Here is a 55,694-nt window from a genome sequence, read left to right as displayed (position 1 = left end):
GAGCGGTATCCGTTGGCGCCGTTCGCGGGGGTGTTGGGGCGGGCGCGGGAGTTGGGGTTGCGGATGGTGCACCACGCGGGTGAGCAGTGTGGGGCGTGGAGTGTGGCGGAGGCGGTGCGGGTGGGGTGTGCGGATCGGGTGGGGCACGGGTTGAGCGTGTTGGAGGACGTGGAGTTGGTGGCGGAGGTGCGGGATCGGGGGGTGGGGTTGGAGGTGTGTCCGGCGTCGAACGTGGAGTTGGGGTTGGTGGGGTCGGTGGGGGTGCATCCGCTCCCCCGGTTGTTGGAGGCGGGGTTGGTGGTGTCGTTGAACACCGATGTGCCTGCGATGACGGGGGTGTCGTTGTCGGGTGAGTTCGCGTTGGTGCGGTCGGAGTTGGGGTTTTCGGATGGGGAGTTGGCGGGGTTGGCTCGGGCGGGGGTGGAGTCGTCGTTCGCGCCTGCGGTGGTGAAGGAGCGGTTGGTGGGTGGGATCGGGGCGTGGTTGGCGGGGTGATGTCCGGTGTGTGGGGTGGTGGTTCTGCGGGGTTGGTGTGGTTCTGCGGTGTCGGCGGGAGGGGGTTCGCGCAGTGCTGTGGGCGGGGGCGGGCGTTGCCGGTGTGGTGGCTACTCCCCTGTGCTGCCGTCGGCGAGTTCGCGGAGGATGTCGAGGTGGCCGACGTGGCGGGCGGTTTCCTGGATGACGTGGTTGAGGGTCCAGCGGGTGGTGCGGGTGGGGTCGCCGAGGGCTTGGTCGTCGGGGTGGAGGGGGGCCATGGCGGTTTCGGCGAGGGCCCATTCGGCGCGGTAGGCGTTCAGGACGGTGGTGGGGGTGTCGGTGGGGGTGATGCGCCAGTCGGAGTCGGGGTCTTCGGTCCAGAGGGAGGGCAGGTCGGCGCCGCCCGCGACGCGGGTGAGCCAGTGGCGTTCGACGGCGGTGAGGTGCTTGATGACGCCGAGGATGCTCATCAGCGGTGAGGTGGCGAGGGGGGTTTCGATGGCTTCGGCGAGGGTGGTGCCGGTGGCCTTGCCCAGGGCTGTGTGGCGCTGGAAGCGCAGGAGCTCCCAGAGCAGGGTCAGCTCGTCGTGGGCGTCCGTGGTGGGCCAGGCTCGCTCCGGAGTCGACATGATCACGATGGTAGGGGCTGTGGCGGGGGCTAGCTTGGTGGTGACGTGGTGTCCACAGGTGAGGGGTGTGTTGTGCAGGAGCGGTGGTCGGCGGTTGACGGTTACCTGGTGTCGGCGTTGTTGCCGGAGGACGAGGTGTTGTCGGGGGCGTTGGCGCGGGCGCGGGCGGCGGGGTTGCCTGCGATCGATGTGGCGCCGAACCAGGGGCGGTTGTTGAACCTGTTGGCCAGGACGCGGGGGGCGCGGCGGATCTTGGAGGTGGGGACGTTGGGTGGGTACAGCGCGATCTGGTTGGGGCGGGCGTTGCCGCCGGGTGGTCGGTTGGTGTCGTTGGAGTTGGATGAGGCGCACGCGGTGGTGGCGCGGGAGAACTTGGCGGCGGCGGGGTTGGCCGGGGTGGTGGAGGTGGTGGTGGGTCCTGCTTTGGAGTCGTTGCCGGGGTTGGTGGGTGGGGAGCCGTTCGACTTCGTGTTCATCGATGCGGACAAGCCGTCGAATCCGGAGTACTTCCGGTGGGCGTTGCGGTTGACGGCGCCGGGCAGTGTGATCGTGGTGGACAACGTGGTGCGTGGTGGTGCGGTGGCGGATGGGGGGTCGGTGGACCCGGGGGTGGTGGGGACGCGGGAGTTGAACCGGTTGATCGCGGCGGAGTCGAGGGTGGAGGCGACGGCGGTGCAGACGGTGGGGTCGAAGGGGTATGACGGGTTCGCCTATGTCCTGGTGACCGGCTGAGTGGTTTTCGCGGGTGGGCGGGCCCTCGGTGGTGGTGTTGTCGGGGGCCCGCGTGCTCGGGTTCGAGGGTGGTTGCGGACAGGTGTTGTCCGGGGTGGGTGTCAGACTGGGGTCATGGTGGAGACCTCGGCGCGGTTGTTGCGGTTGCTGTCGCTGTTGCAGGTGCGGCGGGATTGGTCGGGGGCGGATTTGGCGGAGCGGTTGGGGGTGACGGATCGGACGGTGCGCCGGGATGTGGAGAAGTTGCGGTCGTTGGGGTATCCGGTGCACGCGGTGACGGGGACGGCTGGGGGGTACCGGTTGGGGGCGGGGGCGGCGTTGCCGCCGTTGCTGCTCGACGACGAGGAGGCGGTGGCGGTGGCCATCGGGTTGCGCACGGCGTCGACGGGGGCGGTGGTGGGGATCGAGGAGACGTGTGTGCGGGCGTTGGCGAAGTTGGAGCAGGTGTTGCCGTCGCGGTTGCGGGAGCGGGTGCGGGCGTTGGGGGCGAGCACGGTGCCGTTGGTGGGGGTGGGGCCGACGGTGGATGCGGGGGTGTTGACGGCGATCGCGACGGCGTGCCGGGCGCAGGAGCGGTTGCGGTTCGACTACCGCGATCACGGTGGGGAGTCGTCGGTGCGGGAGGTGGAGCCGTTGCGGTTGGTGCACACGGGGCGGCGGTGGTACTTGATCGGGTTCGACGTGGTGCGGGTGGATTGGCGGACGTTCCGGGTGGATCGGATGGTGCCGCGGGTGCCGACGGGGCCGCGGTTCACCCCGCGTGAGCCTCCGGCGGAGGATTTGGCGGCGTATGCGGCGCGGGGGTTGACGGTGGGGGCGTACGGGCGGCGGGCGGTGGTGTTGTTGCGGATGCCGGTGGCGGAGGCGGCGGAGCGGATTTCGGCGACGGCGGGGCAGTTGGAGGCGGTGGACGAGGGGTCGTGCCGGTTGACGGCGGGGGCGCCGTCGTGGGAGGGGTTGGCGATGTGGGTGTCGATGTTGGGGTGTGAGTTCGAGGTGGTGGAGCCGCCGGAGTTGGCGGTGGCTGCGGCGGCGATGGCGGGTCGGTTGGCGCGGGCGGCGGGGCCGGGGGCGGGGTGATCATCTGCTTGGGCGTGGGGGCGCGGTGTCATCGGGGGGCATCGGTGGTGTGGAAAGGTTGCGCTCGGTCGCCGTAATGTGATCGGAGGGTGATCGGTGGCCACTCGATCGGCGGTACCGGCCGTGAGAGGGTTGTGCCGCCATGGTGATCACTCCCCCGTCCGCGTGCTCTGCGGTGTCGCGCGCCTTGGATGAGCCGTTGGCCGGGACGGCGGCGATCGCGACGACGTGGTTGTGCTTGGAGCAGCCGGGCCCGTGGGGGCGTGAGGCTTTGGTGGGCAGTCACCTCGATGGTGGGGTGGGGGCGCGGTTGGTGGCGCGGTCGGCGGGGACGGGGGTGCGGGTGGTGTTGGTGCGCCGCCCGGGGGCGCACCCCGACCGGCACCGCGTGGTGCCGCGTCGGGTGTTGCTGGCGCACACCGTGCCGGGGGCGGGGTGGTTGCGGGCGGGGTCGTTGTTGGACCCGCGGGACCTGCTGAACCTGGATTTGGCCGCGTTGGGTGCGGGGGCGCACGGTGGGTTCGGGGAGCCGGTGGTGGGGCCGGTGCTGCTGGTGTGCACCAACGGGCGCCGCGACGTGTGTTGCGCGGTCCGGGGCAGGCCGGTGGCCGGGGAGTTGGCCGCGGAGTTCGGGGACGCGGTGTGGGAGGCCACCCACCTCGGGGGGCACCGGTTCGCCCCCACGGGGTTGTTGTTGCCCACCGGGTACGCCTACGGCGGTCTCGACGTCGGGCGTGGGCGGGAGTTGCTGGTCGGGGGTGAGGTGGTGCTGCGGGGGTGTCGGGGTCGGTCGACGTGGGTGGCGGCGGGGCAGGTGGCGGAGTTGGCGGTGCGGGTGCTGACGCACACCGTGGACCCGGAGGTGTTGCACGTGCGGTCGTGCGAGCGCGATGAGGACGGTGACCGGCGGGTGGTGGTGTGGCACGTCGACGGGCGCGGGTGGCGGGTCACGGTGACCGAGCGGGACCTGGGTGTCCGGCCGGTGAGCTGCGGTGCCGACCCCGCGCCTGCGACGGCGCTGGTGGTGTCCCGCATCGACTGAGCCGCGCCCGGGCCGTGCGGGAGGTGGTGTTCGCCGGTGGTGGGGTTCCTGGCATCGGGTGCCACTCCCCCGCCCCCGGCCTGTCCCCCGCGCCAGGGGCGGGTGGGCAGCGCCATCCCCGGGTGTCGGTCGGGCACCTGGCAGCATGGTCGCCATGGCGGTCAGCGGAGCAGTCGTGTCGGTCAGCCGGGCCCGGGTGCTCGCCCACCGCGTCGCCCGCCACGGCCTGCACCGCGACGGTGTCGACGCCGTGGTCGACCTGGGTGTGCAGGACGGCGGGTCCGGTGGGCCCGCGGTGGCGTTGGCCGCGCGGGGTTTGGCCGTGCCCGATCCGGTGGCGGTGTGGACGCTGCGCGGGGCCCCGCACGTGCTGCGCCGCGAGGACGTCGCGGCGACCGCCGAGGCGCTGTGGCCGCGGTCGGACGCCGATGCCCTGGCCCGTCTCGGTGGGTTCGGGTCCGCGCTGCGCAAGGCGGGGGTCGGCGGGTTGGAGGCCATCGACCGCGCGTCGCGGGTGATGCGGGAGGTGGTGGCGGAGGAGAAGCCGCGTGGGCAGGTCAGCGCGGAGATGACCGCGGCGTTGCCCGCGCAGTACTCCTACGCGTGCGCCACCTGTGCCGCCACCCACGTGTGGGGCAGCCTGTTCCAGTTGGTGGGGGTGTTCGCCGGGGTGGAGGTCCTGGGGGCGGCCCGCCCCACCCGGTTGCGGCCACTGCCCCACCGCCACGACGTGCCCACCGCGGCCTCGGGCACCCTCCTGGACGCCTACCTGCGGGTGCACGGGCCCAGCACCCTCGCCGCCGCGGCGGCGTTCCTGGGCACCACCCAGGCCGCTGCCCGCCCCGCCTGGCCGGCGCACCTGGTGCCGGTGGACGTGGAGGGCACCCGGATGTGGTTGCCGGAGGCCGACGTGGAGGCGTTGCGGGGCGCCCCGGACGCGGATGTGGTGCGGTTGCTGCCGCCGCTGGACCCGCTGGTGCAGGCCCGGGACCGGGAGACTCTGGTGCCCGACCCGGCGGAGCGGGCGCGGGTGTGGAAGGTGATCGGCAACCCCGGGACCGTGCTCGCCGGTGGGGCGATCGTGGGGACGTGGCGGGCCAAGGCGTCGGGGAGGAAGCTGGCGATCACCGTGGCCGGGTTCGCGCCGCTGCCGGGGTCGGTGCGGCGGGCGGTGGCGGTCGAGGCTGAGGTGGTGGCGGGTGCGCGTGGTGTCGCCGAGGTCCGCGTCGAGCACACCTGACCTGGGCACGGCGAAGGCCCCCGGTATCCCCCGGGGGCCTTCGTGGTCGGTCAGTCCTGCGGTGCGGCGGGCGGGTTGCCCGCCGAGTGCTCGGTCAGCGCTGCCGGTTGCGGGCGCGAGCCCAGCGCGGGCATGCCCGGGGTCGCCAGCGGGCTGTCGACCTCCTTGCGGGCCACCGCCTCGGCCTCGCGGACCGCTTCGGCGATGCGCGGGTCGGTGGAGGTGTCGAACCAGCCCGCGACCTCCTCCTCGTCCTCGGTGGCCGAGGGCCCGGTGGGGGTGTCGGTGGGCGGCTCGTAGCGGAACACGCCGTCCTCGCCCTTGGCGCCGAGCTGGCGGGCGAAGCCCTCCAGGGCCTTGGAGAAGTCGGTGGGGATCATCCACACCTTGTTCGCGTCCCCCTGGGCCATCGTGGGCAGGGTCTGCAGGTACTGGTAGGCCAGCACCTCCGGGGTGGGGCGGGAGGCCTTGATCGCGGCGACGACCTTCTCGATGGCCTTGGACTGGCCCTGGGCCTGCAGGTAGCGGGCGGCGCGCTCACCCTGGGCCTTGAGGATGCGTGACTGGCGGTCGGCTTCGGCGGCCATGATGGTGGCCTGCTTGGCGCCCTCGGCGGCGAGGATCTGCGACTGCTTCTGCCCTTCGGCGGTCTTGATCGCCGCTTCCCGCTGGCCCTCGGCGGTGAGGATGATCGCGCGCTTCTCCCGGTCGGCGCGCATCTGCTTCTCCATGGAGTCCTGGATCGACGGTGGCGGGTCGATCGCCTTGAGTTCCACCCTGGCCACCCGGATGCCCCAGCGGCCGGTCTCGGAGTCGAGGACGCCGCGCAGTTCCTGGTTGATCTGGTCGCGGGAGGTCAGGGTCTCCTCCAGGCTCATCCCGCCGACGACGTTGCGCAGGGTGGTGGTGGTCAACTGCTCCACGGCGATGATGTAGTTGGAGATCTCGTAGACCGCCGCCCGGGAGTCGGTGACCTGGAAGTAGACCACCGTGTCGATGGAGACGGTGAGGTTGTCCTGGGTGATCACCGGTTGCGGCGGGAAGGAGACGACCTGCTCGCGCAGGTCGATGCGGGCGCGGACCCGGTCGAAGAAGGGCACGAGGAAGTTCAGGCCCGGCTCGCCGACGTTGCGGAAGCGGCCCAGGCGCTCGATCACCGCCGACTGGGCCTGCGGGATCACCAGCACCGACTTGATCATGATTGTGAGCACGAACACCACCACGACGATGGCGACGATGAGAGTCGGCGACACCACAACCTCCTACCTGCTTGTTTTCCACACCGGCGGGCTCACAGCCCGTCGGCCCACACCACCGCGGTGGCGCCTGAGATCTGCATGACGGTCACCGACGTGCCGGGTTCGAGGACCTGGGTCTCGTCGAGGGTGCGCGCGGACCACTCCTGCCCGTCGAGGCGCACCCGCCCGCCCGCGCCGTCGACGGTGGTGAGCACGGTGGCCCGTTGCCCGACGAGGGCGGCGACGTTGTCCTTGACGTGTTCGCCGGGGTGCAGCCTGCGCTTGAGCGCCGGGCGGGCCGCGGTGATCAACCCGATGGACACCGCGGCGAACACCCCGGCGCTGAGCAGGGTCACCCCGAACAGGGCCTCCGCCCCGGCCCCGGCCAGTGCGGCGGCCCCCAGCATGAGCAGCACCAGGTCCCCGGAGACGACCTCGGCGACGATGAGCACGATCCCCGCGATGAGCCACAGCAGTGCCGCCATGACCCCATCATCCCCCAGTCGGGGCGGGAGCGTTGCCGCAACGGTGGTTCAGCGCTCGGATCACGCAGTCGGTTCGGTCACGAAGTCGATCAGCCGCTCCACCGCGCCCACCAGTGGCGGCTCCAGGTCCCGGAACCCGGTCACCGCCACGCGGACCCGCCGCCACCCCTCCATCGGGTCACCCCAGCCCAGGGCGGTGCACACCCCTTCTTTCCACGGCTGCCCGCGCGGCACGTCCGGCCAGGCCGCGATGCCCACCGCCGCGGGTTTCACCGCCTGCCAGATGTCGACGTAGGGGTGCCCGGTGACCATCACCTGCTCGTCGCGCAGCGCCTCGACGACGCGCGACTCCTTGCTGCCCGCCACCAGGTGGTCCACCAGCACCCCCAGCCTGCGGCCCGGGCCGGTGCCGAAGTCGGCGACCCGCTCGGCGAGGTGGTCGATGCCGTCGAGGGGCTGCACCACCACGCCTTCCACCCGCAGGTCGTGGCCCCACACCCGTTCGACCAGTTCCGCGTCGTGCACGCCCTCGACCCAGATGCGGCTCTCCCGGGCGGTGCGGGCGCGCAGCCCGTGGACCCGCACCGACCCCGACGCCGAGCGCGCCGGTGCGGCCGCGACCGCGGGGGTGGGGGGTTTGACGAGGGTGACCGGGCGGCCGTCGACGAGGAACCCGGCCGGGGTCAGCGGGAACACCCGGTGGCGGCCGTGGCGGTCCTCCAGCACGACGGCGTCCCGCTCGAAGCGCACCACCGCACCGCAGAACCCCGAGGCGGGGTCCTCGGCGACGGTGCCGACCTCGGCGAGGACCTCGGGGATCTGCCTGGGTGGCCGCCCGGTGGTGATGTCGCGGCCGTAGTTCTGCGAGCGCACCCCGCCACGCTAGCCGGCGCCGTCCCCACCCGCCGACCCGCCACGCCGGGGGTTTCCCCGGCGGGCAGGTGGGTAGCCGCAGGGCCATGAGCACCCCGTTGAGCGCGCTGGCCCTCGTCTGCACCCTGACCCCGTCGCCGCAGGACTCCAGCAGCGACCTGATCGCCCGCCAGGTCCTCGATGCCCTCGACGGGCACGGGGTCACCGGTGAGGTGGTGCGGGTGGTCGACCACGACGTCAAACCCGGGGTGCTCGTCGACATGGGTGAAGGCGACGCGTGGCCGTCGATCCGGGAGAAGGTGCTCGCCGCGGACGTGCTGGTGCTGGCCACCCCCATCTGGTTGGGCCACCCCAGCAGCGTCGCGCAGCGGGTGCTGGAGCGCCTCGACGGGGAGCTGTCGGAGTCCGACGACGAGGGCAGGCTGCTGACCTACGGCAAGGTGGCGGTGGTGTGCGTGGTCGGCAACGAGGACGGGGCGCACAAGGTGACCGCCGACCTGTTCCAGGCCCTCAACGACGTGGGGTTCACCATCCCCGCCGGGGGCGGCACCTACTGGAACGGTGAGGCCCTGCAGGGCACCGACTACAAGGACCTGGAGCAGACCCCGGAGGCGGTGGCCTCCACCACCGCCACCCTCGCCGCGAACACCGCGCACCTGGCGCGGCTGCTCAAGGCCGCGCAGTACCCGCCGTCGTAGTCCCGGGTGCCCCGGCTGCCCCGGCTGCCGGTCGCAGCACCCGGGCGCCGACCGCGCCCACCACGCACAGCGCCACCGGCAGGGCGAACGCGGTGTTCAGCGCCACCCAGTGGGTGAGCCCGCCGATCACCGCGGGCCCGGCCAGCAGGCCCAGGTAGCCCAGGCCCACCACCCGGGCCAGCAGCGCCCCCGACGAGCGGGGGTCGAGGTTGCCCGCCGCGGTGAACAGCTGCGGCACGCACCCCGACAGGCCCACCCCGAACACCGCCCACCCGGCGATCGCCGGGACCACCCACGGCGACAGCGCCGCCCCCGCCAGCCCGACCGCGGCCAGGGCGGCCCCGTAGCGCACCACCCGCACCGCCCCGAACCGGGCGGCGACGGCGTCGGCGGTGAACCGGCCGACCGTCATCGCCACCGAGAACGCCCCGTAGGCCAGGGCCGCGATCCCCGGCGGGGTGTCGACCACGTCGCGCAGGTGCACCGCCGCCCAGTCGTAGGCCACCCCCTCGGAGAGCATCAGCGCGAACGCCAACCCGCCCAGCAGCCACACCAGCCGCCTCGGGGCCCGGGTGGTGGTGCCGCCGGTGTCCGCGGCGGCTTCGGCGGCGGGGCGGCCGGGCAGCAGGAACCGGGCCGAGACCGCCGCGGTCAGCAACCCGGCGGCGCCCACGCACCCCAGGGTCAGCTCGGTGGGCACCCGGCCCAGCACCAGTGCCCCCAGGCCCGCCGCGGCCGCGCCGCCGATGGAGAACACCGCGTGGAACGCCGACATCACCGGCCGCCCGTAGGCGCGTTCGACCTCCACGGCGTGGGCGTTCATCGCCACGTCCAGCGCCCCGTTGCCCAGGCCGAAGGCCACCAGGGCTGCCCCCAGCGCCCACGGGCCGCCCGCCAGGCCGGGGCCCAGGACCGCCACGCACAGCAGCGCCGCCGCCGCGGGCACCACCACCCGGTGCCCGAACCGGTCGGCCAGCGGCCCGGTGACCTGCATCCCGGCGAACGCGGCGCCGCCGAAGACCAGCAGCAGCGCGCCCAGGGTGCTGTGGCTGATGCCGGTGTCGTGCTCGACGACCGGGATGTGCACCACCCACGCGCCGAGCACGAACCCGTTGAGGCCGAAGAACCCCCAGGTCGCCGCGCGCGCGGCGCGCGGGAGGGTGGGTGGGTCAGCAGACATGGATCGTCACTCCCATTCCGGCCAGTTCCGCCCGGTCCGCGGCCGGGGCGGTGTCGTCGGTGATGAGCACGTCGACCCGGTCGGCCGGGCAGATGCGGGCCATGGCGGTGTGGCCCCACTTGCCGCCGTCGACCGCGGCCAGGACCCGGCCCGCGGCGGCCATCGCCTCCTGCTTGACCTGGGCGTCGTCGAGGTCGACGGCGGTCAGGCCGGTGGCGGTGTCGAACCCGCAGGGGCTGATCACCGCCACGTCGAAGCGCACCGCGCGCAGCGAGGCCACCGCCAGCGGCCCGGTCAGCGCCCACTCCCCGCGCCGGGGTTGCCCGCCGCACATCAGCACCCGCGCTTGCGGGTCGTCGAGGAGTTCGCGGGCGGCGTGCAGCGACAGCGGCATCACCGTCACCGGGCGCCCGCGCAGCGCCTTGGCCACCTGCACCGCGGTGGTGCCCGAGTCGAGGACCACGACCTCGGCGTCGCGCACCATCGCCGCCACCGCCGCGGCGATGCGCCGCTTGGCGTCGGCGCCTGCGGTGGCCCGGGTGGCGAAGGGCTGCTCCACCGACCCGGGGGTGGCCGCGACCGCGCCGCCGTGCACCCGGCGCAGCACCCCGGTCGCGGCGAGCGCGTCGAGGTCGCGGCGCACCGTCATCTCCGAGGCGCCGGTCTCCGCGGCCACCGCGGCCACCTCGACCCGTTGTCCCTGTCGCAGCCGGGCCACGATCACCCGCCTGCGTTCGTCTCCGCGCACCACCCCATCCTCGCACACCGGCCGTGTGCGAACTACCAGGTTCGGTGTGCGGTATGGCACGGGTGTCTGTGGTGGTGACACCGCAGCGTCGGGTGTCGCGCACCCGCCGGTCATCGCCGAGGAATTTCACGCACCATTGTCACAACCGGTGCGGCCACATTCCGGATAAGGCCACCATTCGGCGGTATGACCGGCCCCGGAGTTCGGCAGAATGCGGCCGACTCCGCCCGTGACCACGGCTTTCGTGTGTCGTGTCACAAAGTCGATCACATTGATGGAAACCGGTGAGACGGCTGTGATAAACCCGGTCCAGCGCCGAGTCGGACAATGGGGCGGACACGGCAATCACCCGTACGCGGGGAAGGACGGGGTCGATGGGCGGATCGGCGGAGGGGTCGGGGGAACGCACGCGGAGCCAGGCGCGGGTCGTCGAGGAGGTGGTCGACACCGACCGCTACCCGCTCGACGACCCCGGCGGGCCCACCCTGACCGGCGTCGTCGACCGCGCCCGCCGTGAACTGCGCGAACAGGGCTGCACCGTGCTGGCGGACTTCATCCGCCCCGCCCTGCAGGACGCCCTGCGCGCCGAGGGGGCGGCCGTCGCCCCGCAGGCGCACTACGAACCCGAGACGGTCAACGCCTACAACATCGCCCTCGACGCCGACCTGCCCGCCGAGCACCCCGGGCGGGTCACCATGGTCCGCGGCAACGCCTTCGTCGCCCGCGACCTGCTGCCCGCAGGTGCCATCATCGAACGCCTCTACACCAGCGCGCTGTTCCAGCGCTTCGTCGCCGACTGCTTCGAGCTGCCCGAGCTGCACGAACTGGCCGACCCGCTCTCGGGGCTGTGCCTCAACGTCATCCCCCCGGGCATGGCCCACCCCTGGCACTTCGACACCAACGAGTTCACCGTCAGCATGCTCACCCAGGAGCCCGACGGGGGCGGGCAGTTCCACTACTGCCCCGGCATCCGCACCGAGACAGACGAGAACCTGCCCGACGTCGCCGCCGTGCTCGCGGGCGGGTCCGACCTGGTGCGGCACCTGAGCCTGCGCCCCGGGGACCTGCAACTGTTCAAGGGCCGCTTCGCCCTGCACCGGGTCGACACCGTCACCGGCGCCACCGCCCGGCACTCGGCGATCTTCGCCTACAGCCAGCGGCCCGGCGTCATCGGCAGCGTCGAGCGCACCCGGCAGCTCTTCGGCCGGGTCCTGCCCGAGCACTTGGCCGCCGCGGGTCGCGCCGTGCGCGGCGACACCCTCCTCGACTGACCCGCGCCCCCGACCACACCCCGGCGACGGGCCACCGCCCGCCCGCACCCCGGCTAGGAGAGACGAGCACCCGTGGACCTCGACGCCACCGGCAAGACCTCGTTCGACCACATCTACACCGAGCCCGACCCGCGCGCCTACTTCGCCGCCCTGCGCGGCCTGGACTACCAGATCCCCGAGCTGGCCAAGCCCTACTTCGCCAAGCTCATCCAGGAGTACCGCCAGACCCAGGGCGTCGCGGTGCCCCAGGTCCTCGACATCGGCTGCTCCTACGGCATCAACGCCGCCCTGCTGCGCTGCGACGCCACCATGGACGAGCTCTACACCCACTACACCGACCCGGCCGTCACCGGACTCGACCGCGACGGGCTCCTCGCCGTGGACCGGGCCATGGTCCGCTCCCGCGACCAGCTCGAGGACGTGCGCTTCGTCGGGTTCGACGCCTCCGCGCCCGCCCTGGCCTACGCCCACGCCGCCGGGTACCTCGAGGACACCGTGCACGCCGACCTGGAGTCGGGCGACCCCACCCCCGAGCAGCGGGCCCGGCTGGCGGGCACCGACCTGGTCGTGTCCACCGGGTGCGTCGGCTACGTCACCGAGGCCACCCTCACCCGCGTCGCCGAGGCCCAGGACGGGCCGCTGCCGTGGATGGCGCACTTCGTGCTGCGGATGTTCCCCTACACCGGCGTCGCCGACGCCCTCGCCGACCTCGGCTACGACACCGTGCACGTCGAGGGCACCTTCAAGCAGCGGCGCTTCGCCTCCGCCGAGGAGCAGGCCCAGGTCCTCCACACCATCGCCACCGCCGGGGTGGACCCCACCGGCCTGGAGTCCGAGGGCTGGCTCTACGCCGAGCTGCACCTGTCGCGCCCGCGCGGCGCGGCCCCGCTGCCGGTCTGACCCGGCCACCGCGGGTTTTGTCACGCCGCGCCAGTTGCGCAGCGCTCATTGCGGGGTGGTGCCCGCGCAGTTGATGATGAACGCGTCGATTCCCGCGTGAAGAAGAAGGACGCCAGTGAACAGCAGCCAGCAGTGGTCCACCCGCACGTTCGGCAACGAGGACCGGCTGCCCCGGGTACCGCTGCCCACGCTGGAGGACACCTGCGCGCGGTTCCTGACGTGGTGCTCGCCGCTGCTCACCCCCGAGCAGTTGGCCACCACCGAGGCCGCCGTCACCGACTACCTGGCCGCCGACAGCCCGGCCCGGGTCCTGCACGCTGACCTGGAGCGGTTCAACGACGCCCCCGGCACCCGCTCCTGGCTCGACGTGTTCTGGCCCTCGCGGTACCTGGGGCGCCGCGACCGCATCGCGCTCAACGCGAACTTCTTCTTCCTGTTCCGCGACACCGACGAGGACCAGTTCCAGCGGGCCGCCGGGCTGATCACCGCTGCGGTGGACTTCAAGCTCCTGCTCGACAAGGAGGAGGTGCCGCCGGTCATCCAGCGCGGGCAGGCGCTGTCGATGGAGCAGAACAAGTTCCTGTTCTCCGAGACCCGCATCCCCGGCGCCGAGCAGGACACCGTCCGCGTCCCCTACACCGACGAGTGGCCCGGCCCGTCGGCCGCCCGGCACGTGGTGGTGTTCAACCGGGGCAGCATGTTCCGGATGGACGTCATCGGCCCCGACGGCGCCCCCTACTCCCTGTCCGACCTCGAGGGCGGGCTGCGGGCGGTGGTCAAGGCCGGTGCCGACGGCACCGCCCCCGACCGCACCGTCGGGTCCCTGACCACCCAGGCCCGCGCCGAGTGGGCGCGGACCCGGGGCCGCCTGATCGCCCTCGACCCGGCCAACGCCGCCGCGGTCGACACCATCGAGACCGCCCTGTTCTGCGTCAACCTGGAGTCCTTCGCCCCCGCCGACACCCAGGCCGCGTGCGACCAGCTCCTGCACGGCGACAGCGGCAACCGCTACTTCGACAAGGCCGTGTCGCTCATCGTCTTCGCCGACGGGCGGGCCGGGATCAACATCGAGCACTGCGGCCTCGACGGCACCACCATCCTCAGCTTCGTCGACGCCATGCTCGGCGAGACCGCCGAGGCCCACGCCGAGCGCGCCGGGGCCCGCCCGCAGGGCCTCCCCGCCGTCGACCCCATCGAGTTCGTCCTCGATGACGCCCTGCGCGCCGACATCGCCACCGCCCGGCGCGCGTTCGCCGAGTACGCCGCGGCCACCGCCACCCGCACCGTGTCGTTCACCGACTTCGGCACCGCCAGGGCCAAGGCGCTGAAGATGTCGCCCGACGCGTTCGCCCAGCTCGCCTACCAGCTCGCGCACAAGCGGTCCAAGGGCATCACCGGCGCCACCTACGAGTCCATCGCCACCCGCCAGTACCAGAACGGGCGCACCGAGGCGATGCGCGTGGTCACCCCGGAGGTCCTCGCCTTCGTCGAGGCCATGGGAGACCCGGCGGTGTCCGCGGCGGACAAGCGGGCCGCGTTCCGCACCGCCGCCGAGGCCCACGTCGCCCGCGCCAAGCAGTGCCAGAACGGCCAGGCCCCCGAGCAGCACCTGTGGGAGCTGCAACTGATCCAGAAGCGCCGCGGCGCCGAACTCGGCGCCACCGCCCCCCTGGCCCTCTACGACACCCCGGGCTGGACGGTCATGCGCGACGACTACCTGTCCACCAGCTCCGCCCCGTCGACCAACATCCAGTACTTCGGGTTCGGCTCCACCAGCCCCACCTGCATCGGGGTGGCCTACGTGCTGCTGCCCGACCGGTTCAACCTGTACCTGTCGACCCCCGCCGCGGTCGCCGAGGAGATGAACACCTTCGTCACCGAGCTGCGCGGGGCCGTCACCGAACTGCAGGACCTGCTCGCCTCGGAGTGAGCGGCACGCGTGAGCGGTCGAGGTGGCCCCGGCCACCTCGACCGCGCGGGTCGGGTGCCGCCCTCAGCGGCGGCGCAGACCGTCGAGGATGACCGCGACCAGGGTCCCGGCCCGGGCGTCCCACCCGGGCTCGGGCACCCGCGACAGGGCGCCGAGCAGCAGGATGACGTCGGCGGCGGTCACGTCCTCGCGCAGTTCACCGGTGGCCGCGCCCGCCTCGAGCAGGGTCGTGAGCGCCTCGTCGAGCCTGCCGTGGTTGCCCGCGTGCAGGTCCTGCCAGGCCGTGGCCTCGATCGCCGCCACGACCCCGCGCTTGACCCGGGCGTAGTCGACCAGCCGCTGCAACCACCGGGCCAGCGCCTCGACGGGCGGGTGCCCGGCGAGCAGTGCGGGCACGGCGTCGACCAACTCGCCCAGCTCCAGGCGGTAGACCTCGGCCAGCAGGTGTTCGCGGGTGGGGAAGTGCCGGTAGAGGGTGCCCTGCCCGACCCCGGCGGCCTTGGCGATCAGGTGCAGCCTGAGTTCCCCGGCCGCCCCGGGGGACTCACCCAGCACCGCGCGAGCCTCGGCGACGATGCGATCACGGTTGGCGACCGCGTCCGAGCGGTGCGCGCGAGCGGACACCCCTCACTCCTCCCCCAGACAAATGGACAAGTGTCCGGTTATGCTGGAACAGCAACCGGACAGTTGTCAGTCTAGAGCGGGAGGCGCGTCGATGAGCGGGATCAGCGGCAAGGTCGTGGCGATCACCGGGGCCGGCAGCGGCATCGGGGAGGCGACCGCGGTGCGGCTCGCCGCGCGCGGCGCCTCGGTGGTGCTCGGCGCGCGGCGCACCGATCGGCTCACCGCGCTGGCCGGGCGAATCCGCGACGCGGGCGGCCACGCGGAGGCGGTGCCCACCGACGTCACCCGGCTCGAAGACCTGCGCGGACTGGTCGCCGCGGCCCTCGATCGGTTCGGCCGCCTCGACGTCCTGGTGGGCAACGCCGGGATCGCCAGGACCGCCCCGGTGGCCGACCTCGACGTCGAGGGCTGGGACGCGATGATCGACGTCAACGTGCGCGGCGTGCTGCACGGGATCGCCGCCGCGCTGCCGGTGTTCCGCGAGCAGGGCCGCGGGCACCTGGTGACCGTCGTGTCGACCTCCGGCCTGAAGATCACCCCGACCCAGGCGGTCTACGCGGGCACCAAGAACGCGGTCCGCACGCTGCTGGAGGCGCTGCGCCAGGAGTCCACCGACGGGGTCCTGCGCACGACGTCGATCTCACCCGGCTTCGTCAAGACCGGGCTCGCCGACCACATCAACGACCCCACCACCCGCGAGCAGATCCGGCAGCGGATGCGCACCCTCGGCCTGGAGCCCGACGCCGTGGCGCGAGCCGTGGCCTTCGCCGTCGAACAACCCGACGACGTCGAGATCGGCGACATCACCCTGCGCCCCACCCGCCAGGACTGACCCCCGCCCCGGTGCGCGGCGGGGAACCGATTGCCCGTTCGCCACCGCCTGCGGCAAGGTCGGTCCATGCGACCGGAACCGGGGCAACTGCTGCACTTCTCCGAGGACCCGACGATCACCCGCTTCGCCCCGCACCGCGCCGCCACCGCGGCCGAACCCGACGCCTACGTGTGGGCCGTCGACGCCGCCAGGGCCCCGGACTACTGGTTCCCCCGCGCCTGCCCGCGCGCCATGGCCTGGGCCACCCCCACCACCACCCCGGCCGACCGCGACACCGTCCTGGGCCCCGGCGGCGGGCACCGGGTGCACGCCGTCGAGTACGCCTGGCTCGACGCGCTGCGCACCACCCGCCTCTACGCCTACCGCTTCCCCGCCGCCGACTTCCGCCCGCACGGCACACCCGTGCCGCACGCGCACGTCGCCACCCGCCCGGTCACCCCGCTGGGACCACCCGAACCCGTCGGCGACCTGCTCGCCGTGCACGCCGAGGCCGGAATCCAACTGCGGGTGCTGGACAACCTGTGGGCGTTCTGGGACGCGGTCACCACCCTCACCGTGGGGTTCAGCGGCATCCGCCTGCGCAACGCCCGCCCCCGCCCCTGACACCCGCCCCTGTTCCCGACCCCCGGCCCGGGCCCCCCGCCCGGGCCGGGGTGCCCGTCACCAGGTGCCGGTGCGCCCCACCAGGTCGGTCGGGGTCTGCACGACCCGGACCGCGCCCACCATGCGGACCTGCGCCGAGGTCGAGGTGCGGAACCCGTGCGTCCACGCCGACAGGCCGCCCGCCGCGGGCGCGGTGACCCCGCAGGTGGCCCAGGTGGCGCCGCTGTCACCGGTGACCTCCAGCCACACCTGGTCGGTGGCGCGCAACGGGGTGCTGGAGCTGATCTTCACCCAGGCGTGCTGCTGGGCGGCGGCGTTGTTGCCCGAGCGCAACTCCACCGCGATCGTGCGCCCGTCGGCGGTGGTGACCGAGGCAGTGGCACGGGTGGCCTTGGCGGTGAACAGGTCCGGGTCACCACCGTCGACCGGGCACACCGACGCCGCCGCGGTGGCGGCGCCCGCGGGTGCGGCCAGCAACGGGGTGCCGAGCAGGGCCACGGCGGCAGCCGCGACCACGAGGGATGTGCGCATGGTGTTTCCTCCCCAGGAACAGACCGCCGGGCGGTCCGGACATCGGTTGATCAACACCACCCAACCGGACCGACGCCCCCGGCGCACCCGCGACCCGGGACCTGCACGCGAAAAGCACAACTCCCACACAGGTCCGGGCGCCGGGCGCGGGTCCCCACGGTCGGGCCCCACCCGGTGGGCGGCCCGCCCGCACCCGGCTCAGAACCGGCGGTGGCCGCGGGCCTTGCGCAGTTGGTCGTGGAAACCGTCCATCACCGGGCCCGGTTCCAGCGCCCCGTCCGCCCACTCGGTGATCGCGACCCAGTGCTCCTCGGCCTGCGCCCACCGCCCCGCCCGGCCGCAGGCCTTGGCCAGCTCCACCCGGATGGTCATCGTGGTGGGGTGCCCGGGGCGCAGCCTGGCGCACGCCTCCCGGTGCAGCCTGGTCAGGGACACCAGCCGTTCCGGTGCCGGGGCGAAGGCGCAGACCACGTTGGTCCGGGCCTCGAGCTGGATTCCCCGGAGCCGTTCGACGCGGGGATCTCCCTCGGGCAGGCCCGCCTCGGCCATGGCCGCGTGGTGCAGCCGAGACAGCTGGTCACCGTCCTCGTGCAGGTCGACACCCCGCAGGTGCGCGGCCCGCACGTAGGGGTCCGACGGGGCGGCGCCGTGCGGGCGCGCGGCCAGAACGGCGTCCACGTGCCTGATCGCCTTGTCCCCGGTGAGCAGGTCGGCCAGGAGCAGCCGGGTCCGCACCGTCAGCAGGTGCGCCTCCCCGAACGTGGCGAGCACTTCGGGGAGGATCTCGGTGAGTCGCCCGCGCAGGCCCGCCGCTGCGCCGTCGAGGTCCGACAACTGGGCGAGCGCGGCACGGGCGACCAACGCGGCCTCGGCGTCCCCGTCACGCCGGGCCCGGTCCCGCAACGCCTCCAGCAGCGGCCGGGCCTCGGCGTCCTCGCCCTCGTCGATCAGGTCGTACGCCCGGATGAGGTCCTCCGCGTAGGGAGCGTCGACCACCACGTGGTCCCAGTCCTCCCGGCGTGGTGCGGGCGCGGGAGGCGCAGGGGCGCGGGAGAGGCGGTCGGCCAACTCGGCGTGGCGGAAGTGGTACCTGCCGCCCTGCACCCGCAACACCTGACGTGCGCATGCGTCCTCCAGGAAACCCAGCGCCGACCACGGCAGGCGCCGCCGGACCGCCAGTGCCAGGGCGGCCACCAGCCACCAGCTCCACGACCGGGTGGTCAGCTCGCGGAGCACCGCGTACACCACCAGCAGCCCGGCCACCGTCCGCCCGACGGCCGGGTGCACCACGAACGGCGCGGCCAACAGCGGGGCGGCGAGCAGCGCCGTGGCCACCACCCGCATCAGGGACGCGAGCACGTCGTCGCGCAGCAGCACCGAGGGCCGCTCGGCACCGCGGGCCTGCCAGGTGTCGGCGGGCCCGGGGCCCTCGTCGTCGGTGAGGTCGTCGGCGATCAGCCAGGCGACGCCCGCCACCGCGACAGCCGCGCAGAGCAGCGCCACCCGCCCCGGCCCGGCGCCGAAGGCCAGGGCCAGCACGGTGCCCGCCACCGCGCCCCCGGCCGCGGCCAGCACCCACCGCCGCCACGGCGGCAGGGTCAGGCGCAGGCGGCTCGGCGCGCTCGGGCTCAGCCGCGACCACACCAGCGGTGGCTCACCGAAGAGCACCGAGTACAGGCCGGTACCCGCCCCGGTGAGGGCGCCGACCCCCACGGCGGTCCCCGTGGCCAGCCAGAACAACGCACTGGAGTCCTCGCCCGCGGTGAGCAGCAGGCTCGCCACCGCGACCCCGGCCGTCGCGGTCAACGCGCCCACGGCGGCGGCGACCACCACGCCGAAGCCGATGTCCCGGACCGGGGCCGGCCAGGGCCGCCCGATCCCCCGGACCGACCAGCCCGTGCGCCGCCACCAGCTGCTCTCCCGCGCACCGAGCAGCGCACCGGACAGACAGCCCGCCGCGATCGACCCGACCGCCGACCCGACGGCCACCGCGGTCTCCGCCGCGCTCGGCTGTTGTTCGCCGCTGATCGTCCGGACGGCGTTGTCGAACATGGACTGCGCGATGAGCAGCGGCTGCCTGAGCAATTCCCAGGTGTCGTCCACCGACAGACCCGCGGGCAGCGCACCGAGGAACAGCCAGGCCGCTCCACCGGCGATCAGGGTGCCGGTGAGCGCGGGCAGGAATCCGAAGCAGACGGCGAACCGCCAGCGGGGCACGAGCAGGTACAGCCGCCACCAGGCGATCCCGTCCCGCCCGGTGTGGGTGGCGAGGAACTCCAGCCAGCCCGCCGCCTGCTCGGCCGTCCACTTCGACTGCTTGCCGGGACGGGCGTAGGCGGCGGGCACCACACCGTCGAGCAACCGGCCGGTGACCGACCCGGCGTCTGCCAGCTCGGCCGGGTCGCTGCCCGGGTCCTGGAAGACCTTCGCCGCCAGGGTGACCATCAGCGGGCTGCTCAGCGCCTCGGCGACCGGGCTGCCCGGGGTGCGCAGCGCGCGGCGCACCGGCAACCAGCGTTCGGCGTCGGCCTCGGTGCGGAACACCCGGTCGAGCCACCCCACCACCTGCCCGGTGTCCAGCGGGAGCAGGATGATGACCGCCGCGTCCAGCAGGCCGTGGTCGGGATAGGCCTCGGGGCGGCTGGTGAGGATGATCGCCTGGTCGCTCCACACCGCGGAGCCCAGCACCTCCAGCAGCCCGTGCCTGCGTTCGGGGTCGACCTCGTCGAGGCCGTCGAGCAGCAGCACGAACCGCCCGGTGTGCACGAAGTCGCCGTCGAGTTCGGGGAACTCCGCGGCGAACTGCCTGCCGGTCCACCGCTCGAAGTCCAGGTCCCTGGGCCAGGTGCTGAGGTCCAGCAGCAGCGGCACGGGGCCATCTGCTGCCAGGGCGCCCTGGGCGTAGGTGAGCAGCCAGTCGGTCTTGCCGGTGCCTGCGGCCCCGCACACCACCAGGCGCCGGGATGGGACGGCCTCGAATGTGCGGACGTACTCCTCGCCCCTCAGGTACCCCGCGGCGTCGGTGGCCAGCCGGGTGGGCGTGGCGGACTGCCACACCTGCGGCAGCCGGGGCAGGCCGGGGAACAGGCGGCTGTCGCGGACCCGGCGGGCGACGGTGCGGTGCATCCGGCCGCGCACGACCGCCACCGTCGCGCCCAGGCGATCGCGCTCGGCGAGGGCCTGTTCCTCCTCGGCGGCCTTGCGGCGGGGCAGTTCGTACAGCGCGGCCAGCAGCGCGGTGAGCAGCCACAGGCCGAGCACCGCCCAGTGCGCGTGGGCCTTGAGCAGGTGGAACGGCGCGGGCACGGACTCGCTGGTCCACACGTTCACGGCGATCGCCGACAGTGTCACCACCCCGGCCGTGATCAGCGACGGGACCAGCAGCCTGGACAGCGTCCGCACCGACCCATTGCACCGCAGGCCGCGGCGGTGGTCCACGACGTTCAGCACATCGGCGGTACGATCACGGCTCAGCGCAGGGTGCGGGTCTCCCCCACGGCCAGGTCCCACAGGTCCTCGACGGGCAATCCGGCCGCCGACCACGCCGCCCGCACCCGCCCCAGCGGCTCGTGCACCGGTTCCCCGGTCAGCACGAACGTGCCCCAGTGCATCGAGGCCAACCGCCGGGCGCCCAGCTCGGTGGTGGCGCGCACGGCCTCCTCGGGGTCCATGTGCACCGGGGACATGAACCAGCGCGGGTCGTAGGCGCCGATCGGCATCATCGCCACGTCGATCCCCGGGTACCGGCGGCCGATCTCGGTGAACCAGTGCCCGTGGCCGCTGTCCCCGGCGTGGAACACCCGGTGCCCGTCACCGGTGATCACCCAGCCGCCCCACAGGGACTTGCAGGTGTCGGTGAGGCCGCGGCGCGACCAGTGGTGGGTGGGGGTGAAGTCGAAGGCCAGGCCCGCGACCCGCACCGACTCCCACCAGTCCAGTTCGTGCACGTCGGTGAACCCGCGGCGGGTGAACCAGCGCCCCGACCCGCCCGGTACCAGCACCGGCGTCGAGCGGGGCAGGCGGCGCAGGGTGGGGGCGTCCTGGTGGTCGTAGTGGTTGTGGCTGATCACCACCGCGTCCACCGGTGGCAGTTCCTCCCAGGCGATGCCGGGTGGGGTGATCCGGCGCGGGGTGCCGGGGATGCGGTCGGACCACACCGGGTCGGCCAGCACGCACGCCCCGCCCACCCGGATGACGTAGGTGGCGTGGCCCACCCAGGTCAGCGCCACTTCGGCCGGGTCGGCCGGGGGCAGCCCGGTGCGCGCCACCGGGATGCGGTCGGCGTGTTCGGTGGACCCGCGGAAGCCGCCCTCGCGCAGGATGCGCAGCAGTTGCGCGGGGCCGGGCAGCGGGGAGGTCAGCCGGTCGCGGAACGACGCGGGCCACTGCCGGGGCATCAGAACGCGGGCCAGGGGATCGGGTACGGGCTGGTGTCCGGCGACGGGAACACCGGGGCCGACAGCAGCCGCGACACCCGCGAGCGCAGGGCCCTGACCTCCGCGCGGGTGATGTGCTCGCCGAGGGTGTCGGCCAGTGGGCCGCCCAGCGCCGAGCGCAGCCGGGCCAGGGCGTCGACGACCTCGTCGGGCATCGGTTCCTCCGCCCACCCCCACAGCACCGTGCGCAGCTTGTGCTCGGTGTGCAGGCAGATGCCGTGGTCGACGCCGTAGACGCCGCCGTCGGTGCCCAGCAGCACGTGACCGCCCTTGCGGTCGGCGTTGTTGATCACCACGTCGAGGGCGGCGAGGCGGGCGATGGCCGGGGAGTCCGAGTGCGCCAGCACCGCGGGCTCCCCGTCGCTGTCGTGCGCCCGCAGGATCGCCTTCCACCCCGCCTTGAGCTGCGCCGGGGGCACCACGTCGACCAGGCCGGGGGCCTCGTCGTCGATGTCGATCCACAGCTGCACCATGCCCGGGCCGAACGGGCCGTCGCGCAGCACCGTCGGCGGGATGCCGCCCAGGCCGGAGGCCTCGGCGACGAGGTAGGCGCCCACCTCCCGCCCGGCCAGGGTGCCGTCGGGGAAGTCCCACAGCGGGCGTTCCCCGCGCACCGGCTTGTAGACGCACTTGGCGGCCACCCCGTCGGCCTCGATGGCGCAGAACAGGGTGGCGTTGGAGGCGTCGACGAGCCTGCTCTCGACGTCGAGGGCGCCGCGCAGCAGGAAGTCCCCGACGTCGGGGTCGGTGGGGCGCACGTCCCTAGTCCTCTTCGGTGCGGCGGTACCCGTTCTGCCGGGGGCAGACGTGGCCGTTGGGGTCCAGCGGCTCCGCGCACAGCGGGCACGGCTTGCGCCCGGCGTTGACCACCCGGTCGGCGCGGTCGGCGAACGCCCGCGCCTCCCCCGGCGACAGGAACACCCGCACCGCGTCCGGGCCCTCCTCGGTGTCGTCGAGCACCACCGACTCGTCGACCTCGGCGTCGGTGGCGGCCAGCAGTTCGATGACCACCGCCTTGGACTCCGCGTCCCAGCCCAGGCCCATGGTGCCGACGCGGAACTCCTCCTCCACCGGCACGGTCAGCGGCTCGGCGTCGACGAGGTCACCGGGCACGCCGTCGGGGACCTCCGCGCCGAAGCGGCGGTGGACCTCCTCCAGCAGTGAGCCGATGCGCTCGGCGAGCACCGCGACCTGCTGCTTCTCGATGGTCACGCTCACCATGCGCACGCTCTCGACCGCCTGCAGGTAGAAGACGCGGTCGCCGGGTTCCCCGACGGTGCCTGCTACGAAGCGGTCGGGCTGGCGGAAGACGTGGATGACACGGGCCATGGCACCTCCGAACTTAGTGCACGCCGCCGAACCGAGCAGATCGTGCCTTTCCCGTTTGGTCAACCGTATCGGTCGCCGGTCGGGCACTGGGTATGGTCCCTCCTGTGGTGGAGATCGCGTCATACGGGACCTGGGTTTCGCCGATCGGCGAAGCCGACGTCGCCCGGCCGGGCAGCAGCCCGGCCTGGGCGCGGCGGGTCGGGGACACGGTGTGGTGGACCCTGGCCAAGCCCGACGAGGGCGGCCGGTCCACCCTGGTGCGCTGCGGCGCCGACGGCCCCGAGGAGCTGCTGCCCGCCCCGTGGAACGCCCGCAACCGGGTGCACGAGTACGGCGGCACCCCGTACGCGGTCCTCGACGGGCGGGTGGCGTTCACCGAGTGGTCCGACCAGCGGGTCTACCTGCTCGACCTCGGCGGTGAGCCGGTGGCGCTGACCGCCGAGCCCGACCGGCCCCAGGGGCAGCGCTTCGCCGACCTGGTCCCCGGTGCCGGGGGCGCGGAGGTGTGGGCGGTGCGCGAGACCGCCACCGGGGACCGCCCGACCGACGTGCGCCGCGACCTGGTCGCCATCCCCCTCGACGGGTCCGGGGTGCGGGTGCTCGGCGCCAGCCACCACTTCATGACCGCCCCCAAGCCCAGCCCCGACGGCCGCTTCGCCGCCTGGCTGGGCTGGGAGCACCCGGCGATGCCGTGGGACGGCACCGAGCTGTGCGTGGCGCACCTGCTGCCCGACGGCACCCTGGGCCCGCACCGGGTGGTGGCGGGCGGGCCGCGCGAGGCGGTGTGCCAGGTGGAGTGGGAGGGCTCCGACGCGCTGCTGGCGCTGACCGACCCGGACGGGTGGTGGAACCTGCACCGCATCACCCTCGACGGCACCTCGACGAACCTGGCGGCCGGGCCGTACGAGATCGGCGGCCCGATGTGGGTGCTGGGCCGCCGCTGGTTCGCCGTCCTGGGCCGCGGCCGGTTCGCCGTGGTGCGCGGCGGGCGGCTCGCCGTGCTCGACGAGCGCTCCGGCACGGTCACCGACGTCGACACCGACGTGGCCCTGTGGTCGGACCTCGGCGCCGACACCGACGGGGTCGTCACCGCCGTGGGCTCCGGGCCCGACACGGCCGGCACGGTGGTGCGCCTGGACCTGTCCACCGGGGAGCTGGCCCACCTCGGCGACCCCGGCCCGGCGCTGCCCGACGCGGCGTACCTGCCGGTGCCCGTGCGGCGGACCTTCACCGCCGAGGACGGCCGCGGCGTCCCCGCCACGGTGTACCCGCCCACCAACCCCGACTTCGCCGCCCCCGAGGGGGAGCTGCCCCCGTACCTGGTGTACGTGCACGGCGGGCCCACCGGGTCGGCCGGGTCGGGCCTGAACCTGGGGTTCGCCTACTTCACCAGCCGCGGCATCGGCGTCGTCGCGGTCGACTACGGCGGCTCCACCGGCTACGGCCGCGCCTACCGGGAGGTCCTCAACGGGCAGTGGGGGGTGCTCGACGTGGCCGACTGCGCCACCGCCGCCGCCGCGCTGGCCGCCGAGGGCGGCGCCGACCCGGCCCGCCTGGGCATCCGCGGCGGCTCCGCCGGTGGGTGGACGGCGGCGGCGTCGCTGACCTCGGTCGACACCTACGCCTGCGGGACCGTGCAGTTCCCCATCCTCGACCTGACCGGGTGGACCGGCGAGGGCGGGGAGACCCACGACTTCGAGGCCCGCTACACCGAGGGCCTGGTCGGCTCGCCCACCGAGCACGCCGAGCGCTACGCCGAGCGGTCCCCGGCCAACCGGGTGGCGCACCTGGCCGGGCCGGTGCTGCTGATGCAGGGGCTGGAGGACAAGATCTGCCCACCGGAGCAGGCCGACCGCTTCGCCGCCGCCCTCGACGGGTCCGGCGTCCCGCACGCCTACCTGCGCTTCGCCGGTGAGCAGCACGGGTTCCGCAGGGCGGAGACCATCGAGGCCGCGTACGCCGCGGAGCTGTCGTTCTACGGGCAGGTCTTCGGGTTCACCCCGCCCGGGGTGCCGGTGCTGGAGCTGAGCCGATGAGCCGCACCCGACCCGCCCATCTGCGCCCCGGCGACACCGTCGCCGTCGTGGCCCCCTCGGGCCCGGTGCCGCAGGACCTGCTGGCCCGCGGGGTGGGCGTGTTGGAGTCGTGGGGGCTGACCGTCCGCGTCGGCGACCACGTCCTCGACCGCCACCCGCACCTGCCGTACCTGGCCGGGCGCGACGCCGACCGGGCCGCGGACTTCCGCGACGCCTGGTGCGACCCGGACGTGGCGGCGGTGTTCTGCTGCCGCGGCGGCTACGGTGCCCACCGCATGGTCGACCTGCTGGACTGGCCCGCCCTCGCCGAGGCCGGGCCGAAGGTCCTCGCCGGGTCCAGCGACGTCACCGCCCTGCACACCGCGGTCGGGCAGGCGCTGGACCTGGTCACCCTGTTCTCCCCGATGATCGCCACCAACGCCTTCGACGACGACGCGCAGAAGCACCTGCACGCCACCCTGTTCGACCCGGGGTCGACCACGACCCTCATCGGCCCGGCCACCACCTCCTCCGGGCACGGCACCGCCAGGGGGGTCCTCGTCGGCGGCACGCTGAGCCTGCTGGCCGCCGAGGTCGGCACCCTCGACGCGGTGCCCCCGGCCGACGGGACGATCCTGGTCCTCGAGGACGTCAACGAGGAGCCCTACCGCATCGACGGGCAGCTCACCCACCTGCTGCGCGCCGGGTGGTTCACCGGGGTCAGCGGCATCGCCCTGGGGTCCTGGACCGGGTGCGGGCCGCTGGAAGAGGTCAAGGCGGTGGTGTCGGACCTGCTGGCGTCACTGGGGGTGCCGGTGCTGTGGGAACTGGGCTTCGGCCACTGCCCCGGGCAACTCACCGTCCCCCTCGGCGCCGAGGCGGTCCTCGACGCCGACGACGCCACCCTGACCCTCACCGAACCCGCCCTGTCCTGAGCACCCCTGGGGGCTCAGCCCGCGGTGAACACGCTCCGCCCGGGGTGAACACCGCCCCGCGCTCCCGGGCCGGGCCCTGGCGTCGCGGGCATGCGGATCATCGACCGGCTCGCCATGATCGAGTTCACCGTCGGGCAGGCGTAGCGGGCGCGCTCCTGCGCGCCGCCGCGGGCTGAACCCCCGGTCAGCGGCGGCGGTAGAGGTGTCCCAGGCCCAGCGGGACCGGGGGCGGCAGCGCCTCGGCGTGCTCGGCGCGGCAGGATTGCAGGAACCAGGCCACCAGCCGCCGCGACGCCGCCAGCGCCGCCTCCGGGCTGTCGGTGACGAGCCCGCTGTTGGCCATCAGCAGCATGGTCAGGTCGTCGATGCCGAAGTCCGCCCTCAACCGACCCGCCTCCTGGGCCCGGCGGGCCAGGGCCATGAACCCCGACAGTGCGCGGGTGCGGTGGGTGGCGAAGTCCAGCGCGTCGGGGAACGCGGTCATCAGCGCGGAGGTCAGCCCACGGTCGAGGGCCTGCACCGCGCACACCCGCTCCAGCACCGCGCTGAACCCGCGCCACGGGTCCGGGTCGACCAACCCCTCCTCGACCAGCACCGCGCAGTGCGCCATCCACTCGGCGAACGCCGCCGCGACCAGGGACTCCTTGGTGGGGAAGCGGCGGTAGAGGGTGGCCACGCCGACCCCGGCGCGGCGGGCGATGGCGGCCATGGGCACGTCGATCCCGCGCTCGGCGAAGGTGCCGCGGGCCACCCGCACGATCCGGTCGCGGTTGTCGCGGGCGTCGGCGCGCAAGCGAGAGTCCAGGGAGGCCACGCCTCCCACTTTAGGCGCAAGTGGAACACCCCCTCCACTTGCGCCGCTGGACTGGGCGACAGCACACCCCGCTCCCCAGGAAGGCCCGACCGTGTTCGCCTTGCGCTTCGCCGACTACGGCACCCCCGACGTCCTCACCGTCGACACCGACGTCCCCGAACCCCACCCCGGCCCCGGGGAGATCCGCATCGCCGTGCGCACCGCCGGACTCACCCCCGCCGACCGCTACCTGCGCTCGGGGACGCTGCGGCACATGATCACCCTCGACCTCCCGCACACCACCGGCGTCGACGGCGCCGGGATCGTCGACGAGATCGGCCCCGGCGTCACCGGCGTGGCGGTGGGCGACGCGGTGTTCGGGCTGGTGCGGATGCGCGAACTCGGCGGCGCCACCGCCGAGTTCGCCGTCCTGGAGCACTGGGCGCCCAAGCCGGACGCCTGGGACTGGGCGCAGGCCGGGGGCGCGGCCGGGAACGTCGAGACCGCCACCCGCGTCCTGGACCTGCTCGGGGTCACCCCCGGCGCCACCCTGCTCATCGAGGGCGCGGCCGGGGGCGTGGGCACCGTGGCCACCCAACTCGCCCGCGCCCGGGGGGTGGCGGTGATCGGCACCGGCGGCCCGCACAACCAGGAGTTCCTCACCGACCTGAGCGCGGTCCCCACCACCCACGGCCCCGGCCTGCCCGACCGCGTCGCCGCCCTGGCCCCCGGCGGGGTCGACTTCGTCCTCGACGCCGCCGGGTCCGGCTCCCTGCCCGACCTGGTCACCATCGCGGGCACCCCCGACCGGGTCATCACCGTCGCCGACTTCACCGCCGCCGAGCACGGCGTGCACCTGAGCACCAGCGGCGGCCCGAACCCCGACCCCTCCCACGCCCACGGCCTCGCCGCCGCGGTGGCCTTGGCCGGGGAGGGCCGGTTGCGCATCCCGGTGCACGCGGTGTTCCCGCTGGCCGAGGCGGCGAAGGCGCACGAGGTGAGCGAGAGCAGGCGGGTGCGCGGGAAGATCGTCCTGTCGATCCCCTGACGGGCCGGGTACCGCGCAGACGCCGCAGCCCGCGGGCGCACCGGTCACCGCGACGGATGCGCCCGCGGGCTGCGGGCGGAAAACCCCGGTGGAGACGCCACCGGGCAGGGGTGCGGCTACACCTTGGCGGCGGTGGGGGTGTCCACGCCGACCAGGTCGTCCTCGCGGTGGTCGGTGAACAGGCCCAGCGGGTCCACGCGCAGCAGGGAGAAGCCCGCCAAGACCGACACCGCGACCGCGCAGGCGATGAACACCCAGTTGTAGAGCAGGTCCTCACCGGCCGGGGAGTAGGTCAGCACCAGGAACACCGCGGCGCTGACCAGGATGGCCAGTTGGCGGCGCTGCCAGGGCAGGGCGGCGGCGATGACGAAGCCCCAGGTCAGGTACCACGGCAGGGTGGCGGGGGAGAGCACGGCGACGGCGAAGAGCACGAAGGACATGCGCCGCACCGCGTCCGAGCCGCCCGCGCGGGACTGCCACCACTGGCGGGCGGCGATCCAGACGAACACCAGGGCGCCGAGGACGCGGGTGGTGTTGACGAACCAGGACTTGTTGGCGTTGACGAACAGGTCGACCACCGAGTGCACGACCTCGCCGACCGCGGTGGGCACCGACAGCCAGTTGACGATCATCGTGGGTGCCTGCAGGGCCTGAATCCAGCCCAGGTTGACCCCGGCGGCGACGGTGGTGACGGCGAAGGTGGCGACGAACACGCCCACCGCGGCGGCCCCGGCGCGGACGAAGTTCTTCACCGGGGTGGAGTTGAGGTGCCCGGCCCACACCCACACCAGGAAGGGCAGGGCGATGGCGGCGGTGGCCTTGACCGCGACGCCGAGGGTGACCAGGAGGATGCCCACGACGTGCTTGCGCTCGAGCACGCACAGGGTGCCCGCGGCGAGGAAGCCGACCATGAGCAGGTCGTTGTGCGGTCCGCCGACCAGGTGCACCACGGTCATCGGTCCGGCGATCGCCAGCCACAGGGTGGTGGAGAGGTTGCCGCCGAGGTGGCGCACGAGGCCGGGCAGCGCCCACAGCAGCAGGCCGAGGCCGATCATCAGGGTGACGCGCATGAGCACGACCCCGGCGATCATGTTGGTGCCCGCGACCCAGGCCACGCCCTTGGCCAACAGGATGAACATGGGCCCGTAGGGGGCGGGGGTGGTCTGCCAGAACGGGTGCACGTTCTGCACGACGCTCTGCAGGTCGAGCACGATCGGGCCGACCGAGTACGGGTCGTGGCCGAACAGCGGCAGGGTGCCCTGGGCGATGTAGGAGAACACGTCGCGGGTGAACACCGGCGGGGCGATGACCAGCGGGGCCATCCAGCACGCGGCGGCCAGCAGCACCGACCCGGGGGCGACCCGCCCGGCGAGGACGTGGCGGCCGAGGCGGACCCAGGCCCACACGACGAGGCCGAATCCGAGGTAGATGACGCCGGTGGCGAGCATCTGCCCGTGGCCGTAGCGAATCCACGACAGGGGTCCGTGTCCGAGGACCGGGTCGCTGACCAGGATTCCGGCGGCGCCGAACGCGCTGAGCAGGATCAGGACGCTGCCGAGGGTGCCCAGCGCGATGGTGCGCTTGGGCAGCGGTCCAATCCGCTCCGGGAACGGCTCCGAACTCCCGTCGGGGGCGGTTGTCTGCTTCTCTGCGTTCTCAGCGACCAAGGACTCTTCCACGTGTGCGCATGCTTCAGCGGGGGTGACTGTCAGAGGAAGAGATTACACAGGGGCGTTGTCCGGCCTGCGCGCTACGGCCGTTCCGGTGGGACCGACCGCGCGGCGCTGCTCACACCGGGTAGTGGCGCGCGGTCGGTCCCTGCCCGGGTGCTCCTCAGACCCCCTGGTCGGCCCGGGGTTCGGCCGTTCGGCCCGCGTCCGGGCGGGGGACGGCCGCCAGCAGTGACCTCGTGTAGTCGTGGTGGGGGCGCAGCAGCACGTCCTCGACGGGGCCGTGTTCGACGATCACCCCCCGGTGCATGACCGCGACCCGGTCGGCGATGTTCCAGGCGAGCCCGAGGTCGTGGGTGATGACCAGGGTGGCCAGGCCGAGGCGGGCGCGCAGCCGCAGCAGCAGCGCCAGGACCTCCCCGCGCACGGACGCGTCGAGGGAGGCGACGGGTTCGTCGGCGACGAGCAGCCGCAGGGACAGGGCCAAGGCCCCGGCGATGACGACCCGTTGCCGCTGCCCGCCGGACAGCTCGTGCGGCAGCGACCCCAGGTACTTCTCCGCGGGTCGCAGTTCGGCGTCGGTCAGCGCCGCGCGCACCAGGTCGGCCTCGTCGCCGCGCACCCCGTGGATGCGCAGCCCCTCGGCGACCGCCTCGTGCACGGTGTGGCGGGGGTTGAGGGCGCTGGTGGGGTCCTGCAGCACCAGTTGCACCTGTTTGCGGTGGGCTTTGAGCCCCTTGGTCGAGGTGGGGACCGGTTTGCCGTCGAAGAGGACCTGCCCGGAGTCGGGTTTCCGCAACCCCAGGACGGTGCGGGCGAGGGTGGTCTTGCCGGAGCCGGACTGCCCGACCAGGGCGACGATCTCCCCGGCGCGGACGCTCAGGTCCACCCCGGCCACGGCGGCGGTGGCCCCGAAGGTGACCCGCAGGTCGCGGATGGTGAGCAGTTCCTCCCCCACCGCCTCGGTGCCCGCGACCGGGGGTTCACCGGCGGTGGCCGGGTTGTACCGGGAGGCCGGGTCGCCGATGGTGGGGAACGCGGCGGCCAGGGTGCGGGTGTAGGGGTGGGTGGGGGCGGTGATGACCCGGTGGGCGGGTCCTTCCTCGACGACGCGGCCGCGGCGCATGACCGCCAGCCGCCCGCAGGTGGCGCCGAGCACGGCCAGGTCGTGGGAGATCAGCAGCAGCCCGATGCCGTGGTCGGTGACCAGGCGGGTGAGCACGTCGAGGACCTGGGCCTGCACGACGACGTCGAGGGCGGTGGTGGGTTCGTCGGCGATGACCAGCTTGGGGTCGCAGGCCAGGGCCATGGCGATCATCACCCGCTGCTTCTGCCCGCCGGAGAGCTGGTGGGGGTAGGCCCCGGCCCGGTCGGCGGGCAGTTCCACCTGGGCGAGCAGTTCGGCGACCCGCTCGCGGACCCGGGCCGGTGGGGTCTTGGGCGAGTGCACGCGGATGGGTTCGGCGATCTGCTCGCCGATGCGGTGCACGGGGTTGAGGGCGTGCATGGCGCCCTGGAACACCACCGACGCCCCGGCCCAGCGGACCGCGCGCAGCCGCCCCCAGCTCATGGTGGACACGTCCTCGCCGTCGAAGAGGATTTCCCCGTCGACCTCGGCGGTGGGCGGCAGCAGCCGCAGCACGGACATGGCCAGGGTGGACTTGCCGCAGCCGGACTCCCCGGCCAGGCCGAGGGTCTCCCCCGCGGCCAGGGCCAGGTCGACCCCGGCGACGGCGTGCTCGCCCGGGTAGCGCACGTGCAGGTCGCGCAGTTGCAACAGGGTCATCTCAGCGCTCCCGCAGCCTGGGGTTGAGCACGGACTCCATGGCGCGCCCGCACAGGGTGAAGGCGAGCACGACCACGGCGATGGCCAGCCCCGGCGGCACCAGGTACCACCAAGCCCCGGCGGTGACGGCCCCGGAGTTCGACGCCGAGCGCAGCATGCTGCCCCAGGAGATGGCCACCGGGTCGCCGAGGCCGAGGAAGGCCAGGGTGGACTCGGCGACGATGGCGGTGCCCACGGCCAGGGTGGTGTTGACCAGCACCAGCGGCAGCACCCCGGGCAGCACGTGCTTGCCGATGACGTGCAGGTGCCCGCCGCCGAGGGCGCGGGAGCGCTCGATGTAGGGGCGGGCCTCCACGCCGAGGGTCTGGGCGCGCACCAGCCGGGCCGCCGAGGGCCAGGAGGTGACGCCGATGGCCAGCACGATGGTGCCCACCCCCGGTCCGATCACCGTGGACAGGGCGATGGCCAGCACCAGCGAGGGCAGCACGAGGAAGAAGTCGGTCAGCCGCATCAGCAGCGCCGACCCCCAGCCGCCGAAGTGCCCGGTGAGGATGCCCACGACGGTGCCGATGGCGATGGAGAGCAGGGTGGCCGACAGGCCGACGAGCAGGGAGATCCGCGCCCCCCACAGCACCAGCAGCAGCACCGAGCGCCCGCTCTCGTCTGTGCCGAGCCAGTACCGGCCGCCGGGTGGTTCCAACCGGCCGCCGGTGGCGCGGGTGACGTCGACGCCGTCGGCGTCGGTGATCAGCGGTGCCAGCGCGGCCAGGGCGATGACCAGCACCAGCACGCCGAGGCCGAGGACCCCGGCGCGGTGGCGGGTGAACTCGCCCCAGGCGCGGCGGGCGGCGGCGCGGCGCCGCGCCCACGCCGGGCCGGGGGTCCGCTCGACGGGTTCGGGGGCGGTCATGAGGCACGCACCCGGGGGTCGAGGACCCGCAGGAGCAGGTCGGCGACGAGGTTCATCACGACCACGGCGGCGGCCAGCACCAGGAAGGTGCCCTGCAGCAGCGGGTAGTCGGGGAAGCGCAGCGCCTCGAAGGTGAGCAGGCCCAGGCCGGGCCAGGAGAACACCGTCTCCACCGTGATCGCCCCGGACACCACCAGGCCCAGGTGCAGGAACACCAGGGTCACGGTGGGCAGCAGGGCGTTGGGCACGGCGTGGCGGCGGCGCACCTCGTCGTCGCGCAGGCCCTTGGCGCGGGCGGTGAGCAGGTGCTCGGCGTGCATCTCCTCCACCAGCGAGGACCGCATGACCAGTTGGTACTGGGCGTAGACGACGGCGACGAGGGTGATCGTGGGCAGCACCATGTGGTGGGCGGTGTCGAGGGCCTGGGAGAGGAAGTCCGGTGGGGTGTCGGGGTAGGTGATGCCCCCGGAGGGGAACAGCCCGCCGGTGGCGGTCAGCAGGACCAGCCCCAGCCAGAAGGTGGGGGCCGACCACAGGGCGAGGGCGATCCCGGTGGCGGTGCGGTCGAAGCGGCTGCCGCGCCGCCAGGCGGTGCGGGTGCCCAGCCACAGGCCCAGCACCACCGCGATGAGGGTGCCCACGCCGACCAGCAGCAGCGTCGGGCCGAGCCGTTCGCCGATCTTCTGCGCCACCGGCACCTTGAACACCAGCGACCTGTCGAGGTCCCCGTGGGCGAGGTTGCCCAGGTAGCGGGTGAACTGCCCCCACAGCGGCAGGTCGAACCCGTACTCGCGTTCGAGGGCGGCGGCGCCCTCGGGGGTGACCGGGGCGCCGCGGGTCAGGGTGCGCACCGGGTCGCCGGGCAGCAGGACCCGGAACAGCACGAACCCGAGGACCACGATCAGCCCCAGGCTGATCAGCGCGGCGCCGACCTTGCTGAGCACGTAGCGCAGCGTCCCCCCGCCGCCGCCACGCGGGGTGGCGGCGGCGGGGGGCTCGACGGTGGTGAGCGCGTCGGTCATTCGCGCTCGTCCGCGGTGGCCCTGCGGCGGCGGGCCAGCACCAGGGCCGCCACGGCGGCGATCACCACGACCGCGCCGATGACCACCCACACCACCGTCGACGACGAGGACCCGCCCGAGGCGGACGCCGACGCGGGGGTGGCGCTGTAGTAACCCCAGTAGGACTGCTGGTTCATGATGAACCCGCCCGGGTCCGGGGACAGGGTGAACGGGGCGAACCTGTCCTTGCGGTAGGCCTCCAGGGCGTTGTCGTAGGACAGGATGGTCAGCGGCGCCTGGGCGTGCAGGATCTGCTGCATCCGCTTGACGATCTCGGCGCGCTTGGCGGTGTCGAACTCGCTGCCCTGCTGGGCGTAGAGGCGGTCGTAGTCCGCGTCGCAGAAGAACGAGTCGGGGGTGGCGCCCTTGCCGTCGGCGTTGGGCCGCGACGCGCAGGTCTGCAGGGCGAGGACGGCATCGGGGTCGGGGTTGCCGGTCCAGCCGCTGTAGGCCAGGTCGAACCGCCCGGCGGTGGTGTCCTCGTTGAGCTTGTTGTCGGCCACCGACCGCACGTCCACGGCGATGCCGATGTCGCGCAGCCACCCCTGGATGAACGGGGCGGACTGCTCGTCGAAGGCCTTGCCGGAGTGCAGCATCAGCCGGAACTTCAGCGGGCGCCCACTGGCGGGGTCGACGCGCACCCCGTCGCCGCCGCGGGCGTACCCGGCGGCGTCGAGGGCGGAGTTGGCCGCGGCCGGGTCGAAGGGCCGCGCCTGATCCCCGGTGGGTTCCCAGTGGTAGGTGGAGAACAGCGGCGGGATGTAGCCACCGCCGACGGTGGCGTACCCGCCGGAGACCTTGTCGACGATGGTCTTGGAGTCGATGGCCTGGGCGATGGCCCGGCGCAGCCGCGGGTCCTTGAGGGCGGGGTGCCCGTCGCCGATGGGCTGCCCGGTGGCGGTGGCGGCCCCGGGGTTCATGACCAGTTCGTTGAACCGCTTGCCCTTGGCGTTGTTGCGCTCGATGTCCGGGTCACCGGCGAGCGCGTCGAATTGGGTGGGGGTCAGGCCGTTGACCAGGTCGACCTCGCCGTTGCGCAGCGCCTGCACGGCGGCGTCGGCGTTCTTGTAGTGGATGAAGTCGAGGTTGTCGATCTTCGGTGCGCCGCGCCAGTACTGCTTGTTCGCCGAGAGCCGGGTGTACTGGCTCTCCTTGAAGTCGGTGATGACGAACGGCCCGGACCCCACCATGGGGTAGGCGGGTTCGGCGCCCACGTCGACCTTGGACCACACGTGCTCGGGCACGATCGGGATGTCCAGGGCGACCATGGTGGTCTGCGGGGCCCTCGTCTTGACCACCACGGTCGTCTCGTCGGGGGCGGTGACCGATTCCCACTGGGCGACGTAGTTGCCGTTGGCGGTGCGGGCGGTCTCGTTGGACAGCATCAGGTTGAACGTGAACGCCACGTCCGCGGCGGTGATCGGCTGTCCGTCGCTCCACTTCGCGCCGCGGCGCACGGTGTAGGTCCAGGTGAGCTTGTCCGGTGAGGGTTCCCACTTCTCGGCCAGGCCCGGCTCGGGGCTCAGGTCCGCGGCCGAGGCGGTGGTCAGCTCCTCGAACGCGGCCCGCAGGATGTCGGTCCCGGTGCGGGTGATCGACAGGAACGGGTTGAGCGAGTCGACCTCCTGGGTGACCGCGACCCGCAGCGTCGTCCCCTGTTGCGCGGCGGCGGTGGCGGTCGTCGCCGCCGGTACCGCCCCCAGTCCCGCCGACATGGCCACCACCAGTGTGGATGCCCCCAACGCCCATCTTCTCTGCCGCACCGTGCCCACCCCTCGTCCGTCGGTGTGACGCAGCTCCTGTCACAGTTGGCAAGAAAGTAACCATTCGGGAACCGTGGAAGTCAACGAGTGTCGCGCAGAAGTAACCTGGGTCCGGTGCGCATCCTCATCTCCGCGGACATGGAAGGCGCCACCGGCGTCACCTGCACCGCCGACGTCGTGCCGGGCACCGAGCAGTGGCAGCGGTTCCGCCGGTCGCTGACCGGTGACGTCAACGCCTGCGTGGCCGGGCTGTTCGACGGCGGCGCCGCCGAGGTGCTGGTCAACGAGGCGCACTCCTCCCAGCGCAACGTGCTGCTGGAGGAGCTGGACCCCCGGGCCCGGCTGCTCACCGGCCGCCACAAGCCGCTGTCGATGATGCAGGGCATCGACTCCGGGGTCGACGGGGTGGTGTTCCTGGGCTACCACACCGGGGCGGGCGCCGACGGGGTGCTGGCCCACACCTACCTGGAGAACTCGATCACCGAGGTCCGCCTCGACGGGGTCGCGGCCGGCGAGGGCAGGCTCAACGCCGCCCTCGCCGCCGAACACGGGGTGCCGGTGCTGCTGGTCACCGGCGACGACCTGACCTGCGCCGACGCGGCCACCTACGCGCCCAGGGCGCGGCACGCGGTGGTCAAGGAGTGCGTGTCGCGCTACGCCGCGGTGTGCTCGCCGCCGTCGGTGACCGCCGCGGTGATCACCGCCGAGGCGGCCGCGGCGATGGCCCACGCCGGGCGCGGGCACGGCGACGCGTCCGCTCACACCGTGGAGGTCGACTTCGATGCGACACATCTCGCACATGCCGCCGCGGTGGTGCCGACGGTGGAATTGGTGGGTACGCGCACGGTGAGGTTCACCGCGGAGTCGCAGACCGCGGCGATGAAGGCGTTCAAGGTGGTCACCGCCATCGCGGCGGGCGCCATCGACGGGTTGTACGGCTGAGAAGGGGTACGGCGTGGGTGAGGCTGTCGAGGAACTCTGCTCCAGGCTGGTCCGGATCGACACGACCAACCTGGGCGGGGGTGCGGGCAACCCGGAGCGACCGGCGGCGGAACTGGTCGCCGGGCGGCTGGGCGACGCGGGCCTGGCGCCGGTGCTGCTGGAGCGCGCACCGGGCCGCTCCAACGTCGTCGCCCGCTGGCCGGGGACCGACCCGACGCTGCCCGCGCTGCTGGTGCAGGCCCACCTCGACGTGGTGCCCGCCGACCCGGCGGAGTGGAGCAGGCACCCGTTCTCCGGGGAGATCCACGACGGGTACGTGTGGGGCCGGGGCTCGGTGGACATGAAGGACATGGTCGCCAACGTGCTGACCGTGCTGGCCCGCTGGGCGGCCGAGGGCCGGGGCCCGCGCCGCGACGTGGTCTTCGCCTTCGTCGCCGACGAGGAGGACGACGGGCAGTGGGGGGCGCACTGGCTGGTGCAGGAGCACGCGTCGCTGTTCGAGGGGTGCGCGGCGGCCATCAGCGAGTCCGGCGGCTACACCGTGCCCGCCCGCTCGGCCACCGGGGAGCTGGTGCACCTGTACCCGGTGGGCACCGCCGAGCGGGGCACCTCGCACCTGCGGCTGACCGCGACCGGCCGCGCCGGGCACGGCTCGCGCCGCAACGACGACAACGCGGTGGAGAAGCTGGTCCACGCCCTGTCCCGGCTGGCCGCCCACCGGTGGCCCATCCACCTCATCCCCACCGTGCGGGCGTTCATCGACCGGGTCGGCACCGCCCTGGGCGCCCCGGTCGACTGGAACGACGTCGACGCCACCATCGCCGGTTTCGGCAACGCCACGAAGATGGTGGAGAACGTGGTGCGCAACAGCACCCGCCCCACGGTGCTGCAGGCCGGGTACAAGGTCAACGTGGTGCCCGGGGTGGCCCAGGCGCAGGTCGACACCCGGGTCCTGCCGGGCACCGAGGCGGTGATGCTCGCCGAGATCGACCGGCTGCTGGGCCCGGGCATCACCCGCGAGTACGTCGCCCACCAGCCGCCGGTGGAGTCGCGGGTGGATTCCCCGTGGTTCGACGCCATGGCCGCGGCGCTGCGCTCGCAGGACCCGGGGGCGGTGGTGGTCCCGTACTGCATGGGCGGGGGCACCGACGCGAAGGCGTTCTCCCAGTTGGGCATCGAGTGCTTCGGGTTCGCCCCGCTGCTGCTCTCGCCGGACTTCGACTACCGGGCGATGGCCCACGGGGTCGACGAGCGGGTCCCGGTCGAAGGCCTGCGGTTCGGGGTGGAGGTCCTCGACCGGTTCCTGTCCGACTGCTGAGGCGCGGCGCGGGCCGGTGGTCCGCGTGCGCCCCGGGTGGTCGGTCGCGGTCGACCACCCGGGGCGGCATCGGCCCGGTCCGACCGTGCGGGTGTCCCCGCCCTGCCCCGGCCGGGTCGCCGGGTGGTCAGTCGGTGTCGAGGCGGGCGTGCAGGTGCATGTCGTGCCACCCGTCGGCGTGCAGCACCTCGGCCCGCTTGGTCCCCTCCAGCGCGAACCCCGCCCGTTCGGCCACCCGGCAGGAAGCGGGGTTGGCCGTGGAGTGCGCCACCTCGATCCGGTGCAGCCCGAGCCCGGTGAACCCCCACCCGGCCAGGGCCGTGAGCGCCCGCGGCGCTACCGCGTGCCCGCGGGCGGCGTGCAGCACCCAGTACGACACCTCCGCGCGGGCCTCGTCGAGGTGCACGCGGCGCAGGCTGATCTGCCCGAGCACGGTGCCCTCGGCCTCGGCGGAGACCACGGCCCACCCGGCCCCGGTCTCCGCCCGCCACCGCGCACCCCACCCGGTGATCCAGTCCCGGGCCTCGGCGTCGTCCATGCCGCGCGCGTGCCACCGCTGGATGTCGGGGTCGGTGTACCCGGCGACGACGGCGGCGTGGTCACCCGCCCGCCACGGCCGCAGCAGCACCCCGTCTCCGGGGATGCGCGGCTGGTCACCCCCGGCGAGGGCCCCGGCGGGCAGGACGTCTGCGATCAGCCTCGGCACGGCCCTCAGGCCCCCTCGGCGGGGGCGAAGCGGGCAGTGGCGGCGTGGATGGCGTCGGACAGGGCGGGGCTGCCGGTGTGCCCGGAGTCGTCGATGACCACCAGGTCGGCGGCGGGCCAGGCCGCGGCGAGATCCCAGGCGGTCTTGAGCGGGCAGCCGAAGTCCAGGCGGCCGTGGATGAGGACGGCGGGGACGTGGGCGATGCGGTCCATGCCGCGCAGCAGGGCGCCGTCGTCGAGCCAGGCGTGGTGGGAGTAGTAGTGGGCGCAGATGCGGGTGAAGGCGCGCTGGGTGTCGCCGAAGGTGGCCGAGAAGTGCCCGGCGCGCGGTTCGTGGGCGATGACCGCGTCCTCCCAGGCGCACCAGTCGACGGCGGCCCGGTCGCGCACGGCGGCGTCGGGTGAGTTGAGGAGCCGGTCGTAGGCGGCGACCAGTTCCACCCCGGCGGGGTCGCCGGGCAGGCCCGAGCCGCGGCGGAAGTCCTCCCAGGGGCCGGGCACCAGCACCCGCACGCCCCGGTAGAGCCAGTCGATCTCGGCGGGGGTGCTCAGGGAGATGGCGACCAGGACGATCTCGGAGACCCGGTCGGGGTGGCGCTGGGCGTAGGCCAGGGCCAGGGTGCAGCCCCAGGACCCGCCGTAGAGCAGCCACCGGTCCACGCCGAGGTGTTCGCGCAGCCGCTCGACGTCGGCGAGGAGGTGTTCGGTGGTGTTGTGCTCCAGGCTGACCTGGGGGTCGGCGGCGTGCGGTTCGCTCTGCCCGCAGCCGCGCTGGTCGAACAGCACGATGCGGTAGGCGTCGGGGTCGAACAGGCGGCGGCTGCCCCGCCCGCCGCCCGCGCCGGGGCCGCCGTGCAGCCACAGGGCGGGTTTGCCGTCGGGGTTGCCGCTGCTCTCCCAGTAGATGCGGTTGCCGTCGCCGACGTCGAGGTGGCCGCTGGCGTGCGGTTGCGGTGGTGGGTGCGAGGTCACGTGCGGCGACCCTAGGGCCTGCCCGGTCACCGCTGCCACCGCGTTTCCCGCACCCCGCCCGCGCCCGGTCGAGCGGCCCGGCGGCGTGGGGGAACCCGCAGCGTCACCCGGTCGGCGCACTAACGCCCCACCCCGGGTGGTGGATGTAGCAAGAGAGCGGGGGCGGGCACATGGGTTTCGCTACAGTTGACCTTCATCCGGCGGGCACCCGCCGGGTGCTCGGGCACGGGTGGCGACCGGGGGGTGCGCGTGGACCGCGGGGTCGGGTGGCGGGGCGCGGCGGTGGCCCTGGTGACGGTGTGGACCGCCCTGGCCTGGGCCCCGGCCGCGCACGCCGACCCCGAGGACCACGAACTGGTCTACTGCCTGTCCCCCGCCCAGGCCCAACCGCTGCGCGACGCCGCGATCGCCCTCGGCGCGGACAAGGCCAAGGTCGCCGACCTGCCCGCGTGGCGCCGGGGCGACGCGGAGGCGTTCGAGAAGGCCTGCCAGGCCCTCTACGAGGCGCAGAAGCAACCCCCGCAGGACGTCCTGGACAAGGCCCTGCCGTTCCTGACCGGCCTGTTCGGCGCGCTCGCCGCCTACGTGGCCACCGCCTGGCAGGCCAGGGTCACCGCGGGCCGCGCCGACCGCGACGCCCTGGTCGCGGCGGCCACGGAGTTCCGCGCCGCCGCGCTGGAGTACGCCTCCACGTACGTGGTCAACCGCGACAGCGCCCGCTTCGACAAGGCCCACACCGCCCTGTTGACGCGGCTGCGGCGCGTGGTCGCCGAGCACCCGTCGTGGCCCTCGGCGGAGGCCGCCAAGAACACCATCGTCTCCGGCCCGCTGTCCCCCGAGGCCCTCGGCGGCCTGTCCGGAGGGCCGGGCAGGCGCGAGGAGGAGGCGGTGGAGGAACTGCACTCGGCGCTGGACCGGGTGGCCGCCGCGCTGGCCACGCCCGGGCGGTGGCACCGGTCCCTGCGCCGGAAGAACACCGGGTGAGCACCGGCGGCGCGGGCGGGAAGCCGGTCAACCCGTTCGTGGTCCCGCACTTCGACCGGGGCCCGCTGCGCCCCCTGCGCCCCTTCGAACACCCCGAGCACGAGGGCTTCTACGTCGACGTGTGCGGCTTCGCGGCGGCGCTGGACTGGGCGGAGTCGGCGTTCGACGACTTCACCGAACTGGCCAGGGGCGGGTACGTGCTGGTGGCCGGGGAGTCCGGGTGCGGCAAGAGCGCCATGGTCAACCGGCTCGCCGACCGCGTCCGCGCGGGCCTGGTGGGCATCGGGTTGCGCGCGCACGTCATCGACCTGACCGCGGCGGTGGAGGAGCAGGAGCGGTCGGTGGACCAGCGGGTGAACCTGGTGTGCAAGCGGCTGCTGCCCGCCCTGCAGCGCAACGCCGGGCTGCTGCGGCCGGGCGCGGCGGCGCTGTGGCAGCACAACGACGACCCCCGGCTGATCTTCCCCGAGCTGGAGACGGCGCTGGAACCGGCCGCCGCGGCCGTCGTGCTGCTGCCGACGCCCGGTGATCTGGTGCTCGAAGTCGTCCGGTACGCGAAGATGTTCAGCAGTCCGAGGGTCGTGTTCCTGGCCGAGTCGTCCCTGTTGGGGGATAGCTTGATGGAGATCGAGGAAGAGTTGGAAGATTTCCGGCCCCCGGTGGTGGTGCAGATGCAGACGCTGTCCGCGCGCGACGTCGACCGGTTCGTCGACGACCGGCTCAGCAGGCACGCCGGGTCGGGGGTGTACCCGCGGGTGTCCCCGGAGGGGTTGCGGACGTTGGCGATGATCTCCCCGTCGGTCAAGACCCTGCAGCGCGCCGCGCACGGCACCTTCAAGATGCTGCGGGACCAGGGCGCGGACTACTCCCCCGCCTACGCCGTGACCGCCGAGGACTTCCGCAGGTGGCTGGCCGGTCAACTGGGCCCGCGCGGTCCCCGAGGGGGGTCGAGGTGAGCGACGAGCAGCGGCCCGCGCGGCGGCGCAACCCGTTCGCGGACATGGCGGTGGCCAACGTGTCCCTGGTCGACGGCGACCCGGACTCCGCGGAGATCACCGTGCTCACCGACGCGATGCGCACCGCGTTCGCGTTCCTCGACGACTACCTCGACGGCCGCGACGACCGCCCCGGCGGTCCCGGGGGCACGGTCATCGCCCTGCTGGGTGATTACGGCATCGGCAAGACCCACCTGTCGGTGCGCATGGTGTCGCGGGCGCGGCGGCGGCTGGGCAACCCGCGCGGGGCGATGTACCTCGACGCCGCCGCCGCGGACTTCCTCTCGCTCTACAAGCGGTTCATGACCTCCCTGGGCGTGTCGGGGCTGGTGGCCCTGGTCAACGACTACTACGCCGACCGGGTCGCCGAGGCGTTGGAGCCGTCGGGGTTGACCAAGGACGACGTGCGGGCGATGAGCGGCCTGGCGGCGGAGACCGAGCGGGAGGACGTGCGCTGGCACGAGATCGCCCGGGAGCTGGGCCTGCTGGAGTCCAGGCTGCTGCGGCAGGTCCGCGAGACCCTGGCCGGGGTCACCGCCAACCGCGACTTCGCCGCGGCGCTGACCCTGCTGCTGCGCACCGGGTTCCAGGACGCGGTGTGGAACTGGCTGCTGGGCGGGCGCCCGGAGCAGATCCTCGTCGACCGCGGCGTCACCAAGGTCATCGACGACGACCTGGTGGCGCTGGAGGCGCTGCGGGTCTTCGCGCTGCTGCTCGGTGGCCGCGAGCAGCGGTTCGTGCTCGTCGTCGACGAGCTGGACAAGATCTTCTCCGCCCAGCACGCCCCCGGGCACGCGGAGATGTCGGAGTTCCAGGAGTTGCTGCAGGTGGCGACGAAGGCCGGTGCGTGCCTGGTGCTCGGCGGCCTGCCGGAGGTGTGGCCCGCCCTGTCGGGGCCGGTGCGCGCGCGCATCCCGCACCCGGTGCGCCTGGCGGGGCTGACCGAGCAGGAGATCACCGACTTCATCATGCGCACCCAGGAAGCCACCCTGGGTGCGCGGACCCTGTCCCCGTTCACCCCACCGGTGGTCCGCACGATCCGCATGGTCACCCGCGGCAACCCGCGTGAGGTGATCCGCCTGTGCCACCGGGCGTTCCGCCTCGCCGACGACCGCCGCCGCGAGACCGGGGTGGACGCCCCCATCGACGACGCCCTGCTCAGCCGGGCCAGCACCGACCTGTTCGGCCAGCCCAACGCCGATGACATCGGCGACCAGATCGCCCGGGTGCTGACCATCGCCAACTGGGACCACTACCGCGACCGGGTCCTGGGCCCCAAGGCCGACACCCGCGCCGACTACTGGGTGCGGTTCCCGCAGCGGGCCTCCGGGTGTGCGGTGCTGCTGACCTCGGCCCTGCTCACCGAAGCCGACGTGGACGCGGTGCTGGCCAGGGTGGTGGCCCTGCGCGGGGTCGAGCCGCACGCGGTGATCCTGCCGGTCGTCACCGGCACCCCCACCGACATCGCCGTGGCCCGCGTCCGCGAGCACCTGGGCCACGAACCGGTCCTCTACCGGCAGGCCACCTTCGTCGACGACCTGCTGCACGCCCTGGAGACGGCGATGTCCCGCCTCCCCGAACTCGACGCCGCCGACCCGGTCGGGCAGGTCCTGACCCACACCGAGCAGATCCTGCGCCGCATGGCCACCATGCACCGCGACCTGCTCGAGCAGATCCAGCACAACGCCGACCGGGTCGAGTCGGTGCTCACCCGCCCCGCCGACCCGACCCCGACCCCGGCCTCGGTCCCGGCCCCGCAGGCCGACGACCTGCCGGAGCCGGTGGCGGGCCTGTTCACCGCCGCGGTCGACGCGCTCACCGCGTTGACCACGATCGACCCCGAGGTCGCCCTCGCGTTCGACACCGGCACCTACGAGGCCGCCGACCCGGCCCTGCGCATCGTCGAGCGCCCCGACGTCGTCGCCGCCGCGGGCACCGGCCGCCTGCTGGTCGACGTGGTCGCCCGCTTCCGCAGCGCGGTCGCGGCTTGGTTCCACCGCTACCCGGGCACCACCGACGCCGACGCCCGAGCGGCCCTGGAAGGCGTGTGCAACGTCTACGACGCGATGGCCGAGTACCTGCCGACGTTCCGCCTGACCCCGCTGACGGCGGTCCCGGGCCGCCCGGAGGACGCGCTGGCGCGGGTGGAGGAGTCGCTGAGCAACCTGAGCTTCCGCGTCCGCCGCCAGGTCCTGCGCACGGCGGCAGGCCGCTGAGCGGCGGCGGCCCCGCCGCAGCGGGGCCGCCCGGGATCACTTGGTCGCCACGACCCAGGTCTCGTTGTTGCTGTCGACCCCCAACAGCGCCTTGTCGACCCCGCTGGTGAAGGAGCTGGGCAAAGTCACCAGGCTGTAGTCGTAGAGCCACACGACTCGCACAGCTCCGTCGTTGCCCACAGTCAGCAGGTGCGTCCAGGAAGCGGCCACCGACTTGACCCCGCTCTGCATCGACGCGGGCAGGTCGACGGGTTCTCCCTCCGTGTCCCAGGCGAAGGTGTGCCCGTCATTGGTCAACCCGATGTGCACCGACACCCCGGCCGCCACCTGTTTCACCGGCAACCCCGCTGTGTTCGGCGGCGCCGGGGTGTAGTTGACCAGCGTGTACTGGGCCAATGAGTTGTCGTTCCGCACCAGGATGGCGTCGAGCACATTGACCGAGATGGCCTTGATCCCGGTGGCACCGTTGAGCCCGGCGGGCACGTTGCCCCACGCCACCACGGTCCCGGTCGATTTGAGTGCGACGCTGAAGGACCACCCGGCACCGATCGCGACCACCCCCGAGGTGGCGGCTGCCGGTACGGTGGCTCCCCCTGAGGTGTTGTCCCCCCAGGCGATCACTCCACCGTTCTTGAGCGCCAAGCTGTGGCTGGCCCCCGCCGCCACCGCTGTCACCCCGGACGTGGCCACCGCCGGAACGCCGGTCTGTCCGTAGGCGTTGTGGCCCCAGGCGATCACCCCGCCGTTCTTGACCGCCAAGGCGTGCCCTCCACCCACCGCGATGGCGGTCGCCCCGGACGACAAGGAGGTGGGGACGTTCCTGACCGGGTCGGCCGGGGACGTCCAGCCGATCACCTGCCCGGTGTAGGCGTGCGCCACGCCGGGCGTCAACACCACCGAGGTGATGACCCCGGCGGCCACCGCGAGTGCTTTCGCGCGCAGGCCGAACAGACCCGTCGTGCTCTTCATGCGAAACCCCAGTTTCGATTGGCGCCCAATCCCCAGTCATGGGCGCGTCACCGAACCCTATGCCCACCGGGCATCTCGACCACTCCGCTGAACGAGCGAGGCCTGATCCACTCCGTGGTTGCCGTGCCGGTGGTGGTCGTGGTGGGGTTCGGGGGTGCGGCCGGTGGTGTTCGTGGATGTCGATGGGCCGTTGAACCCGTTCGCGGCGACCGACGACACCCGCCCGGCGGGGTACGTCGAGCACCGGTTCCGGTTGTCGGGGTGGAGTCGCAGGCGGCCGTTGCGGTTGTGGTTGGACCCCGCGCACGGTGCGGCGCTGCTGGGGTTGGCCGAGCGCACCGGGGCCGAGTTGGTGTGGGCGACGACGTGGGAGCACAAGGCGAACACGATGGTCGGTCCGGTGTTGGGGCTGCCGCGGTTGCCCGCGGTGACCTTCGCCGAGGGGCCGGGGTGGAAGTTCCCGGGGGTGTCCCGGTACGCGCATGGCAGGCCGCTGGTGTGGTTCGACGACGACTTCGACCTGTACCCGGGTCCGCGGGCGGAGTTCCTGGCCCGGCGCGGTGATGTCGCGACCCTGTTGGTGCCGGTCGACCCGCACACCGGGTTGACCGGCGAGGTGGTGGCCGGGGCGCAGGCGTGGCTGGGCGGTCTCACCGGCTGAACGACCCTCATGCTCCGCGCCGCTGCGCGCGGTGGAAGGGGCTCAGCCTTCCAGCACCGGGGTGGCCGGGACGCGCCGGTCGCGACGGTCGGCCTCGAGCCGGGGGCGGGCCAGGTGGTCGTGGGCGGCGTTGGTGCTCAGGTGCAGGAGGTTGACCACGACGACGGCCACGGCGACGGTGGCGGCGGCGCCGGGGTAGGCGGGTTCCAGCAGCAGGGCGAGGATGACGGCGGTGAGGCCGTTCTGCTGGCCGAGGGCGAGGCGGAGCCGGTCGCGGCGCCAGTGGCGGTGGGCGGTGACGGCGTAGGCGACGACGAACTGGGCGGCGAACGCGGCAACACCGAGGACGACGCCGGTGCCGACGGGGATGCCGGTGACCAGGACCGCGCCGATGGCGCCGAGCCCGAGGTACAGGGCGGCCCCGGCGAGGCGGTCGAGGGCGTCGCCGACGTCGGGGCGCACGACGAGGCCGATGAGGGCCAGGGCGAGCATCAGCGAGTACCGCACGGCCAGGAACGCCACGACGAGCACCGCCGCGGCGACGACGGCGTTGCCCACCGCCCCGCGCGGGCGGTCCCCGACCCGCCGCCACGTCCAGCACACCGCGGCGGCGAGGGCGAGGTTGCCCGCGACGCTGAGGGCGAACCCGGCCGCGCCGCCGGTGCCCGCGCCGAAGTCGGGGCCGAGCAGGGCGGCGCCGAGGTAGGCGGTGAGCAGGACGGTGACCGGGTCGTCGAAGGACGCCCAGGCGGCCAGCAGGGCTTTGCCCTGTTCGCTCATGCGGGACTTGGCGCGCATCGCGGCGACCGACAGCGGGTCGATCTGGGCGACGGCCACCGCCAGCAGCAGCGCCTTCACGTCGTGGCCGACGGCGTGCAGCACGGCGAAGATCAGGGCGACCTTGGCCGCGACGCCGAGGGTGACCGCGATGAGGACGGTGCGCAGGTGGGCGCGGAACTCGTCGATGTCGATGCCGCGGGTGCTGGTGTAGAGGCCGAAGCCGAGCAGGGCGGTGACGAGGAAGCCGTAGGCGTCGGAGGCGGCGGCGTCGTGGAAGCCGGTGGCCGCGGCCAAGCCCCACCCGGCCGACACCGCCCCCACCACGGCAACCGACCGTGACAGGGCTGTCACGACGCGTACTCCTCTGGTGCTGCGACCATGGTGTCCCCGTTCACCGCAACGGCCGAGTCCCGCACACTCCGGGTCGATCCTATGCCGAAGTCCTCTCACCTTCAACATCTTCCGGGGTGCGGGGGACGGCGTCCGGCCGGGTTCAACCGTCGGGGTGGGTGAGGTCCTGGGCGAGGGCGGAGATGCGGTCGTCGGCGGCGGCGACGTGGGCCTGGTTCAGGGTGACCCCGACGAGGTAGCGGCGGGCGGGCAGGCGCCGGTAGTAGATCGCGCCGGACTCCACGTCGAGGACCAGCCGCAGCAGCCGCCCGCGCAGGGCGCCCCCGGCGGCCCGGTTGAGTTCGTTGGCCCTGGGCCCCAGGTCGGCGCCGAGGGCGGCGTAGAGGGCGCGCAGGCGGGCGCCGCGGGCGGGGCCGGTGACGGTGTCGAGGCAGTCGACGGTGGCCTCGGCCCGCCCGTCGGACCAGTAGCTGAGCAGGTGCAGGGTGTCGGGGCCGATGTCGGCGCGCATCCGGTCGGTGATGGCGGCGGTGTCGGTGCCCGGGCGCGGCAGGGGCCGGGTGGGGCTGCCGGCGCGGTCGGTGACCGCGGTGGTGTCGAAGGACCCGTAGTTGGGGGCGGGCAGCCCGTCGAGGGCGCGCAGCCGGGTGGCCAGGGCGGCCACGGCGCGGTCCCCGGCGTCGACGGCGTCGGGCCCGTCGGTGACGGGCATGACCCCGATGACGTCGTCGCCGGGGCGCACGGTGTCGCAGAACAGGGCGTTGCGGTCGGTGCTGAGCACGGTGCGGATGAGCCTGCCGGTGCCCGCCTGTTGCAGGGTGCGGTCGAGGGCGCGCACGGTGGAGGTGACCTGGCGTCCGAGGCGTTCGACGGCGTCGCGGCGGGTGGTGCCGGGCAGGTGGTCGGGGGCGGGTTCTGCTTCGCCGAGCCGGTCGATGCCGTAGGCGAGGGTCCCGGCCCGGAAGTGCCCCAACCAGTCCAGGGCGGTCGCGGCGGCCAGGGTGTCGCGGTAGTGCCCGATGAGGGCGCCCACGTCGGCGGGCAGGTGGGCGGGCACGGTCTCGTGCGCGTCAGGTCTGGGGGACGTCGACATCGATCAGCCTCCAGCCGGTGGTGACCCCTCGGGCGGCGAGGTCGAGGTTGGCGCCCGCGTCGACCGCGCAGGGGTGCCCGGGCCCCAGGTAGTCCACGGCGTCGTCGCGGGCGGCGGTGGTGATCCGCACCGCCTCGTCGAGGCGCCCGGTCTCGGCCAGCAGCGCACCCAGGTCGACCGCGGCGGCCAGGGTCCACGGGTGCACCCGTTCGAGCCGGTCGGTGAGCAGGGCCAGGGCGTGGCGGTGGCGTTCCTCGGCGCGCTCGTGGGACCCGGCGTGCGCCTCGGCCTGCCCCAGGCCCAGTTCGCACAGCGCCAGGAACGGGTGCCCGGGCGGCAGGTCGACCTCGGCGGTGAACCCGGCGTGCGCGTCGAGGGCCAGTTCCAGGGCCATGGCGTGGTCCTGGCCGAAGCGGCGCTGGGCGTGGGCGAAGCTCAGCGTGGCGGCCAGGGTGTCGGGGTGGGTCTCGCCGAGCAGGGCGCGCAGCACGGTGCGGGCGTTGCGGGCGTGGTTGCGGGCCCGCCCGGCGTCGGTGCCGCGCAGGGCGGCGCTGAACTGCCACTCCGCGCACACGGTGGCGCGGGCGTCGGCGCCGAGCAGGTCGCGCAGCTTCTGCCAGGCGATCTGCAACCCCTCCACCGCCCGCGGGTGGCGCAGCTCGCGCCGGTAGACGCCGATGTTGGTCGCCGACCACCACGTGTCGGGGTCGTCCTCGCCGAACAGGCGCAGGCGGCGGCGGTGGTTGTCCTCCTCCACGCGCAGGGCGCCCTCGGTGTCACCGGACAGGTGCCGCGACACCGCGAGGTTGTTGGCCGCCCGCCGCGTCTGGGGGTGGTCCTCGCCGAGTTCGCGGACGTAACCCTCCCAGGTGACCTGGTCCTCGACGAGGGCGTCGGCGAAGCGGCCCAGGCCGCGCAGGTCCCCGCCGAGACCGCGGGCGGTGGCCAGGGTGGGCAGGTCCCCGGCGGAGTCGGGGCGGGCCCGTTGCCGGGCGAGGGTGTCGCGGTCGAGGTCGAGGGCCCGGCGGCGGTGACCCAGGTCGCGGGCGAGGTTGGCAAGCTGCCCGGCCAGCCGCAGCCGCAGCGGGTCGTCGACGCCGAAGCGGGCGGCCCAGTCGTCGAGGACCCCGGCGCCGATGTCGAGGGCGGCGTCGAGGATGCCGTACTCGCCGCGGTGCAGGTACAGGTACCGCACCTGGTTGACCAGCCACCGCCGCACCTGCGGGTCGTCGCTGCCCAGCGCCCCCGACGGCAGCACGTGGCGTTGCAGTTCGGCGAAGCGGTCGGCGGACCCGGCCTCGTCGGCGGTCTCGGCGGGGGCGTAGCGGGCCAGGCACCGCAGCAGGGTGGCCCGGGTGGCCTCGCGCTCGTCGGGGCCCATGAGGTCGGCGACGATGCCCTGCAGGGTGTTGCCCAGGTGCACCCGGGCCCGGTTGCCCCAGTCGACCTCCAGCAGCCCGTAGCGCTCGCCGAGCCGCAGGGCCCGGTCGACGCGGGTGGCGTCGAGGGCCAGGGCGTCGTCGGCGGCGAGGTCGGCCACCGCGGCCACCAGCGGCCGCGACCGCATCAACCCCAGCGCCACCCCCTGGGCGGACAGGAACGCCCCCATGCGCACCAGCAGCAGCGTCACCCGCCCCAGGGTGGTCTCGGCGAGGGTGGCCAGGGTGTGCTCGGTCATGCGGCACCCGGCGGGGTCGTGGGCCCGGTGCGGGGTGTGGGTGTCGGCGGGGCGGGTGAGTTCGGCGACGAGGTCGGCCGCGGCGTGGTCGGCGGCCGCGGCGACGGCGGCCCCGGCCGAGCACAGCGCTTCCACGGTCTCCCGCAGCCAGCACCCGGCCAGTTCCAGGGCGTAGGGGCGGTGGTCGAGGGCTTCGGCCACGGCGGCGGCGTGCTCGGCGGTCAACCCGGGCACGGCGCCGGTGAGCAGGGCCACCGCCTCGCCCGCGACCATGCCGGTGAGTTCGACGGTGCTGTCGAGGGCGGAGCGGGTGGTGATGAGGATGTGCCCGGTGCCGCCCTCGGGCAGCAGGTCCTCGAGGTCGTCGTCGGCGGGCACGTCGTCGAACACCAGCAGGAACCGCCTGCAGGCGGGGTCGGTGGCCAGTGCCCGCAGCGCCGCCCTGGCCTGGTGCCCGCCCGCGCGCCCCATCCCGGCGGCGAGCCCGGCCAGGGCGACGAACGCCCGTTGCCGGTCGTGGGTGGGCACCCACCACACCAGGTCGTAGTCGTAGGCGAAGCGGTGGGCGTAGGCCAGCGCCAGTTGGCTCTTGCCCGCCCCGGCGGCCCCGGTGACGGTGACGATGGTGCGCCGTTCCCCGGCCCGGGTGAACCGGTCGCGCAGGGCGTTGATGTCGGTGTCGCGGGGGGTCAGCCGCGGGTTGAGGCCGGGGGCGCCGAAGCGGGCCGGGGCCAGTCCGGGCAGCCGGGGGGCGGGCCCGGCGAAGTCGGTGCGCCGCTCGACCAGGCCCAGGGCGCGCAGCATGGCCGACCGGGCCCGGTCGGCGTGCTCGGTGGCGCTGCGCCGCCCGGCCGGGCCCACGGGCCCCTCGGGGGTGGGGGCGGGGGTGAACCGGTGGGTGCGCAGCCCCCGCCCGGCGAGCGCGTCGAGGCCGGGTGGGTCGGTGTCGCCCGCGGTGATGGCCAGCACCGACGGCGCCACCGGCGCCCCCGGGTCGAGCCAGTCGCCGGGGTCGGCGAGGTCGCGGGTGCGGGCCCCGGCGCGGGCGAGCTGGTCGCGCACCCAGTCCGACCAGGGCCGGTGGGCGGGGGCGGCGGCGACGAGGACCCGGTCGGGTTCACCGTCGGTGGGCAACCCGAACGCGCGCCGGTAGGTGGCGCGGGTGGCGGCGGGCACCCCGTCGGCGGTGGGCAGCCCGTGCCCGGTGACGACCTCGGCGAGCGCGGCGTGCCCGGCCAGGACCGCGGGGGCGGTGTCGGGGGACTCCACCAGGACCGCCAGCAGCGCGAACGGGTCGTCGTGGCGCCAGGCGGGCAACTCCAGATGCCCGTCGACCGGTGGGGCGTCGGCCTGTTCGGCGGTGATGGGGGCGAAGGCCCGGTGGATGTCGGTGCGGGCCTGCGCGGCCTGCTCGGGGTCGTCCCCGGCGGGGAACGGGGCGGCGAGGGCGACCACGTCGACGCGCACGGTCGCCGCCCGCCGCAACCCGGTGGCCACCTCCACCGCCGCGGCCACCGCCCGCGGCCCCCCGGCGAAGACCACCACCGCCAGGTCGCCCAGGGCCGCGGCGGCGGCGAGCCGGTCGGGGTCGCGCCCGGCGGGCAGCAGCACCAGCACGTCGTCGTAGTCGGACTCGGTCAGCAGCCCGCGCAGGTCCCCCGACGCGGCGGGGGAGGCGGTGGCGGTGACGAAGTCGGGCAGCCCACCGGGGGTGCCGGTGCAGATCAGGTCCACCGGCCCCGCCAGCCCGGGCACGGTGAACCGCTCCAGCGGCCCGACCCCGGCCGGGCGGGCGTGGGCGGGCACCATGGCCAGCAGCCCCGCCCACAGCGCGGCGGGCACCTCGGCGGTGTCGGTGTGGAACGGGTCGAGGAACTCCCGCACCGGGGGGCTCTCGGTGGACCAGTCCAGCACCAGGACCCGGCGCCCGGCGGCGGCCAGCAGCACGGCGAGGTTGGCCACCGCGTCGGCGCGCCCCGGCCGGACCGCGGCCGCGGCGAACACGGTGACCGCGGCCTGCCCGACCGCCTCCCGACGTCCGCTCATCCGATTCCCACATCCCACCCGCGCCGACGTGTCCCGTCTTGAGGAGACTCCCGCCCGGGGGTTCCCGATGCCCCCCGGCGACCAAGATCACCCGATCGTCGCAACACCCTAGAGGGAGTTCTGGAACGCGGCGAACCTGCTCGGCGCACCGCCGTCGGCCAGCACCCGGCGCAGCGCGGCGCGCAGCACCGACTCCGGCATGGCCTCCAGGTCGGCGAAGTCGAGCCCGGTGAGGTCGGGCAACCCCGCCGCACCCCCATCCGCCGCGGCCCCGGTCCCGCCGCCGCCCGGCCCGCCGGTGGCCTCGGTGGTGTCGGTGCCGCGGTCTGCGGTGGTGTCGGCGTGCTCGGCGCGTCGGGCGTCCACGGCACGCCCCCCTCCCCCGGATCGTCACACCCCGTGGTGTGCCTGCCACCCATGGTATCGCGCGCGGCCACCCGACACGGGGATGAGCCGATCGGGTACTGCGGTGACGAGAACCCGCCGGTCACCGCACGGGCCGGGAATGATGACCGCTCACGCCACCCGGACGGGTGGCCCCCGGGAGGAGGGTGGGATGACCGGGCCGCGGCCGGTGCGCCAGTTCGTGCTGAAGGTCCACGGCCGGTGCAACCTGGCCTGCGACTACTGCTACGTCTACGAGATGGGCGACGGGTCCTGGCGCGCCAAGCCCCGGGCGATGGCCCCGGGCACCGCCGACGCCGCGGTGGACCGCGTCGCCGAGCACGCCGCCGCCCACGGCCTCGACGCGGTGCAGGTGGTGCTGCACGGCGGTGAGCCCCTGCTGGCGGGGGTGGCGGCCCTGCGCCGGGTGCTGACCCGCGCCCGCGACCGGGTGCCCGCCCGGGTGGACTTCGCCGTGCAGACCAACGGGCTGCTGCTCGACACCGCCTTCCTGGACCTGTTCGCCGAGTTCGGGGTGCGGGTGGGGGTCAGCCTCGACGGCACCGCCGCCGGGCACGACCGCCACCGCCGCACCCACTCCGGGCACGGCACCCACGCCGCGGTCACCGAACGCCTCACAGCACTGACCGGCCCCTACCGGCACGTCTTCGGCGGGCTGCTGTGCGTCATCGACCCCACCGCCGACCCGCTGGCCACCCACACCGCCCTGACCGGGTCCGCCCCACCGGTGCTCGACTACCTGCTCCCGCACGGCACCTGGGACACCCCACCCCCGGGCCGCGCCCCCGACCCCACCCGCACCCCCTACGGCGACTGGCTGGTCACGATCTTCGAGCACTGGTACACCGCCGCCCCCGGCCCCACCTCCGTGCGCCTGTTCGACGCCCTGCTCGACCTGCTGCTGGGCGGGGAGTCCACGGTGGAGGGCCTGGGCACCGACCCGTCCCCGCAGGTGGTCGTCGACACCGACGGCGGCATCGCCCGCTCCGACATCCTCGCCGCCACCGTCCCCACCGCCGCCGCGACCGGCCTGAGCGTGCACCGCGACCCCTTCGACGCCGCCCTGGCCCCCGCGCCGCCGGTGTGCCCGACGTGCGCGGCGTGCCCACTGCTGCGGGTCTGCGGCGGCGGGCAACCCGCCCACCGCCACCGCGCCGGGTCCGGGTTGGACAACCCGTCGGTGTACTGCCCGGACCTGACCCGGCTGATCACCCACGCGAGCACCCGCCTGGCCGCGGACCTGGAACACCTGCGGTGACCCGCGCCCTGCCCCGGCACACCGTGGCCCCGGCGACCCTCGACGCCCTCGCCGCCGGGGGCGGCGGCGAGGCAGCGGTGCGCGCCCTGGTCGCCGCCCGCCGCTCCCGCACCCTGGGCCTGCTGCGGCTGTCGATCACCGGTGACCCCGACGCCACCGCCGCCTTCCGCGCCCTGGGCGCGGTGCGCGCGGCGGCCCCGGCCGCGGTGGACCGGGTCCTCGACGACCCGCTGGTGGGGGCGTGGGCCACGGCGCGGGCGGTGCGCGGCCACGGCCGGGCGGCGGACCTGGCGTGGGTGGCGGCGGCGGCCGCGGTGCGCGCCGGGGTGCCCGCGGTGCTGTCCTTCCCGCCGACCCGGGCGGGGGTGCTGCCGTCGCTGGGCACCGCCACCACCGCGATCGCAGGCCGCCACCGCACCGACACCCTGCCCTGGTCGCCGTTCCCGGTGCTGCGCCCCGGCGGTGCCGCCGAGGTCGTCGCCGCCGACTGGCCCCCGGACCTGCTGCCCGCCGACCTCGGCGCCTGCCCCCCACCGCCGCGGTGGGCGGGCCGGGTGGCCGCCGGGTGGGCGCTGCTGGCCCGCGACCACCCCGACGCCGCCGCGGAGACCGCGGCGATCACCACCACCGCCACCGCCCTGGCACCCCCACCCGGGTCGCAGACCAGCGCCACCCTCGCCGACGCCCTGGGGTGCGTGTTCCTCTCCGCCGGGGACGACCCCGAGGCCACCGCGGCCACCCTGACCCACGAGACCCAGCACGCGAAGCTCACCGCGGTGATGGACCTGCACCCGCTGACCGCGCCGTGCGCGGACACCTTCTACGCCCCGTGGCGCCCGGACCCCCGCCCCCTGCCCGGCCTGCTGCACGGCACCTACGCCCACCTGGGGGTCACCGCGTTCTGGCACACCCGCCGCGCCACCGGGTCCGGCCCGCACGCCGACCGCGAGTTCGCCCGCTGGCGCGCCGCGGTCACCGCCACCGCCGCCGTGCTGGCCACCGCCCCGCTGACCGCGGTCGGGCGCCGCTTCGTCGCCGGGATCGCCGCCGCGGCGGCCCGCTTCGCCCGGGTGCCGGTGCCCACCCGCGCCGAGGCCGACGCCGAGGACCTGCTGCGCGCCCACCGCGCCCGCTTCGAACACCGCTGGGGTCTTGAGCACCGCCGGGGCTAAACCGGGTGACCGCCGCGCCCCACCTGCTCCAGCATGGGCCGATGCCCACCGACGTGTTCACCCCCGCCGGGCTGCACCTGCGCACCCCGCGCCTGCACCTGTGCCTGCCCGACCCCGAGCAGCTCACCGCCCTGGCCCACTTGGCCGCGGGCGGCGTGCACGACCCGGCCACGATGCCCTTCGTCGTGCCGTGGACCGATGCCCCGCCGGGGCAGGTGGCGCTCGCGGTGGTGCAGCACCACTGGCGGACGTTGGGGGCGTGGACACCGCGGGACTGGTCGTTGCCGCTGGTGGTGGTGTGCGAGGGGGTGGTGGTGGGCATGCAGGGCCTCTCGGCGACCGACCTGGCCGTGACCGGGGAGGTGGTGACCGGGTCGTGGCTGGGGCGGGCGCACCACGGTCGCGGCATCGGCACCGAGATGCGCGCCGCGGTGCTGCACCTGGCGTTCGAGGGCCTGGGCGCCCGGGAGGCCCGCTCGGCGGCGTTCACCGACAACCCCGCCTCGCTGGGGGTCTCGCGCAGGCTCGGCTACGCACCCGACGGCATCGAGCGGCGCGTCGTGCGCGGCGCCGTGGCGATCGATCAGCGGCTGCGCCTGACCCGGCAAGCCTGGGCGGCCCACCGCACGGTCGCGGTGACCCTGCACGGAGTCGCGCAGTGCCTGCCGATGTTCGGCCTGCCCCCCGCGACCACCCGACCCGCCCCGCAAACCCTCAACCACCACCTGAACCACCCCTGACCAGCCCATCCACAGGCCCGACCGCACCCTCAACCCGCCCTTGACCACACAACCCTCAACCTCAACTTGAGGGTCAGGCCACGCCGCGGGCGACGAACTCCCACGCCCGTTGCGCGTCCAACAACGGCGGCGCCCACCGGCGGGGGGTGGTCGCCCCCACCAGCAGCGCCGAACGCAGCACCGACCCCGGCACCGACGGCGCCAACGACCACAGCAGCGCCGCGGTCGCGGCCACCACCGCCGCGGCCACCCCGTTGCCGGTGGCCCGCCCGTACGGGCCCGGCACCTCCTGCCCCGGCGCCAACAACCCCCGCGGCGCCGCCTCCGGGTCACCCCCCACCGGGTCCTCCTCGAAACCCTCCACCGGTTCCTCGGAATCCTCGGCCCACTCCACGAACCAACTGGGCCGCCCGGTCACCGAGCACGAGTACACCGGCACCACCCACGGGTGCGCGGTCACCGCGCACCGCGTCGTGCCCGCCGCGGCGAACACCGGGACACCCCGCCCCGCGGCCGCGTCCAGCGCCGCGGTCAACGCCACCCGGTGCGACCGCGGCCCCACCCGCGCCGAGGACGCCACCACCAGCACCCGGCTCGGCCCCCGCAGCACCTCCCGCAACGCCACCGCCAACTCCCCCGGCGGGCACCCCCGCGCGGGCACCACCCGCGACCGCCACGGGCACCGCACCCCCACCGCCAACCCGTCGCGCCCCACCGCCCCGGTCAGCACCGGCACCTCCTCCGCGGCGGCCACCACCCCCACCCCGACCGACGCCGACCCCTCCCCCAGGCGCAGCACCCGGGTCAACCGGACCAGGTCCAACAACGGCGACCCGGGTCTACGCGTCTCCGGCGTGATCACCACAGCCCGAACACCCCTTCACACGATCGCCATCACCCACCGGGGGCCGAACACCCCCGAGTTCTCGCAGAGTGTAGTGATCATGAGGCTGTGGGTGACCGCCGCCGACTGAGTGATCCTCAAGCGTCGGCGATGCGCACGCAGTCACCGGAGTACAACCGCACCGCCGCCACGATCTCGGTCAGCTCCCGGGTGAACAACCGGGTGTCCACCGGCAACCCCGGCCCCGACGCCACCGGCCACGCATCGCGCCGGTGCAACCCCAACACCCCGGGGGAACCGGGGGTGATGGCCGGGCGCACCCGGAACCGCAACGTCACCCCGTCGACGACCACCGACCGCAACGACTCCCACGGCAGGAACACCGGCCCCCGACCCGTGGGCACCCGCACCCCCACCCGGTCCACCGTCAGCGACGTGGCCCGCCGCTTGCGCCGCGCCACGTACCCCGCCACCTTCGCCCCCACCACCAGCACCACCGCACCCACCACCACCCACCCCAGCACCGGCCAGGGCCACCCCACCACGACCAACCCGACCCCCACCACGACCCCGGCGACCCCACCCGCCGACCACGGCCGCAACGTCCGCCGCCAAGCCGCCCGGTCCACCTCCGCCTCGAACAACTCCCCGACACCCGGCACCAACGGACTCGACATGCGCCGACCCTAGGACACCCCCCACACCC

The 55,694-nt window shown here is 74.3% G+C and carries 50 protein-coding genes; 23 read left to right on the top strand and 27 right to left on the bottom strand.

What is annotated here, in order from left to right:
- Positions 1-495, top strand: a 495-nt coding sequence (locus UO65_RS25245) for an adenosine deaminase family protein (protein WP_035287101.1), incomplete at its 5' end; no start/stop codon positions are given.
- 110 nt (positions 496-605) lie between these two features.
- Here the strand turns inward: UO65_RS25245 and UO65_RS25240 are convergent.
- Positions 606-1,106 carry a mycothiol transferase gene (locus tag UO65_RS25240; protein WP_035287070.1) on the bottom strand — a complete coding sequence of 167 codons (501 nt, stop codon included), beginning with the start codon at positions 1,104-1,106 and terminating at the stop codon, positions 606-608.
- Between the two features lie 72 nt (positions 1,107-1,178).
- Here UO65_RS25240 and UO65_RS25235 point away from each other — a divergent pair, with 72 nt between their 5' ends.
- The 4 genes from UO65_RS25235 to UO65_RS25220 all read left to right on the top strand — a co-directional run bounded on the left by UO65_RS25235 (position 1,179) and on the right by UO65_RS25220 (position 5,200).
- On the top strand, positions 1,179-1,838 hold the full coding sequence (locus UO65_RS25235) for an O-methyltransferase (RefSeq protein ID WP_411431372.1): 660 nt from the start codon (positions 1,179-1,181) through the stop codon (positions 1,836-1,838).
- A gap of 114 nt (positions 1,839-1,952) precedes the next feature.
- The gene (locus UO65_RS25230) at positions 1,953-2,918 is read left to right on the top strand and encodes a helix-turn-helix transcriptional regulator (RefSeq protein WP_035287064.1); all 966 of its coding nucleotides are present in this window, start codon (positions 1,953-1,955) and stop codon (positions 2,916-2,918) included.
- Positions 2,919-3,192: 274 nt separating this feature from the next.
- Positions 3,193-3,960: a sucrase ferredoxin gene (locus UO65_RS25225; RefSeq protein ID WP_200873460.1), complete on the top strand. Its 768-nt coding sequence runs from the start codon at positions 3,193-3,195 to the stop codon at positions 3,958-3,960.
- A 154-nt stretch (positions 3,961-4,114) separates the two neighbouring features.
- Entirely contained in the window at positions 4,115-5,200 is a 1,086-nt protein-coding gene (locus UO65_RS25220) for a DNA glycosylase AlkZ-like family protein (RefSeq protein ID WP_035287098.1), read from the top strand.
- 50 nt (positions 5,201-5,250) lie between these two features.
- Here UO65_RS25220 and UO65_RS25215 read toward each other — a convergent pair whose 3' ends face one another.
- From UO65_RS25215 to UO65_RS25205, 3 genes are read right to left on the bottom strand one after another with little or no spacing between them, the layout of a single operon-like run.
- Positions 5,251-6,453, bottom strand: coding sequence for an SPFH domain-containing protein (locus UO65_RS25215; protein WP_035287095.1), 1,203 nt, complete (start codon positions 6,451-6,453; stop codon positions 5,251-5,253).
- Positions 6,454-6,491: 38 nt separating this feature from the next.
- Complete coding sequence (locus UO65_RS25210; RefSeq protein ID WP_035287057.1) at positions 6,492-6,923, bottom strand: NfeD family protein; 432 nt, start codon at positions 6,921-6,923, stop codon at positions 6,492-6,494.
- 60 nt (positions 6,924-6,983) lie between these two features.
- A complete protein-coding gene (locus tag UO65_RS25205) occupies positions 6,984-7,796 on the bottom strand; it encodes a DUF3097 domain-containing protein (protein ID WP_035287054.1) in 813 nt (270 codons plus the stop codon).
- Between the two features lie 86 nt (positions 7,797-7,882).
- Here UO65_RS25205 and UO65_RS25200 point away from each other — a divergent pair, with 86 nt between their 5' ends.
- Complete coding sequence (locus tag UO65_RS25200) at positions 7,883-8,494, top strand: flavodoxin family protein (protein WP_035287052.1); 612 nt, start codon at positions 7,883-7,885, stop codon at positions 8,492-8,494.
- Here the strand turns inward: UO65_RS25200 and UO65_RS25195 are convergent.
- Both UO65_RS25195 and UO65_RS25190 read right to left on the bottom strand, forming a co-directional pair.
- Positions 8,466-9,674: an MFS transporter gene (locus tag UO65_RS25195; protein ID WP_035287051.1), complete on the bottom strand. Its 1,209-nt coding sequence runs from the start codon at positions 9,672-9,674 to the stop codon at positions 8,466-8,468. The two genes, UO65_RS25200 and UO65_RS25195, sit on opposite strands and share 29 nt — an antisense overlap.
- Complete coding sequence (locus UO65_RS25190) at positions 9,664-10,422, bottom strand: DeoR/GlpR family DNA-binding transcription regulator (RefSeq protein ID WP_233427835.1); 759 nt, start codon at positions 10,420-10,422, stop codon at positions 9,664-9,666. Before UO65_RS25190 ends, UO65_RS25195 begins: the two co-directional genes overlap by 11 nt.
- Positions 10,423-10,796: 374 nt before the next feature.
- Between UO65_RS25190 and UO65_RS25185 the strand changes: the two genes are divergently transcribed.
- The 3 genes from UO65_RS25185 (at position 10,797) to UO65_RS25175 (ending at position 14,523) form a co-directional block, all read left to right on the top strand.
- Positions 10,797-11,693: a HalD/BesD family halogenase gene (locus UO65_RS25185; RefSeq protein ID WP_052021751.1), complete on the top strand. Its 897-nt coding sequence runs from the start codon at positions 10,797-10,799 to the stop codon at positions 11,691-11,693.
- A 72-nt stretch (positions 11,694-11,765) separates the two neighbouring features.
- Positions 11,766-12,593 carry a class I SAM-dependent methyltransferase gene (locus UO65_RS25180; RefSeq protein WP_035287049.1) on the top strand — a complete coding sequence of 276 codons (828 nt, stop codon included), beginning with the start codon at positions 11,766-11,768 and terminating at the stop codon, positions 12,591-12,593.
- A 115-nt stretch (positions 12,594-12,708) separates the two neighbouring features.
- Positions 12,709-14,523, top strand: a complete 1,815-nt coding sequence (locus UO65_RS25175; RefSeq protein ID WP_035287047.1) for a choline/carnitine O-acyltransferase — start codon at positions 12,709-12,711, stop codon at positions 14,521-14,523.
- A 63-nt stretch (positions 14,524-14,586) separates the two neighbouring features.
- Here the strand turns inward: UO65_RS25175 and UO65_RS25170 are convergent, their stop codons facing one another.
- The gene (locus UO65_RS25170; protein WP_035287045.1) at positions 14,587-15,147 is read right to left on the bottom strand and encodes a TetR/AcrR family transcriptional regulator; all 561 of its coding nucleotides are present in this window, start codon (positions 15,145-15,147) and stop codon (positions 14,587-14,589) included.
- Between the two features lie 91 nt (positions 15,148-15,238).
- Here UO65_RS25170 and UO65_RS25165 point away from each other — a divergent pair, with 91 nt between their 5' ends.
- Together UO65_RS25165 and UO65_RS25160 are read left to right on the top strand one after the other, a co-directional pair.
- Positions 15,239-15,979, top strand: coding sequence for an SDR family oxidoreductase (locus tag UO65_RS25165; RefSeq protein ID WP_035287043.1), 741 nt, complete (start codon positions 15,239-15,241; stop codon positions 15,977-15,979).
- A gap of 66 nt (positions 15,980-16,045) precedes the next feature.
- Complete coding sequence (locus tag UO65_RS25160; RefSeq protein ID WP_035287040.1) at positions 16,046-16,582, top strand: DUF6886 family protein; 537 nt, start codon at positions 16,046-16,048, stop codon at positions 16,580-16,582.
- Between the two features lie 57 nt (positions 16,583-16,639).
- On the opposite strand, the gene UO65_RS25155 is transcribed toward UO65_RS25160, so the two are convergent.
- From UO65_RS25155 to UO65_RS25135, 5 genes are all read right to left on the bottom strand, one after another.
- On the bottom strand, positions 16,640-17,113 hold the full coding sequence (locus tag UO65_RS25155) for a hypothetical protein (RefSeq protein WP_110080080.1): 474 nt from the start codon (positions 17,111-17,113) through the stop codon (positions 16,640-16,642).
- A 198-nt stretch (positions 17,114-17,311) separates the two neighbouring features.
- A complete protein-coding gene (locus tag UO65_RS25150; protein ID WP_152552259.1) occupies positions 17,312-20,515 on the bottom strand; it encodes an NACHT domain-containing protein in 3,204 nt (1,067 codons plus the stop codon).
- A 68-nt stretch (positions 20,516-20,583) separates the two neighbouring features.
- Positions 20,584-21,510, bottom strand: coding sequence for an MBL fold metallo-hydrolase (locus UO65_RS25145; protein WP_035287034.1), 927 nt, complete (start codon positions 21,508-21,510; stop codon positions 20,584-20,586).
- A complete protein-coding gene (locus tag UO65_RS25140) occupies positions 21,510-22,307 on the bottom strand; it encodes an SCO1664 family protein (RefSeq protein WP_035287032.1) in 798 nt (265 codons plus the stop codon). The genes UO65_RS25145 and UO65_RS25140 overlap by 1 nt, the downstream gene beginning before the upstream one ends.
- A 4-nt stretch (positions 22,308-22,311) precedes the next feature.
- Positions 22,312-22,878, bottom strand: coding sequence for a DUF3090 domain-containing protein (locus UO65_RS25135; RefSeq protein WP_035287030.1), 567 nt, complete (start codon positions 22,876-22,878; stop codon positions 22,312-22,314).
- Between the two features lie 104 nt (positions 22,879-22,982).
- On the opposite strand from UO65_RS25135, the gene UO65_RS25130 reads away from it, so the two are divergent.
- Both UO65_RS25130 and UO65_RS25125 read left to right on the top strand, forming a co-directional pair.
- Positions 22,983-24,914: a S9 family peptidase gene (locus UO65_RS25130; protein ID WP_152552258.1), complete on the top strand. Its 1,932-nt coding sequence runs from the start codon at positions 22,983-22,985 to the stop codon at positions 24,912-24,914.
- Positions 24,911-25,828 (top strand): S66 peptidase family protein, encoded by a 918-nt coding sequence (locus tag UO65_RS25125; protein ID WP_035287026.1) that lies wholly within the window; start codon positions 24,911-24,913, stop codon positions 25,826-25,828. The genes UO65_RS25130 and UO65_RS25125 overlap by 4 nt, the downstream gene beginning before the upstream one ends.
- 184 nt (positions 25,829-26,012) lie before the next feature.
- Here UO65_RS25125 and UO65_RS25120 read toward each other — a convergent pair whose 3' ends face one another.
- The gene (locus tag UO65_RS25120; protein WP_233427834.1) at positions 26,013-26,642 is read right to left on the bottom strand and encodes a TetR/AcrR family transcriptional regulator; all 630 of its coding nucleotides are present in this window, start codon (positions 26,640-26,642) and stop codon (positions 26,013-26,015) included.
- Positions 26,643-26,733: 91 nt separating this feature from the next.
- Between UO65_RS25120 and UO65_RS25115 the strand changes: the two genes are divergently transcribed.
- On the top strand, positions 26,734-27,669 hold the full coding sequence (locus UO65_RS25115; RefSeq protein WP_035287022.1) for an NADP-dependent oxidoreductase: 936 nt from the start codon (positions 26,734-26,736) through the stop codon (positions 27,667-27,669).
- A 116-nt stretch (positions 27,670-27,785) separates the two neighbouring features.
- On the opposite strand, the gene mptB is transcribed toward UO65_RS25115, so the two are convergent.
- From mptB to UO65_RS25090, 5 genes are all read right to left on the bottom strand, one after another.
- Positions 27,786-29,336, bottom strand: coding sequence for a polyprenol phosphomannose-dependent alpha 1,6 mannosyltransferase MptB (mptB, locus tag UO65_RS25110; protein ID WP_200873459.1), 1,551 nt, complete (start codon positions 29,334-29,336; stop codon positions 27,786-27,788).
- 166 nt (positions 29,337-29,502) lie between these two features.
- A complete protein-coding gene (gene nikE, locus UO65_RS25105; protein WP_035287020.1) occupies positions 29,503-31,125 on the bottom strand; it encodes a nickel ABC transporter ATP-binding protein NikE in 1,623 nt (540 codons plus the stop codon).
- A gap of 1 nt (position 31,126) precedes the next feature.
- A complete protein-coding gene (locus UO65_RS25100) occupies positions 31,127-32,035 on the bottom strand; it encodes an ABC transporter permease (protein WP_035287018.1) in 909 nt (302 codons plus the stop codon).
- Positions 32,032-33,057, bottom strand: coding sequence for an ABC transporter permease (locus UO65_RS25095; RefSeq protein ID WP_035287016.1), 1,026 nt, complete (start codon positions 33,055-33,057; stop codon positions 32,032-32,034). The genes UO65_RS25100 and UO65_RS25095 overlap by 4 nt, the downstream gene beginning before the upstream one ends.
- Positions 33,054-34,811: an ABC transporter substrate-binding protein gene (locus tag UO65_RS25090; protein WP_035287015.1), complete on the bottom strand. Its 1,758-nt coding sequence runs from the start codon at positions 34,809-34,811 to the stop codon at positions 33,054-33,056. Before UO65_RS25090 ends, UO65_RS25095 begins: the two co-directional genes overlap by 4 nt.
- A gap of 162 nt (positions 34,812-34,973) precedes the next feature.
- Between UO65_RS25090 and UO65_RS25085 the strand changes: the two genes are divergently transcribed.
- Positions 34,974-35,801, top strand: a complete 828-nt coding sequence (locus UO65_RS25085; RefSeq protein ID WP_035287013.1) for a M55 family metallopeptidase — start codon at positions 34,974-34,976, stop codon at positions 35,799-35,801.
- Between the two features lie 13 nt (positions 35,802-35,814).
- A complete protein-coding gene (locus UO65_RS25080; protein ID WP_035287011.1) occupies positions 35,815-37,119 on the top strand; it encodes a M20/M25/M40 family metallo-hydrolase in 1,305 nt (434 codons plus the stop codon).
- Positions 37,120-37,246: 127 nt separating this feature from the next.
- Here the strand turns inward: UO65_RS25080 and UO65_RS25075 are convergent, their stop codons facing one another.
- Both UO65_RS25075 and pip read right to left on the bottom strand, forming a co-directional pair.
- Complete coding sequence (locus tag UO65_RS25075) at positions 37,247-37,825, bottom strand: GNAT family N-acetyltransferase (RefSeq protein WP_035287008.1); 579 nt, start codon at positions 37,823-37,825, stop codon at positions 37,247-37,249.
- 5 nt (positions 37,826-37,830) lie between these two features.
- Entirely contained in the window at positions 37,831-38,796 is a 966-nt protein-coding gene (pip, locus tag UO65_RS25070) for a prolyl aminopeptidase (RefSeq protein ID WP_035287005.1), read from the bottom strand.
- Between the two features lie 249 nt (positions 38,797-39,045).
- On the opposite strand from pip, the gene UO65_RS25065 reads away from it, so the two are divergent.
- Genes UO65_RS25065 through UO65_RS25055 form a run of 3 tightly spaced genes read left to right on the top strand, consistent with a single transcriptional unit; the run spans position 39,046 to position 42,991 of the window.
- Positions 39,046-39,780 carry a hypothetical protein gene (locus UO65_RS25065; protein WP_152552257.1) on the top strand — a complete coding sequence of 245 codons (735 nt, stop codon included), beginning with the start codon at positions 39,046-39,048 and terminating at the stop codon, positions 39,778-39,780.
- Positions 39,777-40,736 (top strand): ATP-binding protein, encoded by a 960-nt coding sequence (locus UO65_RS25060; protein ID WP_035286999.1) that lies wholly within the window; start codon positions 39,777-39,779, stop codon positions 40,734-40,736. The genes UO65_RS25065 and UO65_RS25060 overlap by 4 nt, the downstream gene beginning before the upstream one ends.
- Positions 40,733-42,991, top strand: a complete 2,259-nt coding sequence (locus tag UO65_RS25055; protein ID WP_035286996.1) for a hypothetical protein — start codon at positions 40,733-40,735, stop codon at positions 42,989-42,991. Before UO65_RS25060 ends, UO65_RS25055 begins: the two co-directional genes overlap by 4 nt.
- Before the next feature lie 36 nt (positions 42,992-43,027).
- Here the strand turns inward: UO65_RS25055 and UO65_RS25050 are convergent, their stop codons facing one another.
- The gene (locus tag UO65_RS25050; RefSeq protein ID WP_052021750.1) at positions 43,028-43,960 is read right to left on the bottom strand and encodes an RCC1 domain-containing protein; all 933 of its coding nucleotides are present in this window, start codon (positions 43,958-43,960) and stop codon (positions 43,028-43,030) included.
- Between the two features lie 163 nt (positions 43,961-44,123).
- On the opposite strand from UO65_RS25050, the gene UO65_RS25045 reads away from it, so the two are divergent.
- Positions 44,124-44,621: an HAD domain-containing protein gene (locus tag UO65_RS25045; protein ID WP_200873458.1), complete on the top strand. Its 498-nt coding sequence runs from the start codon at positions 44,124-44,126 to the stop codon at positions 44,619-44,621.
- 42 nt (positions 44,622-44,663) lie between these two features.
- On the opposite strand, the gene UO65_RS25040 is transcribed toward UO65_RS25045, so the two are convergent.
- From UO65_RS25040 to fxsA, 4 genes are all read right to left on the bottom strand, one after another.
- On the bottom strand, positions 44,664-45,752 hold the full coding sequence (locus UO65_RS25040) for a hypothetical protein (RefSeq protein WP_152552256.1): 1,089 nt from the start codon (positions 45,750-45,752) through the stop codon (positions 44,664-44,666).
- 142 nt (positions 45,753-45,894) lie between these two features.
- The gene (locus UO65_RS25035; RefSeq protein ID WP_152552255.1) at positions 45,895-46,845 is read right to left on the bottom strand and encodes a hypothetical protein; all 951 of its coding nucleotides are present in this window, start codon (positions 46,843-46,845) and stop codon (positions 45,895-45,897) included.
- Positions 46,823-50,569, bottom strand: a complete 3,747-nt coding sequence (gene fxsT / locus UO65_RS25030) for an FxSxx-COOH system tetratricopeptide repeat protein (RefSeq protein ID WP_035286991.1) — start codon at positions 50,567-50,569, stop codon at positions 46,823-46,825. Before fxsT ends, UO65_RS25035 begins: the two co-directional genes overlap by 23 nt.
- A 108-nt stretch (positions 50,570-50,677) precedes the next feature.
- Positions 50,678-50,935, bottom strand: a complete 258-nt coding sequence (fxsA, locus tag UO65_RS25025; RefSeq protein ID WP_035286988.1) for an FxSxx-COOH cyclophane-containing RiPP peptide — start codon at positions 50,933-50,935, stop codon at positions 50,678-50,680.
- A gap of 190 nt (positions 50,936-51,125) precedes the next feature.
- Between fxsA and UO65_RS25020 the strand changes: the two genes are divergently transcribed.
- The 3 genes from UO65_RS25020 to UO65_RS25010 are packed head-to-tail and all read left to right on the top strand — an operon-like array spanning position 51,126 to position 54,144.
- A complete protein-coding gene (locus UO65_RS25020) occupies positions 51,126-52,232 on the top strand; it encodes an FxsB family cyclophane-forming radical SAM/SPASM peptide maturase (RefSeq protein WP_035286986.1) in 1,107 nt (368 codons plus the stop codon).
- The gene (locus tag UO65_RS25015) at positions 52,229-53,404 is read left to right on the top strand and encodes an HEXXH motif domain-containing protein (RefSeq protein WP_052021748.1); all 1,176 of its coding nucleotides are present in this window, start codon (positions 52,229-52,231) and stop codon (positions 53,402-53,404) included. The genes UO65_RS25020 and UO65_RS25015 overlap by 4 nt, the downstream gene beginning before the upstream one ends.
- Before the next feature lie 41 nt (positions 53,405-53,445).
- On the top strand, positions 53,446-54,144 hold the full coding sequence (locus tag UO65_RS25010; RefSeq protein WP_052021747.1) for a GNAT family N-acetyltransferase: 699 nt from the start codon (positions 53,446-53,448) through the stop codon (positions 54,142-54,144).
- A gap of 73 nt (positions 54,145-54,217) precedes the next feature.
- Here the strand turns inward: UO65_RS25010 and UO65_RS36150 are convergent, their stop codons facing one another.
- A complete protein-coding gene (locus UO65_RS36150; RefSeq protein ID WP_152552253.1) occupies positions 54,218-54,970 on the bottom strand; it encodes a hypothetical protein in 753 nt (250 codons plus the stop codon).
- Between the two features lie 155 nt (positions 54,971-55,125).
- A complete protein-coding gene (locus UO65_RS36990; RefSeq protein ID WP_035286977.1) occupies positions 55,126-55,665 on the bottom strand; it encodes a hypothetical protein in 540 nt (179 codons plus the stop codon).
- Positions 55,666-55,694 lie beyond the last annotated feature (29 nt).

The sequence above is a fragment of the Actinokineospora spheciospongiae genome (genome assembly GCF_000564855.1).
Classification (GTDB): Bacteria; Actinomycetota; Actinomycetes; order Mycobacteriales; family Pseudonocardiaceae; genus Actinokineospora; species Actinokineospora spheciospongiae.
The sequence above is the reverse complement of the archived record's forward strand: the minus strand, read 5'-3'. Positions and strand labels throughout refer to the sequence as shown.

Excerpts from the sequence above, each read along its gene's own strand:
- UO65_RS25240 (WP_035287070.1), bottom strand. The coding sequence starts at position 1,106 with ATGTCGACTCCGGAGCGAGCCTGGCCCACCACGGACGCCCACGACGAG.
- UO65_RS25230 (WP_035287064.1), top strand. The coding sequence starts at position 1,953 with ATGGTGGAGACCTCGGCGCGGTTGTTGCGGTTGCTGTCGCTGTTGCAG.
- UO65_RS25220 (WP_035287098.1), top strand. The coding sequence starts at position 4,115 with ATGGCGGTCAGCGGAGCAGTCGTGTCGGTCAGCCGGGCCCGGGTGCTC.
- UO65_RS25210 (WP_035287057.1), bottom strand. The coding sequence starts at position 6,923 with ATGGCGGCACTGCTGTGGCTCATCGCGGGGATCGTGCTCATCGTCGCC.
- UO65_RS25200 (WP_035287052.1), top strand. The coding sequence starts at position 7,883 with ATGAGCACCCCGTTGAGCGCGCTGGCCCTCGTCTGCACCCTGACCCCG.
- UO65_RS25195 (WP_035287051.1), bottom strand. The coding sequence starts at position 9,674 with ATGTCTGCTGACCCACCCACCCTCCCGCGCGCCGCGCGCGCGGCGACC.
- UO65_RS25185 (WP_052021751.1), top strand. The coding sequence starts at position 10,797 with ATGGGCGGATCGGCGGAGGGGTCGGGGGAACGCACGCGGAGCCAGGCG.
- UO65_RS25165 (WP_035287043.1), top strand. The coding sequence starts at position 15,239 with ATGAGCGGGATCAGCGGCAAGGTCGTGGCGATCACCGGGGCCGGCAGC.
- UO65_RS25160 (WP_035287040.1), top strand. The coding sequence starts at position 16,046 with ATGCGACCGGAACCGGGGCAACTGCTGCACTTCTCCGAGGACCCGACG.
- UO65_RS25155 (WP_110080080.1), bottom strand. The coding sequence starts at position 17,113 with ATGCGCACATCCCTCGTGGTCGCGGCTGCCGCCGTGGCCCTGCTCGGC.
- UO65_RS25145 (WP_035287034.1), bottom strand. The coding sequence starts at position 21,510 with ATGCCCCGGCAGTGGCCCGCGTCGTTCCGCGACCGGCTGACCTCCCCG.
- UO65_RS25135 (WP_035287030.1), bottom strand. The coding sequence starts at position 22,878 with ATGGCCCGTGTCATCCACGTCTTCCGCCAGCCCGACCGCTTCGTAGCA.
- UO65_RS25125 (WP_035287026.1), top strand. The coding sequence starts at position 24,911 with ATGAGCCGCACCCGACCCGCCCATCTGCGCCCCGGCGACACCGTCGCC.
- nikE (WP_035287020.1), bottom strand. The coding sequence starts at position 31,125 with ATGACCCTGTTGCAACTGCGCGACCTGCACGTGCGCTACCCGGGCGAG.
- UO65_RS25100 (WP_035287018.1), bottom strand. The coding sequence starts at position 32,035 with ATGACCGCCCCCGAACCCGTCGAGCGGACCCCCGGCCCGGCGTGGGCG.
- UO65_RS25095 (WP_035287016.1), bottom strand. The coding sequence starts at position 33,057 with ATGACCGACGCGCTCACCACCGTCGAGCCCCCCGCCGCCGCCACCCCG.
- UO65_RS25090 (WP_035287015.1), bottom strand. The coding sequence starts at position 34,811 with ATGTCGGCGGGACTGGGGGCGGTACCGGCGGCGACGACCGCCACCGCC.
- UO65_RS25050 (WP_052021750.1), bottom strand. The coding sequence starts at position 43,960 with ATGAAGAGCACGACGGGTCTGTTCGGCCTGCGCGCGAAAGCACTCGCG.
- UO65_RS25035 (WP_152552255.1), bottom strand. The coding sequence starts at position 46,845 with ATGTCGACGTCCCCCAGACCTGACGCGCACGAGACCGTGCCCGCCCAC.
- fxsT (WP_035286991.1), bottom strand. The coding sequence starts at position 50,569 with ATGAGCGGACGTCGGGAGGCGGTCGGGCAGGCCGCGGTCACCGTGTTC.
- UO65_RS25020 (WP_035286986.1), top strand. The coding sequence starts at position 51,126 with ATGACCGGGCCGCGGCCGGTGCGCCAGTTCGTGCTGAAGGTCCACGGC.
- UO65_RS25010 (WP_052021747.1), top strand. The coding sequence starts at position 53,446 with ATGCCCACCGACGTGTTCACCCCCGCCGGGCTGCACCTGCGCACCCCG.
- UO65_RS36990 (WP_035286977.1), bottom strand. The coding sequence starts at position 55,665 with ATGTCGAGTCCGTTGGTGCCGGGTGTCGGGGAGTTGTTCGAGGCGGAG.